Genomic DNA, 57,671 nt, shown 5'->3' on the forward strand with positions numbered 1-57,671 from the left:
TTTGGGGGGAGGGAAGCGCGAACCAACGGCGGCGAATCCGGTCTATTTACCGAATTCGCCGCCTCGCGCCCTGCCAATCGACTGTAGGCAGTGCAGCCAGGCGAGGTATAATAGAAGTGGTGCAGGGCGGGCGAGCATAACGTGGCTCGCGTAAAACGCCTGTTGTCACTTTTCCATATAGGAGCCCCGAACCAGTTGCCAACGGACATCGATCGCAAGCAGGGAGTCGACAGCGAAACCGCAGTCCTCGTGGGCGTCGAACTCCCCGGAACCTCTCGCTCTGAAGAACCTCTTGAAGAACTGTCGGGACTGGCCGAGACGGCCGGTGCCGAAGTGGTTGCTCGGCTGACGCAACGCCGCGATACGCCCGACAAGACCACGTACTTGGGTAAGGGTAAGCTCGATCAACTGACCCAGTTGGTCAAAGGCACCGAAGCCGACGTGGTGATCTTCGACAACGATTTGTCGCCCGCTCAGGTGCGAAATCTCGAGCAGTCGGTCGGGGTCAAGGTGCTTGATCGCACCGAGCTGATCCTCGACATCTTCAGCACCCGCGCCCAAACGCACGAAGCCCGCCTGGCGGTGGAGCTAGCACAGTTGGAGTACGCGCTGCCGCGGTTGAAACGCATGTGGACCCACCTGTCGCGTTTGAAGATGGGCGTCGGCATGCGTGGTCCAGGTGAAAAGCAACTCGAGACCGACCGCCGGTTGGTCGAAAAGCGAATTGTCGACTTGCGCCGCGACCTGGATAAAATCCACAAACGCCGTGAGCGCGAGGTCGAGGGTCGCCGCGATCACATGACCGTGTCGCTGGTTGGCTATACGAACGCCGGTAAGAGCACCCTGATGAATCGCATCACCGGTGCGGGGGTGCTGGCGCAGGACAAACTGTTCGCCACGCTCGACACCCGCACCCGCCGCTGGAGCCTGCCTGGCTGGGGGCCCGTGTTGCTTTCCGATACGGTCGGGTTCATTCGCGAATTGCCCCACCGCTTGATTGCCAGCTTCAAGGCGACCCTGGAAGAGGCGCATCAGGCGGACTTGTTGATGCACGTGGCCGATGCGAGTAACTCCGCGGTGCTCGACCAGATCTCGGCCGTGTACGGCGTGTTGGAGGAACTGGGCATCGAGCAGAAGGATACGCTGCTGGTGTTGAACAAGGTCGATCAGGTGGCCGGCGAGGCCGAACTCACCAAGCTGCTCGACCGATATCCAGCTGCCATACCGGTTAGCGCCGCGACCGGCGAAGGGCTCGATAAGTTGACCCGAGCGGTGAGCGATGCCCTGAGTATCAACTTCGTGGATGCCGATATCGACTTTGCCATCGAGAACGGCAGATTGGCGGCCTACATCGCCAAGCATGGCGAGATCCTTAGCCGCACGCACGATGGCAATCGGACGACGATCCATTGCCGCATGCCGCGCAAGTACCTGGGACGTATCAATCACCGCGAGGCCGAAATCCGGGAAAGATCGCCTTCGGTGGCCATGCCCGATGGCGACGCCGACCGCGACTCGCAACAGGTACGCACCACGGTCGACGAAGTCGCCTGATGGCACGGCGCGAACTGAAGGGATTGCGAGCTATTGTCACCGGCGCCTCGGCCGGCATTGGTCGTGCCATGGCCATCGAGATGGCTCGAGCGGGCGTGCGCTGCTTGTTGTTTGCCCGTCGCCAGGAACGGTTAGACGAGGTCCGCGAAGCGACGCGCCAAGCGGGCACCGAGGCCAGCGTCGTGGTGGGAGATGTCACCAACGCGGCAGATCGAGCTGCGTGCCTCGAGTTTGCTCAACGCGAGTTGGGTGGCCTGGATTTGCTAGTGAATAACGCCGGCATCAGTGCTGGCGGCGACTTTGCCGGCGAATCGCCCGACGTGTTGCGAAAGATCTTCGAAGTAAACTTCTTTGCCGCCACGGAGCTGACGCGCGAGGCCATCCCGCTGCTCCGCACAGGTCGCACGCCCATGGTAGTGAACGTGGGCTCGATTCTTGGCCACCGAGGTATCCCGTTCACGAGTGCCTACTGTGCCAGCAAGTTCGCCATTACCGGTTGGAGCCAATCGCTGCGGGCGGAGCTCTCGACGATGGGCATCGATGTACTACTGGTTTCGCCGGGCACCACCGAGTCCGAGTTGGCCGATCATCTGGTCGAGCAACGCGTCAAACTGCCTTGGGCCGGGATGAAGGGCGTTACGGCGGAGTACGTGGCGCGAGCTACCATCAAGGCCATCGCCCGCGGCAGCCACGAGATCGTGCCCAACTGGCGTGGCTGGTGGATGCTGGTGGCAAATCGCATGGCGCCGACGTTGCTCGACAAGGTCATGGCCAAGTTTGCTCGCAGGGCGGGTCGCTGAACGGGAGCAGCAAGGATGAACCAGCCTTTTACCGTTCTATACGACGATGGCCCCTGCCTGGTGGTCAACAAACCGGCCGGATTGCTAACGCAGGCGCCTCGCGGCATCGATAGCTTGGAGTTGGCGGTCAAGGACTTTTACCGCGAGCGAGAAGGCAAATCGCCCGGCGAAAACATCTACCTCGGCATCATCCATCGGCTTGATCGACCTGTCACCGGCGCGATCTCCTTCGCCAGGCATGTCCGCGCAGCGAAACGCATGGCCGACCAGTTTCAGAATCGCACGGTCAGCAAGACCTACTGGGCACTAGTCGAAGGTCTCGTCGAGCCGGACGAGGGCACTTGGGTCGACTACCTGCACAAGCGGCATGGCATGGCGCAGGCCATTGTGGTGCCGGAGGACGATCCGCGGGGTAAGAAAGCGATCCTGCACTACCGGGTGCGGGGCCATGTGCAGGGAGGTACTTGGCTCGAGATCGAACTTGAGACAGGGCGCACCCATCAAATTCGCGTGCAGAGTTCCTCGCGAGGGCATGCCGTGTTGGGCGATTCGCAGTATGGTTCCACGGCCAATTTCGGTCCCGTAGTGGAAGACCTCCGCGAGCAGGGCATCGCACTGCACGCGCGACTGCTTGGATTCCGCCACCCAATGCGAGACGAACAAGTCGTCGTCGAGGCTCCCTTGCCAGAGTACTGGCCGAAAATGGGCGAGTAAGCTCGAGCTATCGCTGGCCTTCCACAATCTTCTGGAAGCACTTCAGCGTTTCTTTGCTCACGTGGTGCTCGATTCCCTCGGCGTCGATACGGGCGGTTTCGTCGCTTACGCCGATGGTTTTCAGGAACTCGACCACTAGATCGTGCCGCCGCTGCGAATCGCGAGCCAGGCGACGACCGCGGGTGGTGAGCGTGATGGGGCCGTACGGACGGGTATCGACCAGGCCTTCGTCTTTAAGGCGCGCGATCGTCTTGGTGACGGTCACATGGCTCACGGCGAACAGGCGCGCCAGATCGGCGCCGCGGCACTCGCCGGCCTCATCCTCGATCTGGGCTACGGCCTCCACGTAGTCTTCGGCCGTCTCCGTGGCGTGATCGTGCCGGGTGCGGCGGAATTCGTTCGAAGCTCGTTTTTCCGATGGTGCCATAGTTGGCGAAGCATGCCTGGTGGTCACCCCCAAGGTGGGGTGTATCTGGAACGTTTTTCAGTTTATCTGCCGCGGCGCTGCTTGACCAGCAGTTTACCATTGGCTAAACTTTGGGCGAATTTAGCATAAGCTAAACCTCAGGCGAGCCCCAAGGAGATTGAATGGACCGGATACCTAACCGCGGCAGATTCGGCTTTACGCTCGTGGAACTCTTGGTGGTGATCGCCATCATGGGCATTCTGGTGGCATTGCTGCTGCCGGCGGTGCAGTCGGCTCGCGAGGCCGCGCGGCGTAACGCCTGCACGAATAACCTGAAGCAACTGGGACTGGCACTGCACAACTACGAGTCCGCCCAGCGCCGGTTGCCGCCCGGCTACAGTTCTGCATCGCTGACTACCCCTGCATCGCCGCTCCGCGACCCAGAAACCTGGGACGCCCCTCCCGGCTGGGGCTGGGCCGCTTATCTGCTCGACCACCTGGAGCAAAGTGGCATGGCCGAGTCGATTGACTTCGACGAGCCGATCTGGCATCCGCAACATGCGTCGATCATCCGCCAACAGCCCACGGTGCTGATTTGCCCTAGTTCCTCGGGCACTCGAGATCCGTTTTACGTAGCCGATGCTGCAGGCGAACCGCTCTCCATCGCGGGAACCGATGTCGAGCTTGGGCGCTCGCACTACGTGGCCAGCCATGGGCAGGAGTCGTGCTGGGGCGAGTGCGGGGCCAGCTCGTCCGGCACGGTATTCACCAACATCTATACCAGCGAGACCACCACCGTCGAAATCGATGGCGACGCCTCACGGGTGGCGGACGGACCTTTCTTCCGTAATTCGAAGACCGAGTTCCGGCACGTGACCGACGGTTTGTCTCATACCATCTTCCTGGGCGAGCACGGTTCGTCATTGAGCGACAAGACCTGGGTCGGTGTCGTCCCCGGTGCGTTGACGCATCCGCGATTTCAATCGCCCGAGAATGGTCCCGATGCAGCAGCTACCCTGGTGCTGGTACATGCGGGCCCCTCGGGAGGCGAACTCGATATCACGGGGTTCCCCATCATCCATCCAGTGAACTTCCCCACATATCACGTGGGCCAGATGTACGCCGAGCATCCCAGCGGGGGCAACGTCAGCTTGGGCGATGGCTCGGTGCGTTTTGTCGCCGAGGATGTCGACCTGATCCTGTGGGCCGAGTATTCGAGCATTGACGAAGGAGAGATCCCCCGGGGGCTATAATCATGATTCCTAGACGTTTGACTTCTTGTGGGTTGCCATTGCTCGTTATGCTGACGATCGTGCAGGGGTGTGGTTATGGCGAGGTCAGCCCTCAGGCCTATGAATATTCCAAGGCCCTGTATTCGATCACGAACCGCCAGGCGGAAGACAAGCTAGTCGAGGTGAAGCTGCAGATCGCCCAGGCCGTGGAGCGGGGCGAGATCACAGATGCCGAGGGCGACTTACTGCAAGCCATCGTCGATCAAGCCGCCGATGGGGACTGGAAAGCGGCCAATCGCGATGCCCGCGCGGTGATGGAAGCTCAGGTCGAAGGCAGGTAGCCGGCCCGGGGGGCTACTTCATTTTCACGGCCGCACGCCATCCAGTGGGCACCGGTAGCGGCGTCGGCAACAGCATGTTCGAGTCGCGGAGCGTATCGACCGCGTAGAACAGATGCGGGTCGACTCGCTGTGCCTCGGCTATCAGTGCCGCGGCTTTGCGCCGCTGAATGGGGACATACAGCAATCTAACGGACTGCCCGTTCCGAGAGCCATCGAATTCATAAACTCTCGTCACTTTGTCGCCCAGGGCGTCGGACAATTCGTCGCCCGCTCCTTCGGACATCAACCGCAGGATGACCATGCCCATGGCGAGCCATCGCTCGAGATAAATACCCGTGGCGTTACCCGCTGCGAAACCCGCTGCGTACGCTAGCAGCAGCCAGGCGTTGCTGCTGGCATGTTGGATAACGTTGGCCACGGTAGTAATCCATACCAGGACTTCCAGGAATCCGAGGCCTACGGACAGCCCAATCCGACCTTGTACGACGGCAATCGTCCGGCAGGTGCCGAGCGAGACATCGATGATCCGCAAACTGAAAATGAGGATCGCGACCAACCAAACTGGTAGCGAGAACATAGTTTCCATGCTGAGAGACGCCTGCCGAGTTCGACGCTAGAGCAAGCCAAAGTGTTCGAGGGCATTGTAGATCCAAGGTTGCTGCCAAGGATTCCAGGTGGGATAGCTTACCGAAACTAGCGACAAGCACAACAGGACCAAAGCCACTCCCCGTGCCCACAAGTTTCGGCTCATCCAGTCGACCGCCGGCAGCAATACCGCGAGCCAGAACGGGGCGATCCAGAACATCCAGCGGAAGCCGGACGTCATGCCTCCATAGTTGCGATCTTCCAGCGGGCGAAGTGCGATGAAGAACACAAAGCAGGTGAGCGTGAGGGCGAAAGCCATCAGCACGAGCTCCCGCTGCGTCCGCCCGCCGCGCACGGCCCAGATGCCCATGCCCACGAATGTCAGCAGCCAGACAGGTGTGAGCGAATAGACGCCGTGGTGACCCACCAATACGTGCAGGGCGTAGGTGAGCTTGCTCTCCTCCCCGCGATCGATGCCTTGCCGGTCGTGCCAGTAGCTTTCGATGGTGCGACCGTTTTTCTCGTAAGTGTAGAGGTACCAATTATCGCTCGCATCGGTCTCGCTGCGGTGCATGTAGGGGGGACGCAGGCTATCGTGGGCGATGTAGGTGGTGGTAAAGAAGGCAGCCGCCACGACCAGCACGCCGGGCACCCCCCACAGGAGCGTTCGTTTCCAATCATGAATCAACAGAATAAGGCCCAGCAGGGCGAGAAACGACAGGGCGGGCAGTTCGTTGGCAGCCGTGAACGCAGCCGCCAGGCCGCAGGCCAGGAAGTGCCACCCACGGGGCTTCTCGGAGCGGGCTATCTGCACAAAGAAGTAGATCGCCACGGCCGCGCTGGTTGCGCCCACAATGTGGTTGTTGAGCGTCGCGGCAAACGTGGTAAGCAGCGTGGCCAAGCACGCCGTAGCGACGACGAAGATGCGGCCCCAGTCGGTCGTGCCGAGTTGCTCTGCCAGGGCGGCGATAACCACAAACAACACAATCATGGCCGGCACATTGGTGAGCAGCAGCATCAGCCGGCCGACTTCGTAGGGATGGGTGCCAAGGTTCCAGCCCGTGAGTTTGGTGATCAGCCAGTACTTGGGTGCCAGCATCGTGGCCATTAGTGGTGGCTTACTGGAGTAGTAGTGCCGCTCGCCATCGCGCCCCAGATGGCTGACCATATCGATGGAGTCCCACCGCGGCTCGCGGAAGAAGTTGTCGACTTCGTAAGTGCCTTCTTCGACTAGCGAGCGAATGGTGAGCCAGCGACTGCGATCGTTGGCACTGAGGAACGGGCGCTCCAAGCCGAGTTTCTGCTGCAGCTCTTCTCGCTTCCGCTCGACGCGTTCTTCGATTGTTGCCTCATCAGCGCCAGCAGCTTCCTGCTCGGCGCGAAAATCGTCCAGCCGCTGGTTGATGCGCGATTGGCTGAGCCTGGCGTAGTTCTCAGAATTTACCGCCAGGATGCGGCCCGACATGTGCCCCACGGCAATGACGATGAGTATTGCGTAGATCGAGCGGCGTAGTCGAACGTTCGGATCGCCCGTTGTCACCTCGGGCTGTGTTTCAGTGGTCATGCGTTTCTTGCGCGGGGGGCACTGGCGGAGTTTGTGGGCCGCCGGTCCGGGGCACACGTTCCTCGGGCCCCGTGTAGGCGGAAACGGAGTACATATCCGCTTTGCGAATGAGGAAGGCGGTGATCATTTCGCCCAGCAGCCCAACTGAGAGGAACTGTCCACCAATCAAGAAGCTGGCCAGGGCATAATACAGGGCGGCCGTTTCGTGCAAATGCACGGGATCGATACTGGGCGAGATTCGCGATACGCACCACATCACGGCCAGGTAGCACAGTAGCACAAAGCCAAACAGGAACGCCACCAAGCCGGTGGCCCCCAGCAGGTGTTGTGGTCGCTGACCAAATCCCGTGATGAACTTGACCGTGAACAGGTCGAGCAGTCCTTTGACAATCCGCATCACCCCATACTTGGAGTGGCCGAACTCGCGCGGGCGGTGATTCACGGGCACTTCGCCCACCTTGAAACCGCGAGCCGCCGCCAGCACAGGAACAAAGCGATGCAGCTCGCCGTAAATGCGGACTTCGTCGAACACTTCGCGACGATATAGCTTGAATCCGCAGTTGTGATCGTGCAGCTTCACGCCGGTGAGCCAGCCGACAAGCTTATTGAATACCTTGGAGGGCAGCGTCTTGTGCCAGGGATCCTTGCGGTCGACTTTCCAGCCGCTGACCACGTCGTAGCCCTCGCTCAGCTTCTTCAGCAGCAGTGGCAACTCGGCGGGGTCGTCCTGCAGGTCGGCATCCATCGTGACGACGTAAGGGTCTTCGGCGACGTCGAACCCAGCAGTGAGGGCAGCGGCTTTGCCGAAGTTGCGGCGAAAGCGAATGCCGAGCACGTGGTCGTCTTCGGCCGCCAACTGCTCAACCACCTGCCAGGTGTTGTCTGTCGAACCATCGTCCACCACCACCATCCGCAAGCGGTAATCGTGGGCCGCTGCCACTTCGCGCAGTTGGCGGTGCAACTCGCTCAGGCTAGCTGCCTCGTCGAAAGCCGGGATAACAATGGTGATGGGAGTCATTCGAGACTGCTCTCGCTGCAATCCACGGATCGCGATCTCCGAGATCAAGGTGCGCCGCCTGAAGCACACACAACTAGCCAATCTTCGGATGTCGTTCTAGGTTGTATCGTCGGAGGTAGGCCGCTGGCGACGACACAGGCGGGAAGCTTCCAGTATACCACAAATGGCCCCTTCGGAGGAAACCGAAATCAGCCGCCAGAGGCCGGCGGCCAACAGGGCACTGGTTCCCTCCGGCAGTGCCGGTGCGAGCAACTCCACCTGCAGAAAGTCGCGAACGAACGCTCCACCCGGGATCAGCGACAGGAACCCCGCCACGACGGGCAAAGTAACGGCCTCGATCCATAATGCCAGTTGGGCGAACGGTCCGGCACCCGTCGTGCCCACCGACCGAACGGCCGCCCACAGGCTCAAGCCCAGCAGAGTCCAGGCGATCGTGCTGCAAGCCACTCCGGCGGCCGTCAAACGCCAGGTGATGCCAGCCAGCAACGAGGAAGTTGGTTGGTCACCTTCCGCCTGCTGTTTCGCGAGCACCCGGCCGGCTAGCTTGCGGGCAATGGGCGGAGTGATGGGCAGTCCCACCAGCAACGCCAACCCAGCAGAAAGCCACGCGTACTGTGCTGGAGCGTCGCCACTGGCCACCAGTAGTAGCGCGGCCAGCATGCCGCCGGTGGCCATGAACGAAAGGGTTTCGAGGAACACGCTGACCACAGTCGAACGAGGACGGCAACCCGATTGCACCAGTGCCCCGGTCCGCAGCACAGCCACCATGGCCTTGCCCGGCACGTACTTGCCCAAGTGGCCCAAGTAGTAGCCCCGCACCACGGCCAGCAGGGGGGGGCGCTCGCCCAAACTGCCGAGGGCGAGCCGCCAGTAAAAGGCCATCGGCGCCAGCCCCACGATGTACAGCCCAGCCGAAAGTGCCACCCAGGGCCAGGAAATGTCGATGTCGCTGGTTGATAGCTGCTGCCATCCCTGCCGCACCGTGCCACCGGCGAACCACAGCACCAAACCGACCACCAGTAAGGTAATGCACCAGCGAATCAGCCGGCGAATCGCTGGCGAACCGGTGAATCGATCGAAGGTACTTGGAGAACTCATCGCTCTATGCTAGCAGAACGCGAGCCATGACCAATGCCGAATTAAAGGTGACTTGTGGGCAGGGATTAGGAGTCCGTCGTTACGTTCCCCATTTACTGGTGTATTTCTCTAGGCCTACACCGCGGCATTCGCTAGAATCAGCGGTTGATAGCAAACGTTGCGTCGTCAGACTACGACCGATAGTGGTTGCTACAGGGAGTCTTGCTTGACGGAAGGATCCGGCGTGAGGCATGCCACCAGCGTGGTGCCTATTCTTCTTGGTGAGCGTTTCCTGGGGCGTGCGCGCGGGTTGTGGCACCGCTCGAATACCTGTTCCTCTTACCAGTTCCAATTCACAATGACTTCTCCTGCACTATTGCTGTTCGTTCCACTGCTGGGCGTGTCGTTCGGATACGAGCCCTCCAGCGACGCGGAAGTAGGCTACGACTACACCGTGCAGGTAGAGCCGGAGTTGCTGGAGCAAATGAAGGCAGGCGAAGCCGAAGCGATTGAGGCCAATATACCGCCTGAAGTCTCGCCGATACGAAGAATTCGCGTGGTGGTCGGCAACCAGCCCCTGGCCAAGAAGCTGCGCCCCGGCGCCGTCGCGCGTACCACCTACCGTCCTGAGGTGGGCGATGCGGCCTCGCCCAGCGTCGACCTCTTGGCTCAAACGGGACCGGCGGGCGGATTCGGTCGCAATGCCGACGGTTTCAATGGAGCCGCTACCAGGGCATCGTCGCAGCCGAATGCCACCCCGAACTCGATACCCAACACGGTGCCACCTGCTGGTACGCAGTACACGGGTGGCCAATATTCGGGCAGCCAGTACGCGGCACCGCCGACCAATCCCACCGCGGCGCGGACCACCAACCCTCCGACGGCAAACGGCTACGATACGCGGAACCAACTCGAAGCCGGTTTCGAGGCGGCCGAGAATGGTTTCAACAACACGCGAAACGCGGTGCGAAATTCATTCAGCGAGATGGGCGCGACCGGCGAGCGAGTCATTAACGACACTCGCCAGGCCGTAGGCGACTTGATTGCTCCGCCCGACACCCGTTCGGCTGCCTCTTCGAATAATACCGCGATGCCCAACCCCAACCTGTCGAATCCTGCGAACACGCCGCTGGCCCCGCTCTCCGGCGGCACGGGGCCCATGCCGGGCTTTGTTGCCCCCACGACAGCCGCCAGTAGCAATGGGCAGGGAATGGATCGTTACGGCAATCCCGTCGGCGGTGCGGGCGGCAATGTGAATTCGCAGCCCAGGGCTACAGTGCCTACGCCCGACTGGAACGCCGACAGTGGGTCGAATCCGCTACGTGTAAGCGAACGCTCGGTCTTGAGCAGTCACGGCAATTCCAATGCCACGGCCAACACGCCCATTGCCGAGACGCAAGAGCAATACTGGGCACGAGTCGAACGCGAACAGCGAGAACGTGAGTTGCAAACCCAGGCCGACCTGGCGGCCGTCCGCGGGCGGCAGCCGGCGCCTCCCGGCCAGGAGCAGTTCCCGGCGAAGGAAGTGGGGGGAGCGACGGCTCCACCATCACAAAACGGTACCCGCACGGGCGGGCCAAACATCGTGGCCCCCATGGTTTCGGACGGTGCGGGAATTGCCAATGCCCGCGGACCCGAATCGGCGGAAGGCCCTGCCATCACGGCTGCCAATAACCCGAACGGTCAATCTCCAGCAGCGGCAGGTGACAACAGCCAACTGCCCAGTCTGACGCCTACCTCGCAGACAGCGCAGCGGGCGAACTTTGACAGCGATTTTGGTGGAATTGCCGAGCGGGCCAGCTTTAGTGACACGGAGGACCGGGCAGAGGCTGACAACAACACGGGAGTGCCGCCAGCCATCTGGGCGTGGGGCGTTGCACTCGCGGCCGCACTGCTGAACGCCTGGCAATGGGTGAACATGGTTGACCTGCGAAATAAGTACCGCGTGGCCCTGCGTCGCAGCTCGCCGAACTTTGCTCGTTCGATGGCGGCTTGATCGTTCCTCAGGCTCTCGCCAGCGGCCATAGTGCGACGTCAATCGACTTGGCAAAGTGCAGCACCGGATCGACTTGCGGCACTCGCAGTCCGAGTGGCTCGAGCATCGAGTTCTCCTTGATGTCCGCCTCGGCTTCTTGCAGCGGCCACGGTTCATGGTGGATCTCGCCGCACCAGTAGTCGCCCGATTTGGATTGGGCGAACAGGCAATAACGCTCCGTGAGCCAGTGCTCCAGGCTACCATGCTGGGCGAGCGACACTGGCACCGAGGGACGATACTGAGCGGAAAACCTCGCCGGCCGCGGCCCTCGCCGGGCGCTCTGGTAGTGAATCGTGTCGCCGTCGGCTGCCACGCTCATGTCGGCGTGAAAGTAGGGCAGGTGAAAAAACTGCCGCGCTCCCCAGACGGCCAATCGGCTCGCCGCATCGAGGCTGAAGAACCACACGCCCGTCTTGTCGCCCAGTTTGACGTAGGTTCGTACGTTGAGTTCGGGAAAATAAGAAGCCGTAGGAATACCAGGCAGACCGCGGCGTTTGATCCGCATGGTAAACGGCACCACGCCAATCCACGCGGTACCCTGGTGGGTATCAACTTCCAGTTCTGCAGGAATCAGTCCTCGAAGCTCCGCGGCATCGATCGGCCAGTGAGCGAACAGCAGATCGTACCAGGCCTGCTGCCAGGTCCATGGCAGCTTGGGAACGGGCCAGGGGCGGTGCTCGACGGAAGTTAGGTCTGGTAGGTGCATAAAAATCGAAGCCGTACAGCAAGCTCCGCTGGACTTATGGGGTAGCCGGCTCTTTGTCGGCCAGTATCTTCTCCATCCACTTGGGGAACTGATCGGCGAAATCGGGCGGACGGTCGTGTTTCTCAACGCCGGGGTACAGCTTCAGCGTGCAGTCGGCTCCGAGCTTGCGCAGGTAGCCGTCATAGGCCTTGGTCAACTCCACAGTTCCTGGGTGTTCCATGGCGCCACAGCTGCTTACCACCACCAGTTTCTTGTGGTCGTCGCTTGGCTCGGCGGCGCCACGCGGTTCGCTGATGCAACCGGGCGAAAGTAGCAAAGCACCGCTGTATTGCTTGGGGAAAATGGTCACCAAGTCGCCGGCCACCACAGCGCCTTGCGAGAAGCCAAACAACGCTACGTTGTTCAAGTCGAGATCGTGCTGCTGGGCCAGGATTCGCAGTCGCCATTGGATATAGGCCTGATCGGCGATTGGCTCTTCAGACCACTGCTGGGTTCCATCTCCCAGATCGCATGTGCCGGGAAAGCCCACAATGGCTGCGCCAAGATCGTCGGCGTGCTTCTGGTAGACCTCCTTAGAGAGGTTCCGGGCGTAGCCATCGCTAGAATAGCCCCGATATCCATGCAGCCACACCGCCACGGGGAACGGACCCTCACCTCTGCTCGGCATAAACACAAAGGAGTCGGGCTTTTCGCCAAAGGCGGCCATTTGCCCGCCCAGCCAAACGGACAGAGCGACGGCTGCCAGGCACTGAACTCTGTGGCACAGCATTTCGCAGTTCCAATAGTTGTCGAGAGGATCGGGAGGTTTGGCTCCAGTCTAATGTTCCAAGTGCCCCACAGCTAGCATGCCAGGTGCGGCTGACCGCCGGCGCCGCTTTGCGTAGCGAGTGATGTTCTTTGCGTGCTCGCAAGCAGCTCCAAGCCAGCGAGCTGCCGCTCGAAAAAGCTAGCACCGCCGGCAATCTGAAGTTGGCCCCTTTCGCGAAACTGTGTAAGTTGTGACGAGTGGCAAGTGCCAAGTGGCGAGCGGACGGACGCTGGCGTCACTCGTTCACTTGCCACCCGCACCACCAACACTGACGCAGGGAGGCGTTATGCAGCGGCCTGAGATACGTCTCGTTCATTCAAGCGATTGGCATTTGGAAGCCCCCCTGGCCGGCCTGCCCACGCTATCGGACGATCTGCGCGAACTGGCTCGCGATGCGGCCTACATGGCGGCGCAACAAGTGGTCGAGACCACGCTAGTCGAAGGCGCCGACGCACTGCTTCTGTCGGGCGACATTGTGGACCTCTCTCGCAGCGGACCTCGCGCCATTGTGTTTCTGCAGGAGCAGTTCGAACGCCTTCACGCCCGCAACGTGGAAGTCTTCTGGGCCGGAGGTGTGGTCGATGGGCCGGACGAGTGGCCCGTTGTGGCGAAGCTGCCCGAAAACGTTCACCGCTTTGGTTGTGGTGAAGTAGAGAACATCGAACTGAAACGCGACGGCAAGACCATTGCCCGCATTCAAGGTGTCAGCGCCGAAGACGATGGTAGCGTCGAGGCGAGCGGATTTCATCGCGATGCCAACGGAGTGTTCACCGCTGGCGTGGCCTACAGCACCAACGATTCGCCAGGCCGTGAAGGCGACCGCGTCCACTACATGGCCCTGGGCGGCCGGCATCGTCGTGCCACGGTGGATACCGAACCTGGTATCGCCCACTACGCCGGCACGCCTCAAGGTCGATCGCCCGGCGAATCGGGGCCTTGTGGTTGCACGCTCGTGCATGTGGTCGATGGCAAGACGCAAACCAAGTTTGTCTCGACCGATATCATCCGCTGGGTCGACGAGTCGATCGAAGTGACGGCCAGCACCACGCTCGAGCAACTCGAAGACCGCATGGACGAGCGACTCGACAAGCTCCGTCAAAAGTCGCAAGGCACCGACCTGTTGGTCTCGTTCCACCTGCGTGGTACCGGGCCGCTGATTACGCAACTGCGCCCCGGTATGGAGGTCGACGCGTTGGTTGGCCGACTGCAGAAGCGAGCCGCGAAGCGTTCGCCGTTGTGCTGGACGGTCCGAGTCAACTGCCTGGCGCCTGCCACGGTGCCAGAAGAATGGTACGACCAGGAGACCATCCTTGGCGACTACCTGCGACAGCTGGCCGAATTTGAAGAGGACGGCCGCAAGTCGCTCGCGCTCGAAGAACTGTTGCCGGAGCCACTCGCCAGCGACTGGCTCAAATCGGCCGCCAAGTTCACGGATTCCGATCACCGTACCATGGTGCTGGAGAACGCCAAGAAGCTGGGCATCGATTTGCTCACGTCGCCCGAAGCCACCGGACAACTAGTCAATTCCGAATGAGGAAAGACCAACGAGCTTGAGAACTACATTCCGCGTGTGGTCATTCGAGCGTCACTAAAGTCGGCCGCCTCCCGATACCAGCGGCCTCGAACCTGCATCCTGCCACCGAACCTCGACCCCATCCCTCTCTCCCATGCGTATCACTGACATCTCCGTCGACGGCTTCGGCGTTTGGCACGACCTCGATTTGCGTCGATTGTCGCCCGAAGTCACCGTGTTTCACGGTTGGAACGAAGCGGGCAAGACCACGTTGATGCAGTTCTTGCGGAGCGTGCTATACGGCGTCTCCGACGATCGTCGGGCGGTGTACCTGCCGCCAGTCAGCGGAGGTCGTCCTGGCGGCTCGCTGGGCGTGGTGACCGACGATGGGCCGTTTCGCATCAACCGCTATGCCGACCGCAGCGACACCGACTGTGGACGCGTGACGATCGACATGCCCGAAGGCGAACAGCAGGGCGACCGCCTGTTGCGCGAGGCCATCGAGCACGTCGACGAAGCCACGTTCAATAACGTCTTCGCGCTGGGGCTCGATGAAATTCAGCATCTGGGCACGCTGGGAGGCAGCGCCGCGGCGCAGTGGATCTACCGCCTGACGTCCGGTCTCGATCGCATCATGCTGTACGACGTGATCGTCGGTCTGCGTTCGAGTCGCAAGAAGTTGCTGGACAATGCCGACAACAGTTCGAAGATCGCGACGCTATTGGCTGACAAGGAGCGTCTGGAGGCCGAGATCGCAGAGCTGGCGGGCCAGACCCGCACCTGGTGCCAGCGTGGTTTGGAAATCGACGAGATCGATCAGCAGGTGGCCACGCTGCGGGCCGAGGCTCGCGAGCGGGAACGCCGGGCCCGGCGGGTGGAAGTGGCGATGAACATCCGCCAGCAGTGGCTCAAGCGTTCAGAGACCGACACCCGCATCCAGTCGCTCGCCGGGCTGTACCCGTTGGAATCGACCGCTATTGCGGACCTGGACGAACTGAACGAACGCATCGAGGAACACCAGCGGCAGCGCGAGATTCACAAAGGCCAGCGGCACCAGCTTCGCCAGGAGGCCGAGGATCTGGGCATCAACGAAGTATTGGTGCGGAATTGTTGCCGAATCGAAGGCCTGGCCGAGCAGCAGGAGTGGCTCGAGTCGCTGGCTGCCCAGAGTGCAGAGTTCGAGGCCGAGGCCGACCAGCTGGCCGAGCGTTTCGAGAGCGAGACCAGCCGCCTGGCCCAGCAGTGGTTCGGCGACAGCGAGCGGCGTCTGGTGCTCACTAAGGAGCAGCTAGAGAAGCTCGCTCCGCAGCGGACCGCCATGGATGCCGCTGAGAAGCAATTGGAGATCGCGGAACAAGAGTACGAGGTCTATCGCAACGAGGAGGAGAAGGTCGCCGCGCAACTGGAGAGTGCTACTACCAGCAGCGAGCGACTCGGTCTGCCGACCAATCTGCAGGATGCCGGCGAGATGGTCGCCAAGCTGCGTCAGCGGCTCAATGTGGAACAGAAGATCGAACAGACTCGTCGTAGCGGTGTGGAACTCGAGCAGCAAGCTCGGGAATTGCTGGATGGACAGGTAATGCCCCTGCATCATTACGCGGCATGGGGTGCGTGCGTGTTCGGGGCGGTCGTACTGTTGTTCGCCTTTGCTTTTTCGCAGGGCCGCCCCGAACTCGGACAAGCTGGATTTCTGTTTCTGTTTGTCAGCGTCCTCGTACCTGTCTGGCGGTTCTTCAACAAAGAACGCATGGCCGAGGAACTCGATGGCGTTGAGCGGCAACTCGAAGACTTGAATCGGCAACTCGTGGCCGCCCGCACTGAGAAAGACGAGTTGGAAGAAGAGCTGCCCGTTGCGGATGGCTCAATTGTGCTTCGCCTGCAAACGGCCGAGAAGCACTTGGCCGAACTGGAAGACATGCTGCCGGTGGAGAGCGAACGTCGCCGCGCGACCGAAGCCAGCCGCAGTGCGAAGTCGGCCTACGATTCCGCCAAGGCGCGTGTCGAGACCACCCGCCGTGACTGGCGTGGCTCGCTCAAGGCCCTGGGACTGCCCGAGGCGCTCACGCCCAAGGAGCTCAACCTGCTGGCCGGCCAGTACGAGCAACTCGCCGCACTCGAACAGAAAGCGCTAAGCCGCGCCGACGACATGGCCCGTCGTCAGCGGGAGTTCGACCGCGTAGTGACTCGCATCGAGCGATTGGCCGAAGAGACTGGCCTGGTGATGGAGGATGCGGAGCCGCTGGATCAACTCGAGCACTTGTTGAGCGAAAGCCGCTTGCAGAAAGCCCATATCGAACATCGCGACAAGCTTCGCGAGCGGGCCAAAGAGCTAAAGGCCGAGGAGGCCCGTCATGCTCGCACCGCGATTGGCCTCACCCGTAAACGCGACGCCATGTTCCAGAAGGCGGGAGTCGAGCACGAAACCGCTTACCGGAAGCTGGCTGCCGACCTTGAGGAGCGGACTCGCTTGGAAGGGGAGCGGAAGTCGCTCACCCGCGAGATCGCTGCCGCGATTGGCAACTTGGGTAGTGAGGAAGAGTTCGCCGAGTTCTTCACACCCGAGGTGGTCGGCACGCTCGAGAAGCAATGGGAAGGTTTTACCAGCGCTCACGAGGCCACCGAGAAGGAGCTCGACACTCTGCTAAAAGAGCGAGCGCAATTGGCTGAGAAGCAGCGGACCCTGGCCGAAGATTCGACGTTGTCCGAGAAGCAGATCGAGCTGGGCATCGTCGAGGCGAATCTGCACCGCGCCATGGAAGCCTGGCGCGAGCGGGCCGTTGCGAGCCAGATGCTCGAACGCGTCCGGCACGAATACGAACTGCATCGCCAACCCGAAACTCTGCAGGAAGCCACAGGTTACTTCCGCGAGCTGACCGGCGGCTTGTACACGCGAGTGTGGACGCCGCTGGCGAACGACATCCTGTTCGTCGACCGCGAGGACGGCACATCGCTGGCGGTCGAGTCGCTGAGCCGCGGCACCCGCGAGCAGTTGTTCCTCAGCGTTCGGATGGCCTTGATCTCGATGTTTGCCCGCCGGGGGATCCAGCTGCCGATGATTCTGGACGACGTGCTCGTGAACTACGACGAACGCCGAGCCGCGGTGGCCGCCAAGGTGCTCACGGAGTTCGCCGCCGAGGGACATCAGCTGCTGGTGTTCACCTGCCACGAGCACATTCTGGCCATTTTCAAGAAACTGTCGGCCGACTGCCGCCGCCTGCCGAGTCGCTTTGGCGAGCACTTCCAAGAGGAAGTGGAAGAAGTGGTCGAGGAGGTCATAGAAGAGCCCGAGGTAGAAGAAGTCGCCGAGGAGGAAGTGGTTGAAGAGGAAGTGGTTGAAGAGGTGGCCGAGGAGCCGGAAGTCGAAGAGGTGGCCGAAGAGCCTGAACCGGAGCCCGACTATTACTACACAGCGACCATCGTCCCCCGTAAGAAGCTCAAGCCCGAACCGGCACCAGAACCACCGGTCGAGGTGGACTACGACTACGACATCGCTCCCCGCATCGAGCCGGTGGAGTACGACTGGGACCACGACAATCCCGATCACATCGAGCGGAGCGAAATCGACTCGCAGCCGATGGAAGAGCCGATGGTTTATACGCGGTGGGGATAGTTTGGTGAGCCGGGAGCGTCAGCGCCCGAAGAAGGTGAATCGCTCCAGAATCTTTCGCTACTCAGGCACTCCATAGGTTGAATTCAGTAACGCGGATTCAAGATTCGCTTTTATCTCGTCGGAAAGGTCCTCCGGGTAGATAGCCGTGAGTTGAGCACAGCCCTCGTCGGTTCCGTAGGCAACGATACAGAATTGTTGTGGAAAAGGAGCGTTGAGTCGGTTGCCTTTGACTAAGAGTGTCTCTCGACCATCCAGCTGCCGCACATCCTTCTCAACTAGTTCCATGTTCGCTGACAGCATTTGATCGGCGGAAAAGTCGTTGATCAAGAAATTGAGGGTCTGCTGTGGGGCATGAGCCATCAAGATGCTGGTGCGCAGCTGCTCGTTATGGAACAGCTTGTTCTGCTCATCCCATACGAAACCGTCTGGTGCAATGAAAGTGAATCGCGGCTCTTCGGAAGCTTCATCTATTCCAACTACTGTGTTCGACATCGCCTCTTCGGCTGAGTCATTCTTGCCACATCCGGCGCAAAGTGTCAAAGAGACAATCGCTACTAACAGTTTTATACGCATGGTGTTTCGCCTGATATTCAAACGTGAAAAATTCCACACCGAAGCTTCAGTGCTATGTGGCTGAGGCGAGATGCAAAGCATTAATTGCAGTCAACCACGAATTCGCGTGACGGACCTCACCCCTCGAGCGACTTGAGCGGCCCCACAGCTGCCGTGGCGTACTGCGAGAGCGGGTACTTGGCCAGCACCTGCATCACTTCGTCCAGCGTGACGCTACTCACCGCTTCCAGGTCGTCAGTCACGGCGCGGTACTCGCGACGTTGCAGCCAGTTGCCGCCGACGCTGAAAAGCCGGCTGCGGGGGCGTTCGTTGCCCAGCACCACGCGGGCCTTCACCTTGTTCTTGGCTTGTTCGAACTCTTCGGGCTTAAAGCCCGACTGCTCGGCTTCTTCAAAGAGCTTGTGCAGCCGCGCGAGGTTTGCGGCCGTGTCTTCCGGCTCGCACGCCACCCAAGTATAGAACATGCCCACGCCTTGGTACTCGTAGTGGCCCAGGCTGGCCGATTCCACCAGGCCGCTATCGACCAGGTCCCAGTACATGCGGCTGCCGGAGTCGTCGCCCATCATGGTGGTCAGCAGCTTCGCGGCGAACCGAGCATCATCGCCCGCTGCTGGTGCATCACGCAGCAGCAACACGTACTGCTGCGTGCAATTGGCGTTCGGTTTCACCTCGACTTGCGGCTGCATGGCGACCGGCGGCGTGGTCCGCTGGGGCTTGCTCGCTTCCCATGCGCCGCACAGTTCTTCGCACTGCTCGACCAGGGCGTCGAAGTCGACCTTGCCGGCCGCGGCGACGAACAGGTTATCGGACGAGTAACGATCGCGGTGGTATAGCAGCATCTGGTCGGGCGACAGCGCGGTGACGCTGGCCTCGCTGCCGATCACGCTGTTGGCGATCGGATGGTCGCCGAAGCAAATCTGCTTCAGCCGGTCGTCCATTCCGTAGGGCGGCTGGTCGAGGTACATCTGGATCTCCTCGACGATTACCTTCTTCTCCATCTCGAAGTCCGACTCGCGGAGACTGGGCCGCATGATGTCGGCCAGGATGTCGAGGGCCGCGCCCTGGTACTCGGGCAGCACCGAGGCGTAATACACGGTGCTCTCCTCGCTGGTAAAGGCGTTGTAGTGGGCGCCGATTTCGTCGAACTCGCGGTTCACGTCGTCCGCACTGCGGCGCGGCGTCCCCTTGAACACCATGTGCTCCAGGAAGTGACTGATGCCAGCCAGTTCGGGCGTTTCGTCCCGCGAACCGGTGCGGACAAAGAAGCCCAGGCCCATGGAGTGAGCTGCCGGATTGCACTCGGCCACGATCTCCAGGCCGTTGGCCAGGCGGTGCTTACGAAATTCCATTAGGAAGCTCCAATGGTTGCGGTCCGAGCGTCAAGCAGGTGAACGTCTCAGGTGGATTAGCTGCCAGATAGGCATTGATGCTCTCGGCCGTCAGGGCGTCGACCTTGGCGGCTACTTCTTCGATAGGTCGGATGCGCCCCAGATGGTACCAGTCGCGGGACAGCGAACCCGCGCGGGCCGAAGTCGACTCCTGTTGCATAATCAAGCTGCTCTTGATGCGGGCCTTAAGACGGGCGAGTTCCTCGGCCTGCACGCCCTCGCCCAACCGCACCAGTTCGCTGTGGGTCACGTCGAGTGTCTCCTGAGCTCGCTCGGCCGTGGTGCCGGCGTAGCAGAATACGGCCGCCCGTTCGCGCTGGGTATGAAGCGAGGCGTACACCGTGTAGCACAGGCCACGCTTCTCGCGGACCTCGCTGAACAGGCGGGAACTCATGCCGCCCGAAAGCACTCCGACCGCCGACCAGGCTTCGAAGTACTGCGGATGGCGATAGGGTATGGAGGGGAACGCCAAGCCGATATGCGACTGGTTCGAATCGTAGGTTAAATGGGTGTCCTTCGAGGGCGCCATCTCGGTGATGGGGCTGTAATCGGCCTGCACCTTCCAGTCTCCGAATAATTCGTCCGCAGCGTTGCAGACTTCCTGCCAGTCGAAGTTGCCGGCGATGCCCAGGATGGCGTCGCGTGGACCGTAGCGATTGGTGAAAAACTGTTGGACGTCTGCGGCGGTAAGCTTTGCCAGGTCATCTTGCTCGCCGTGGCTGGGGCGACCCCAGGGGTCGGGGTAGTGCCGACGGCGAAGTTCCATCATCAGCTTCTGACCGGGATCGTCTTCCACGCCGCGTAGCTCTTGAATGCATACGGCGCGGCCAGCTTCGAGTTGGTCTTCGGGCAGGTGGGGACGGCGGACGATATCGGCGTAGATCGAAAGGGCCGGAATCAAACTAGCGCTGATCGTGGCCCCGCTGAAGTTGGCCTGCGAGACGCCCACCGACTCGCTTCGCTCGACCCCCAGGTTCTCCAGGTCGCTAATGAGGTGTCGGCTATCGCGATCTCCGGCGCCGCGCAGCATCATCTCGCACGACAAGCTGGCCAGCCCCGCCTGTCCAGCCGGATCGTGGCGGCAGCCAGCGGAGATCAGCAACGAAAAAGCGGCGGACTGAAAAGCGTCGGACGGTTCGCCGAGTAATACCAGGCCGTTGTCGAGTTGGTGGACGTAGTCGGTAGGCACCGCGGATCTTGCTGGTTATGGGAAATCGAATGAGACCACAGGGGGAACCCGCTAATGTGGACCATTCCGCCCGCTCCGGCAAGTGCGGTCTGTTCCTGGGTTACAGGAATCTTTACGCTGGGCGGCCTCGCAGGAAACTGCGAATTTTGCAGGGACTCGGGCACCGTCAGCCGAAATTTTGAACTTGGCAAAACAATCGGGGCGTTTTTCGCCGAAGCCAGCTCGATTTGCGTTTCAACCACCGGTATGGGGCCGATCCACCACGCAAGACACGCGTGCCTCTATGCCCTAGCAGGGGTGCTCGCCCGGGGCGACTTTCTCCAGCAGTCGTAGGGCTGCCGCGAAGCCAACTTCGTAGCCCAGAGGCCCCGCCGACGCGACACCCAGCACGTCGAACACCCGCCGGCGACGTTGTTCGACTGTCCGCAGGCTGACCTGCTGCCGCGATGCAATCGACTTGTTTGGCTTGCCGGCGCACACGTCGTTCAGGACATCGCGTTGGGCGTCGCTCAAGCGAGAGACGGCTTTGGCGTACCTTGCCAGGTGCGTGCGGGCGAGTCGTTTGAGTCCATGAATCGCAATCGCGCTGTGGACCATGGTCAGCAACTCTGCCAAGTCGTTGGGGGGGCCGACTACTGCAATGGGGGCTTGGAGACCTTCGGGCAGGTTCAATGAGATCGTTTGGTGGTGCGTGCAAACGAATAGCGTGGCATCGCAATGGTCCATTAGCTCGAACAGACGCAACGCGCGGTTGACGAACTCGTCAGAACCTTCCATTAGAACGCAACCTGGTTGGTGCTCTGCGAGCGTCGCCGTGAATTGAGAGAGATCGGGGCAGGCAATCACCGGTTGCCGGCGCTCTTTCGCCAGAGTCGACAGCTCGTGGATGAAGCTGGTCGTCAGCGAACAAATCAGTAGGGGAGCATTCGGTGGGGCGAGGTGGGGCAGATCTGCCGCGTCGGGACCGTCAATCATCTTCGTATTGTCGTCCGTTGAGACTCGGGAGGCAGATAATTTGGTGGTTGGATAGAAGTACATACGATAGTTCTGGTCGAAAGGAAAGCTGAGTTATGGGCATTGAAAATCGGCGTTTCGGAATGCCGTATCGGTGTTCCGCATCCGATCTGCTGCCACTGCTGCGATCATTATCGGAGGTGGTGGTAAACACGGTCTATCGACTGCGGGTCGACAAATAAAAAAGGTTTCCGCAGATACGTCGACTATCACTCGACATGCACCGATCCCATGCTCGACAACGAAAACAGCATGTCGAAATCACCTCCGACGGCGTCACCACGGCTCATCAGAAATGGACGTCTACCAAACCTTGGTGTCGCTTCATTTCCGCGCAGAGAAGTGCCCTAAACGATGATGGCCAAGAGCGCCAATGTGGAAGGGAGCAGTGTGCAGAAGATAGGACCCACTGCCATGTCAGATTATCCAAACTGGTGGCGGCTCAAACGTGAGCCATCTCCACCGACTTGTAGATGGTCTTGGCGCGACGAAAGCCCAGGCGTTGGTAGAGTCGTACGGCGTTCTTGTTTTGCACCGTGACTTCCAGGCATGCGCGCGAAAGGCCCACCTGCTGGAACCCGAAGAGGGCGGCCGTGACCAAGGCCGATCCAAGCCCCTGACCGCGATGGTAAGGTACGACTCCCACGTTCTGTATCGACCCGAAGTGGTGGTCGAGATTCATGCCCTGAATTGTTGCGCAAGGTTCACTGCGACCTTGGGGATCGGTAAACTCGATCAGCCAGGTAGCCTCAGGTACGAATCCAGTGCCACTAGAGATGCCTTGCATGAGTCGTTGGCATCCATCGGGCGTGCCCAGGCTCGGAAAGATCTCGGCATCCAATTCACCGTGGAAGCTCAAATACTTCGTTTCGGCATGTATGTCGACGAGATCCTTAGACCACGCACGAAGCCGATACCCAGCGGGCAAACGTGGAGGCGCCACGGTCTGCCGGGTGAGGTCGACCTCCATGCGGTATCGTTTGATATAGGTAATGCTCATCGACGGATTCGTTTGCCGATCGCCAAAGACAAACGGCCAAAAACGGTAGCCTGAAGGAACGAACGAGGGGATCACGTGACATACTCCATTCTGGTGCTCTGCCAGGCAAACCTCTTGCGCTGGCATGGCAATCGTCCGCGGTCGCATCTGCAATGTACTGCCGGGGAAAATGGGCGTCAAACTTTCCGTTGGATGCTCGCGCAACGGAAATCGGCTTGCGGGTGGGGATGTAGCGATTGCGTTGGCGAACCGAATACCGGGCGGCTGCGATTCACCGCAAAAGCGGCCCACTCGCGGAATCCACTTGACCCAGCCGCTGCTGGACGACTAGATTTTGAGTATTCAAAACTTCCTGGTAGCCCGGGCGGGCGAAGGGTTTTCTCGTGAATTACACTCAGCAGCGGGCTTGGCAGAGGTGGGGCGTGACGGGCACGTTGCTCCTCTTGGCTTGCTGCGCCGGCTGCGACAAACCGGCAGGGCCTGGCGTGGACGACGCCACGGCGAGCGACTCCCACTCCCGCGAGTTCTCTGGTGAGCCCCCGCTATCGATTGTGTGCACCACTCAGCAAGTGGCCGACGCGGTACGAAACATTGTTGGGGAACATGCCGAGATTGAGTCGCTGATGGGACCCGGCGTCGATCCGCACATGTTTCGTACCAAGCCGTCTCACCTGCTGAAGCTGCAGCAGGCCGACATCGTGTTCTACAACGGCTTGCATCTCGAGGGACGCATTGCCGATTCGCTCGAGCAACTTGCCGATCGCAAGCCCGTGGTTCCCCTGACGGGCCGTTTGGTCGAGGAGCACGACAAACGTTTGATTTCGCCCGCCGGCTTTAGCGGAGTGCATGATCCTCACGTGTGGCATGACGTGTCGCTGTGGGCCGATTGCGTCGACTACGCCGCGGAGCGATTGTGTGAGTTCGACCCGGCGCGAGCCGACGACTACCGCGCCAATGCCGCGGCGTACCGAAAGCAACTCGACGAATTGAATGCGGAGGTGGGGGCCCAGCTTCGGTCGATTCCTGACGACCGACGACTACTGGTCACGGCGCATGATGCCTTCGGTTACTTTAGCGCCGCTTACGGATTGAAGACCATTGGACTGAAGGGAATCAGCACCGACGACGAGGCCGATTTTGCTCACCTGGATGCTGTGCGAAAGATTCTGGTCGAGAACCAGGTGCCAGCGGTATTTGTCGAATCTTCCACGTCGCCTCGGCTGGTCAATAAGCTGATCGAAGAGTGCCAGGCCGCGGGGCACCAGGTACGCGTCGGCAAAGAACTCTACTCCGATGCCATGGGCAGCGCCGGTTCCGGAGCCGAAACTTACGTCGGCATGATCAGGGCCAACGTGGCGGCCATCGTCAATGGTCTGGCAGGGGAGTAACCGCCATGCGTTCCCACCTTGCCGAAGCACAGCAGGCCGCTTCGACCGACCTGACCACCGCGCTCGAGGTCCACGACATGACCGTGGCCTACCGTCGCAAGCCAGTGCTGTGGGATATCGACCTCACGGTGCCCGAAGGGCAACTGGTGGGTATCGTTGGCCCCAATGGGGCTGGCAAATCGACCTTGATCAAAGCCATCCTGGGGCTGGTGCCACTGGCCAGTGGGAAGGTGGAAATCTATGGCAAGCCGTATCGCGCACAACGACGGATTGTTGGTTACGTGCCGCAGCGAGAAACGGTCGACTGGGACTTTCCCGTAACAGCGATTGATGTTGTGCAGATGGGAACTTACGGCCGGCTGGGGTGGTTTCGTCGTCCCGGTCATCGCGAGCGTGAGTTCGCCCGCCAGTGCCTGGACCAGGTCGAACTGGCCGACTTTGCCGACCGACAGATTCGCCAGCTCTCCGGCGGGCAGCAGCAGAGGGTTTTCCTGGCACGGGCGCTCGCTCAGGACGCCAAGGTGTATTTCATGGACGAACCGTTTGCCGGGGTCGATGCAGCGACGGAGGCCGCCATTTTGCGGATGCTGCAAAACCTGCGCTCCGCCGGCAAGACGGTATTCGTTGTGCATCATGACTTGCAGACCACCGAGGAATACTTCGACTGGGTGATCCTACTTAATATGCGACTGTTGGCGTGCGGGCCGATGGAATCGACTTTTACCACACAAAATCTGCAGAGGACCTACGGCGGCCGGCTCACGATTCTCGATCAAGCTGCAGAGGCCGTGCGGCGTCGATCACCGGAGTAGAGGCTGCTGGCGAGTAGCCCATTCAGCACTTCGCGAACGCCACTTTCCACCCGCTACCCTCGCTTATGCTTCCGAATTCCATCATCTGGAAAGTCATGCTCGGCGCGTCGCTGCTCGGCGCGGCAGCGGGCTTTGTGGGTACGTTCGCCGTACTCCGGCGGCGAGCATTGGTGGGCGACATGCTTTCTCACGCATCACTTCCGGGTATCGCCGCTGCCTACATGCTGTGGCAAACTCGCGACCTGCTCACGCTGTCCGTCGGTGCATTGGTGGCCGGGCTATTGGGCGTGGGCTGCGTCGCCATTATCGCGCGTTGGACCCGTACCAGCGAGGATGCAGCACTGGGCATTGTACTGAGCACCTTCTTTGGGCTTGGTGTGGTCTTACTCACGGTGTTGCAGGCCAATCCCGAGGGAGACAAGGCCGGGCTCGACTCGTTCCTGTTTGGCGAGATCGCCAGTTTGCGGTCCCGCGACCTGTGGGTGATCATCACCATGGCAGGCGGATTGTTGGTGTTTGTCCTGGCCATGTACAAGGAACTGCAGTTGCTGTCGTTCGACAGCGGATTCGCCGCCGCGCAGGGCTGGCCAACGTTTTGGCTCGACTTCATCGTGCTGGGTGCGGTGGCCGTGGTCACCGTGATTGGGCTGCCGATTTGCGGAGTGATTCTGATGGCGGCCATGCTCATCACGCCGGCGGCGGCTGCGAGATTCTGGACCAACCGCCTGGGGGCACTGCTGGCGATTTCGTCCGTTGTCGGAGCCCTGGCAGGCATCATCGGATGCTTGCTGGCGGCGCCGGGCGTGGTCGAACACATTGGCCTGGGAAAGACTGCGGCCGACACTCCTGTAGGACTGCCACCCGGACCATTGATCGTCCTGGCCGGCGGCGGGCTGCTCTTGTTGTCGATGCTTGTTGCCCCGCAGCGTGGGCTGGTCGCCCGAATTCTGAGCCATCGCAGACTACAACGCAAAGTGGCCCGAGATCACCTGTTGCGAGCGATCTATGAATTGAGTCCCGCGCCAGAGGCCGATCGACCGTGGATCGATTTCGAGCGTTTGGGAAGATACGGCGATTGGCAAGGAGCCACCCTGACCGCCCAGACCGCCAGAACACAACGAGAGGGGTTAATTGAACTTCGTGGTTCGCAACTGCGGTTTACGCCCAGGGGATTCGAACAGGCGTCGCATCTGGTGCGAGCTCACCGACTATGGGAAATGTACGTGGTCGAAGGGTGGGATCGATCTCCCGATGACGTGCACCACGACGCCGATGCCCTGGAGCACTTGCTGCCGCCCGAAGTGGTGCAGCACTTGGAGCAGGCCTTGCGTGCCGAAGGCCGGCTGCCAGCCGAGGCGGCGGGCGACGTGCCCCGTTCGCCGCACGTGATCGATCCGCAGCAAACCATCGAAGAAACGCCGGAGTAGTCGTTCAAACGAGATGATGATTCTTGCCGTCAACAACCTGCTGGATCCCGATACGCTGCCGATGGTGCTGCGCATCATGGTGATGGCGGTGTTGGTGAATCTTTCCTGCGCGCTAGTGGGTTCGTTCCTGGTGTTGCGACGAATGAGCCTGATGGGCGACGCCTTGTCGCACGCGGTGCTGCCAGGGCTGGTAGTGGCATTCTTGTTCTCCGGCAGTTTGAGCATCGTACCGATGTTCATTGGTGCCGTGCTGGCTGGTGTAGCGACCACTTTTCTGACGCAGACCTTGCACCACTATGGACGCTTGTCGACCGACGCGGCGATGGGCGTGGTGTTTACCTCGCTGTTCGCCTTAGGGGTCGTGCTCTTGAAGCTGTTTGGCTCGCGGGTGCATCTGGACGCAGCCTGCGTGTACGAAGGTTCCTTGATCATGGTCCTCGATACCATTCGAGTGGGCGGCCTGGAACTGCCTCGCCAGATATTGGTGGCGCTGCCGGTGCTGCTGGTCAATGTGCTGGTCGTCGCGGTGCTGTGGAAGGAACTGAAGATCACAACATTCGATTCCGCACTGGCCACGGCCATCGGCATCTCGGCGCCGGTCATGCACTACACCTTGATGACGTTGGTCGCGCTTACGGCCGTCGCTTCGTTTCAGGTGGTTGGGTCCATTCTGGTAGTTGCCATGCTGATCATTCCACCCGCCGCTGCGCAACTTTGTGTCGAGCGGTTAGGCCGCATGGTTTTGCTGTCATGTTTGATCGGGGCGTTGGTCGGAGTGCTTGGCACGCTGATCGCCGTGCGGTACGACCTTTCGCCGCCCGGGACGATGGCCGTGCTCGCGGGGAGCATCTACGCGTTAGCCGCCATTTTCTCGCCCACTGGTGGGTTGGCGGCTCGGGCTTGGTTTAACTATCAAACCTCCGCACGGATCGTGCGCGAAGACATCCTCGCCATGCTGTACCGAGTGGAAGAGTACGACCGCAGTCGCAAGATCGCCCGCGCCGACGCCATTGAAGCCGTAGGGGGAGGATTCACCGCCCGCCATGCGCTTCGTACCTTGGTCCGCCGGGGCGGTGTCACCAGGGACGAGGGTGGTCTGATGCTGACCGATTCGGGCCGAGCCCAAGCGGCACAGCTCGTTCGCACGCACCGATTGTGGGAGGCTTACCTGGTGGACGAACTCGGCTTGCCGGTCGACCACGTGCACGAGCCGGCCCATCGCGTCGAGCACTTTCTGGACGAAGAAATCCGCGAGCAACTGGCCGAACGCCTGCCCGAGGGGGCAGAAGACCCGCACGGGCGAGAGATTCCCGAATAGGGAAAGTAGTCGGAGGGTAGTTACGGGGTGCCTGGGGTCGAGCTCCGCGAGCCCCCAGCAGGGGAACGCTACCGATCCATTCCACCTACTCGGCCCAGATCGAGCCCGTCACGGCGTAGCCGACGAACACCAGATAGAGCGCAATCAGGAACAGTGCCTTGGCCCGCGTGAGTTGCCGCCTGTGCCACAATACGAGCAGCGTCACTGCGGTCAGCACCCACAGCAACAACCGTAGGCCCACGAGCCCTGGGATGGGTTTGCCGTCCTGTAGCATCGAGACCGGTTCCCAGCCTACCAGGTAGGAGTTCACCAGCAGGGGAATCGAAAGACAGACGCAGATATCGAAAATGTTCGAGCCGAAGGCATTGGAGATCGCGCCCGAGTCGTCTCCCCGCATGGCTGCCCCGATCGAGAGGAAGGTATCGGGAACGCTCGACACGGCGGCCGCCAGGATGACGGCCACAAAGAACGTGGGCACGCCCAGCAGTCCGGCCGTCTGGCGGGTCGTTTCTACGAGAAAGTAACATGCCCCGGCCGCCACCAGCGTGGTGACGATGATAATGGTCCAGGCGCTAACAGGACCTATTGGGACGTTGAACAACCCGAACAGACAGCTCGCCTCGGTGGGTAGCTCCTCTTCCTCCTCCTGATCCTCTCGGGCGAGTGCTTCGGCATCGAGTCGTTTGCGGTGAAGGTAGGTGCCTCGCACCAGCATCAGCAGGTACACGCCGTACATGCCGAGGAACACCAGGGCGTGCCACCACTGCATTTGCTCTTCGTAAAGAAAGACGATCAGCAGCATCTCGCACACGAGAAACCACACGCCGTCGCGCGCCAGCACAACGTTCTCGACTTCGACGTGCCGCTGCGTATGCCGGCGATAGGACACCACCAGGGCGACGGCGGCCGGAATCAAGATCATGTTGTACACGGCACTGCCAGCGCAGGTGGCGATCGTGGCGCCGTAGCCCTCGGCTCCGGCTTCGGATAAAGCGGAAGGATCGGCCGCCGAGACGGCCAGCACCACGAAGAAGATTCCGCTGAATAGCTCCGGCATGCTGCTGGCCACTGCGTCGAGCGTAGCGCCACGAACGGAGCCGGGGATGCGAAGCCGTCCGCCGATCCACTGGGCCGTTTCGGCAAACGGGTCACAAGCTTGCCAGATGACGATGGCAATCAGGGCGCCACCGCTCATCAACCATCCCAGCGTCCAGCCAGCAAACCAACAAACGCCCATGGCCACCAGCACCAACGCGGTGACCCATAGCCCCGTGCGATCGATCGTGCTCTCGTCGAATTCAGCTTCGGGAGCAGGACTGACGGAATCGGTCATGGAGATCCAACACTTGGAAACTACGAACTTCGACTAACGTCGATGAGGCGACAATACTCGCCAGAAACGAGCGCGTCAGGTCTCATCTTCCGCCACTACAATTAGACAATCGTTGGGTTCCAGGCGATAGCGGGTGTTCTTTTCCGGTATTAGCTTGACACCGAAATTCTCGTCCATGTGCGTCTCCTTGGCGGTAATCTTTACCCCAATGCACACCTCTTCTCGTTTCTGCGCGATGCCCATCATGTCCGCAAAGCTCACCTCGGCAGGAAATTCCGTAAAGTAGAGCGATGCGGGTTTGAGGTAGATTTCCGAGCCGTCTTCGGAAAAGAGGTCGTCGTACACACGTTTGATGTCCTGCTCCTCGCTCACCTGGGCCAGCATCATACTCACAAAGCGATTGGAGATAATGAAGTCGTTCACACCGGCGCGGGCGATGAGCTCCTGGTTGTTCGAGTCCATCACTTCGGTAATCAGCTTGGTGCGTATCGTTTCATTGCCGTTGCGGGTGAGTTCGGCGTCGAAAAGTTGCCGCAGCAATAGCAGCACCACGATGGTCTCCGAATCGGTGGTCTCGGGATCGGGATTGTCGATGCCACGGCTGAGAATGAGGATGTTGTCGTAGGTCCAGGGTTCCACCGACGTTAGCGACTCGGAACTGAGCGGGCTGGCGTCGACCAGACGAATCTCGATCTTGTCAAGTTCCGCATCCAGCCGTTCGAGCGTGGAGCGAATGTCATCTGGCGGCGAATCGATCATCACGTCGAACGTCGAACCTTCCAGCACGTAGTCGGCATACTCGCGCAGAATCGTTGGCAATTTCGGATTCCAGCCGATCAGAAGTTCCCTTTCGATCCGCATTTCGACCCGGCCACCAGCAAGCTCGATGTCTCTGGGCCGCGCCACCGGCTCTGCCTGGAACTCGATGGTCGAATCGTCCTCGGCCAGGATCAGAATGTCGTCTGACGAGGCCATGATGCGATCGGGGGGTGGGTTGATCAGCAAATCGCCTTTCTTAGTCCGCAGTCCGAGCGGCACGCCATCGGGGAAATGGAACTGCAATTCGCCGAAAACCAGTCCGCCCCAATCGTCGTTGTGAAAGTACATTTCGCAGCCATCGAACGACAATGCTTCGCCATAGACGACGCTCAGGCCAACCGAACGCGACGTTTGCACCAGGATCTTGGCCAATATTTCCTGGGCGTCCACCGTGGTGACGTCGCTGCTGATGTCTTCGGCGATTGTCCGCGAGCGCTCGGTGAACAGTTCGGCCACGATGTTCAGTTCAGCCCCTTCTTCTTTGCCAGCTCCCACCGCCAGGATGGTCTTGATCACGCGGATGTCGCTGGCCACCTTCACGGCTTCGCTGGCCGCGTCATCGCAATACGCCAGCACAACGACGCTCTTGCAGGTCGACAGCGAAGCGATGTCCAGGTTCACCACCGACGACACGGCGCCCGAACGCGTTACCACGCGGGTGTTCTGAGTATCGGGCATCAGCAAGCTTAGCTGATCGTCCATGTACTCTTTTTCTCTTTCCGACAGGATCACCACGCACGGGTTATCCTCACTCTCGTTGGCGATCACCAACTCGCGCAGAATTTCGGTGACGCGGCCGTTCCAGCCGAGGATAAGCGTATGGTCGGACTCGATGACTTTCGAGTGGCCTTTGCGCAGCTGCGTGAGCTTCTGGTCCAGGGCGGTGGTGATAAACGCGATGAGCATCGAAAGGATCACCACACCCGACATGCCTGCCAACATGGCCGGCACCTTGAACCAACTATGCGACAGCAGGTCGTGGTTCATGTTGCCCGGGTCGGTCATTCCGAGCCACACAATGTACATCTGCTCGCCCATCGTGTCGGCATCGGTGTACTGATTCTGTCCCGCACCCATGAAGAAGTAGATGGCGAGCCTGATCAGCGAGATCGAGACAAACAACACCAGAAAAAACAGCATCAAGCTGATGAAGATGCTGCTGCCACCACGGGCCATAAACGAATCGAACCGGTAGCGCAGACGCTGCCCCAGCGATGGCGAACTCATGCAATGATCCCCCGCGAGCAATCAGTAACAAACTACCGTCCTTGGCCACGAAGCATCAACGAGCCTCGACGCAGCCGATGTGATTCCTGTAGGAAACTGCCGCGGATGCTTGTGGAAGTCTAGCTTACTTTGAAACCAGGGAGCGTAAAATCCTTAGATTCACCACATCCAGATCTTCTCCCGAATCGCTCTCGCCTTTAGGGGTTTCCATGTACATCGGGACTTTGCGGAAGCGTCGATCATTCAAGAGGTGGCGGAAAGGCTCCAGGCCCATCTCGCCCTCGCCAATCGCAGCGTGGCGGTCGACTCGCGAGCCGAACGGCTTCAGGCTGTCGTTCAGATGAAAGGCCTTCACCAATTTGTAGCCGACCGTTTTGTCCAGTTCACGAATCGTGGCCAGGTACTCCTTCTTGGTTTCCATTGCGTAGCCGGCGGCGAAGGCATGGCACGTATCGATGCACACGCCCAGGCGATCGGGGTTGCGCGTTTTCTCAATGATTTCGGCCAGGTGTTCGAACTTCCAGCCGAGGTTCGAGCCTTGACCGGCCGTGTTCTCCAGCAGCACTTGCGACTCGATGCCCCCCGTCTGCTTGTGCACCTCGTTCAGCCCCTTGGCGATCCGCCGGATTCCAACCTTTTCGCTGGTGGTGGTGTACGCGCCCGGGTGGGCCACCACGTAGGGGATGCCCAGCTTGGCCGCCCGCTGGAGCTCGATCACCAGGGCGTCGACCGATTTTTTCCACAACTCGTCATCCGGGCTGCCGAGGTTGATCAGGTACGAATCGTGCGCAATCGGGTGCTTGATGCCGAGTTCTTTGAGCGACGCCTTAAACCGCTCGGCATCCTCGTCCGTAAGTTCCTTGGCCCGCCACTGGTTGTTATTCTTGGTAAACAGCTGGACGCAGTCGCATCCAGCTTTGCTGGCGGCTTCGACGGATTTGTAATATCCGCCGGCGATCGACATGTGGGCACCGAGTATTGGCATGGGGGCTCGTTAAGTGTTGATGAATTGGGGTGAGCCAAGGTGGGCCCAATGACCAATGACGAAGTACCCAATGACCAGTTTCTGCGGACATCCCGCCAGGATTGGTCATTGCAGCTTGATCATTCGTCATTCCCCTCCGGGGGCTGTTGAACGGATAATCTTCGCGGCGTAAAATCGCGGGTTTCCCACCCTACACCATTCCTATCCGAACGAGAACATCCCGCCATGGAGCGCACACTCATCCTTTTGAAGCCCGACTGTGTTCAACGCCGCCTGATGGGCCGCATCATTTCGCGGTTCGAGGATAAGGGACTCTCGTTTGTCGGTATGAAGCTGATGCAGGTCACGCCCGAGCTGGCCAAGCAGCACTACGCCGAGCACGTAGAGAAGGCCTGGTATCCGACGCTAGAGTCGTTCATCACCGGTGGCCCGATCATGGCGGCGGTGCTCGAGGGCCTCGAAGCGATCACCGTAGTCCGCGAGATGCTCGGCGCCACCAGCGGCCTCAAAGCTGCTCCCGGAACCATCCGCGGCGACTTCAGCAGCAGCCGGCAGATGAACCTGGTGCACGGCTCCGACGGCCCCGAAGCAGCCGAGCGCGAGATCGCCCTGTACTTCAAGCCCGAAGAACTGGTCGATCATTCGCCGACCATCGCCCCCTGGCTGCGTGCCGCGGATGAATAGGCCATGAACCCGTTCCATCTGGCAATGCCGGTCTCCGATCTGGTGGCGGCTCGGAAGTTCTACGGCGAACTGCTGGGCTGCGCGGAGGGGCGGAGCGCCGACACTTGGGTCGACTTCAATCTGTACGGCCACCAGTTTGTGGTGCATCAAGTGCCCGGCTACCAAGCCGCGCGGCACTACAACCCCGTGGATGGCGATCAGGTGCCGATTCCGCACTTTGGTGTGGTGCTTTCGCCGGACGAGTGGCGGACGTTGGCCGATCGCCTCGCGGCTGCGGGGGTGGAGTTTGTCATCGAGCCGCATACCCGCTTTGCCGGCGAGCCGGGCGAACAGTCGACCATGTTCTTCTATGATCCCAGCGGCAACGCCTTGGAGTTCAAAGCGTTTGCCGACATCGAGCGGCAGCTGTTCGCGAAGTAAACTCCAGGCATGGGGACCAATAACGGCTTTTTCGTGGCGAAGTAGACAGTAACGTCCTCGAAGCGAAGGAGTGGAACATGAGTTTTGTGTTTGCTGCCCGGTGGCCGGCCCTCCTACTGCTAGTTTTCCTTACTAGCGCCCCAACGCTTGCTGCCGACGAAATGGCAGCGCGTGTCCAACAACTCGCAAAGCCCTATATCGAGGGCGGTGGCCTGGTTGGCATGACGGTGGGTGTCGTCCACGACGATGAAACGCTGATTCTGGGCCTTGGCCGCGTGGCTCGCGATGTCGAGCAAACGCCCGATGGGAATACGATGTACGAGATCGGTTCGGTGTCGAAGGTCTTCACGGGGATCCTGTTGGCCGATGCTGTCCAGCAGGGCAGGGCGGCGCTCGACCAACCGGCGGGCGAGTTGCTGCCCGCAGGCGTGAAGATGCCCGCTCGTGGCGAGCATCCGATCCTGCTGTGTCATCTGGCGACTCACAGTTCGGGCTTACCGCGACTGCCGAGCAATCTCGCCCCCAAAGATGCCACTAATCCCTACGCCGACTATACCGTCGACAATCTATACGATTTCCTGGATGGTCACCGGCTGCGTCGCGAGCCGGGAGAGAAGGTGGAGTACTCGAACCTTGGTGTAGGGCTACTAGGGCACTTGCTGGCACTGGATGCCGAACAGTCGTACGAAGAGCTCATGCAAGAGCGAATTGCCGAGCCTCTGGGAATGACCGATACCTGCATTGCGTTGAGCGACGAGCAGCGTGCGAGGCTTGCCAAGCCGTACAACGTGGATGGCGATGCGGAGGCCAACTGGGACCTCCCCACCCTGGCCGGGGCGGGGGCACTGCGAAGTTCTATGAGCGACATGCTGAAGTTCGCCTCGGCCGCATTGTCGCCGCCACCCGGCGAGCTTGGCAAGGCCATCGAACTGTCGTGGCAGCAGCATCAGGATCCTCTGGCCGAGGGCGATTTCGCCATGGGGCTCGCTTGGCACATCGCTCGCGACGGCACCACACGCTGGCACAGTGGACAAACCGGTGGTTACCACAGCGTGATCTACGTCAATCGCCAAATAAATGCCGCGGTAGTCATTCTATCGAATACTGCTACCGGGGAGATCGACGTGCTGGGCGAGCAGATCGTCCGCATGCTTGCCGGTGCCGAAGTCGAGCCTCGAAATTTTGACGAGCCTCTAAAGGTCGATCAGGCGATGCTCGATCGGTATGTTGGCAAGTACCAGTTGGTGCCGGGTTTCGTGCTGGAAGTCACCACCACCGACGGCAAGCTGTACGTGCAAGCCACTGGCCAAGGGAAAGCTCGCGTGCACCCACGAAGTGATACCGAGTGGTTCTACAAGATCGTAGATGCCAAGCTGGTGTTTGAAGTGGACGACCAGGGGAAATGCACGTCGCTCACATTGCATCAAAACGGCATGAAATTGCCGGCCAAACGCCTCGACGAGTGAGAGGGCGAGCTATTTGGCCGTTTGCCGCCGATCCAACAGCTCGTACCGCTGAATCTTGCGGTCGAGCGTCGAACGCTCGATGCCCAGGATCGAGGCCGCCTTGCTCTTGTTCCAGCCTGTCGATTCGAGCGTCAGCAGGATGTGCTGCTGTTCCATCTCGGCCAGCGAGCAGGGGGTAAAATCCTCGCCCGAGTGGCTGGAAGACGTACCACCGGTTTCGGTATCGCCGGCGGTCTTCAGCGTGGATAGAATAAGGTCGTCGTGGTCGATAAACTCGCCACGCGCTAGCACGACGGCCCGCTCGATCACGTTCTTCATCTCGCGGACGTTACCGGGCCATCGGTATTGCTGCAGTTCTTCCAACGCACGTGGGGTGAAGTCGCGAATCTTGCGGCCGGTCTCCGCGTTGTAGCGGTGCAGGAAGTACTTGGCGAGCTCGGGAATGTCCTCGGGCCGTTTGCGGAGTGCCGGGACGATGATTTCCAGCACGTGCAACCGGAAATAAAGGTCGCGGCGGAACCGCCCCTCGGAAACTTCTTTTTCCAGATCGCGGTTCGTGGCGGCGATCACGCGGACGTCCGCCTTGATGGCCTCAGCGCCACCTACCCGCTCGAAGGGATGCCCTTCGAGCACTCGCAGGAACTTGGCCTGAATCGTGGGACTCATTTCGCCGATCTCGTCGAGCATCAGCGTCCCTTTGTTTGCCTGCTCGAACTTGCCGACCTTGCGATGCGTGGCACCGGTGAACGCCCCTTTTTCGTGACCGAACAGTTCGCTTTCCAGCAGCGTTTCGGATAGCGCCGCGCAGTTCAGGCAGACAAAGGGGCCTTTCTTGCGAGGGCTGGAGAAGTGCACGGCCCGGGCCACCAGCTCCTTGCCCACACCGCTTTCGCCACGGATCAGCACCGTTGCTCGGCTGGGGGCAGCACGGGCGATTTGCTGGGCCACGCGGTGCATCGCTTCGCTGCCGCCAACGATTTCGCTCTGCACGCCAAGCTGCTCGCGGAGCTGGACGTTCTCGTCCCGCATCAAGTTCAGGTTCTCGGCCAACTCCTGCCGGCGGTCGAGATTCTGGAGCGTCATCGACACCGTATCGGCCACGGCCAGCGAGAACTCGAGGTCGTCGGGATCGAGCGGTCGCGCCGCATCGGTGGAGTACAGATGCAGGATGCCGAGCACTTTGCCATCTTGGCGAATGGGAGCGCAGATCACGCTGGTGGCCAGGATGTCGCCGCTTGAGTCGCGTGCGCCCAGTTGGCTGTCGTCCATCACGTTGCGAGCCAGCACACCCTGGCCGTCGCGCATCACGGTCGAGGCCAGGAACTGGCTCACCCGGTGGTACTTGTGAGCCGACTCGCTCCGCGAGGCGATTACCTCCAGGGTCTCGAGCGTTCGCCCGCCCTGCGCGTCGCGGCCGCGCAGCAGCAGTCCGCCCGCGTCGATTTGGGTACTCTCGAACAGTGCTCCCAGCGCCGTGTTCGCCAATGATACGACGTCGGTGGTCTTGGCCAGTTCAAAAGCCAGGCGGCACAGTTTTGCCGCCGCGCGACCCACCTTGGGCGTGGCGACCTCTTCGCCTTCGCCGGGGGCTGGAGCCTCCAGGAACCGGCTTTGTCCGCGGCGGTGCGTGATTTGCGTGGGCTCGACCGGTTCGAACACGCTTTCGTCGTCGTCGGGGTCCAGCACGTCCTGGTCGGTATCCACGGGACGGGACGTTCGTAGCACACTGGTTGGATCGGGGAATGCGTGCGACAAGTTGTCCACGAACGCCAAATGCGAATTGCCGATGCGGATGATGTCGCCTGGCTCGAGATGGTAGTCGACCTTGATGGCCGATCCGTCCACCTGGGTACCGTTGCGACTATCCAGATCGCGAAGCGTCCACTGATGCTGGACCTGGAAAATCTCGGCGTGATTTCGGCTGCACCGCTCGTCTTTCACGACGATGGCATTGGTGGGAGCGCGCCCGATGGTGACCGACTCGCCTTCGACCAGACGAAAAACGTCGGTCCATTTGGAGCCTTCGCGAATAACCAAATAGGCGGTCATCGAATAATTGGGGTCCTGCAATACCTTACGATCGGGGGAAACGGGCTCGGGCCACCGCGCCACCCGGTCTGCTGCCCATACCCTCAGCCTATTCTTATCATACCCAGGTGAGCAAGCCTGAGGATGCGGAAATGGGCTGATAGTCAGAACTTACGAAGAATTGATGTTGCCCGCTTTGAGCATATAAGGGGACAATCGGCCGAGAAGCTGCAGAACTTGCCCCTCTGGGGCCGAAAGGAGCCGAGTGTCCACTTGGCGGTGAACGAAACTTATTGCGAGCTACCAACTTAGCAGTTATTGTAGATTGGCTGACGCGGCGGCGTACGACCAGTGTTTGCAGAGCACTGTCTACCGTGCCTGTTGCAGCGCCCTACATTGTACCCAAACCGGACTGCCGTACCCGCGGCCGCCTGTGAGAACCCGGGAGAGAACGAGATGCGATTCATGCCCCGTTTAAGCCTTTTGGCCTTAGCCATTGCCGCTGTGCTGGTGGCTCAGATCCAGCCCACTTATGCGGGTGGTTTTATCCGCAGTAACGCCGTGGGCGGCGTGAGCATCGATCCCGAAGGTGTGGTGTCCAATCCCGAAGTGGGCGATCCCGAACAGCTAGCCGCCGCCTGGAAGAGCGGGTTGGATGAAGTGCCAGGCGATATCGCCAAGAAAAGCAACTTGCGCTTTGTCTCATTGCGTGAGATGGAAGCCATCGTCGCCGAAAAACGCGAGGCTGGCCTGCCTGTGCCTGATGAGGTGATGCTGATGGCTGGCCTGCAGCGGGTGCAGTACGTGCTGGTCTATCCTGAGACTGGCGATATCGTGCTGGCCGGTCCTGCCGAGGGATGGCGAGTCGACAACCTGGGCAACGTGGTTGGTCAAACCACGGGTCGGCCCGTGGTGGCCCTGGACGACTTTATGGTGGCTCTGCGAGCTGCTATGGCCCAACCAGGGGCCGGCATGAGCTGCTCGATCGATCCCACGCCCGAGGGCCTGGCTAACGTGCAGAAGGTGTCGAAGCGATTCACGCCCAACACCGGTCCCGAGCGGGCTTCGAAGGCCATTGCCGACGCCATGGGCTATCAAACGATTTCCGTTACCGGCATCCCCGCCACTTCGCATTTCGCCCGCACCCTGGTGGCGGCCGACTTCCGCATGAAGCGGCTGGCCATGGGCTTCGAACCCTCGCCCGTCGAAGGCATGCCCAGCTACTTGGAGCTGTTGGGCAAGAAGCGCGGTCGCATCTCGCAGAATATGCTGCCCCGCTGGTGGCTGGCCGCCGACTATCAGCCCATGCTTCGCGACGAATCGGGGCTGGCCTGGGAGCTTCGCGGTCAGGGCGTCAAGTGCATGACCGAAGAGGATTACGTCAATTCGCAGGGCGAGAAGACTGGTTCGGGTAAGGCTAACGGCCCTGCTCAGCAGTGGGCCGACACATTCACCGACAAGTTCGAAGAGTTGGAAGCCCACGATTCGGCCTTCGGCCAACTTCGCAACGTGATGGACCTGGCCGTGGTCACCACATTGATCGTGCATGAAGGAATGGCCGAGCAAGTGGGGCTGCAGATGCCCTGGCTCGCCGGCAAGTTCGAAGTCGATCAGTTTTCGGCTCCCAAGCAGGTGGCTACCCAAACCACCTTTATCCGAGCCAGCGGCCGCTGGCTGATCAGTGCCTCGGGTGGTGTGCAAATCTTGCCTGGTGAGATTCTCTCGGCGAGTGAAAAAACCGAGAAGATCGCCGCCGCTTCCCAAGGAACCCGCGTCGCCAGCGAAAAGAGCTGGTGGTGGGACGCCAAGTAGGCCGCCAAGCTGTGGCGCGTGCGGAGGACGCATCGCCCTGCAAGTTGACCGCGTCCCAGCAGTCCCATTGCCGGATTTCGTTTGGGAGCACAACGCATGCACGCTGCCTCACAAGCTGTCGGCGGCAATCTGCTGAATCAGCCCGTCGAGTACACGTGGGACAAGCAGTCGCACGGCACTTGGCGGCGGTACATGTACACCGACGGCTCGATGTTTGCCGAGTACACCTCCGCCACGCAACTCGGCAGGCTGCCGCTGGTGCACATCACGTGGGGAAAGTGCCCTGAAACAGGCCGCCGCATTCACGCCGTGGGCGTCGTGGCGATTGGTCGTCGGGCAACCGGTGCGATTGCCATCGGGCAAATGGCGGTCGGGCTGATCGCGATCGGGCAACTCGCGCTTGGCGTTGGTTTGGGGTTGGGACAAGCATCCACCGGCCTGCTGGCCGTGGGCCAGGCTGTGATGGCGGGCATGTTTGGTTTGGGGCAGTTCGTCTACGGCGGTTACGCTGCCATCGCCCAGTTCGGCATGGCTCCGTACGTGCTCGCCCAATTCGGACTCGGTCAGCATGTGATGGACATGCGGGCCGTCGATCCAGTGGCCAGGGAGTTCTTTCTCAGTTGGATCGGTCAATAGCCCAACAGTTACGACTTGCTGTCGAGCAGATCATTCGACCGCGCTGGGTTTCCTTTAAAGCACGCACCACACTCGAAGCAGTCCGACTCCAAACGAGTTGTGTGCAGGGATTTGATGCTCAAAAGCCGTAACCCCGGCAAGATGATCTCAGCCAATTGGCCCGGCCGCATCTCGACGGGCGAAAAGAAGCCAACGCCTGTCCGCGAAATGTCTCGCGTGACAATGCCGTACAGGGTTTCTTCGTGCAGCAGGATGCAGCGAGTTTGCCAATCATAGCGGTCGAAGGTCCGCAGGGGGGCATGCACGTTCGAAAGCAGTTCTTGGTGGGCCTCGTGCAGGTCAAGCGATCTCGGCAGGCGAACGGTCGACTGCGCCTGCTTCCACAGGGCGTCGACAATGATCTTGGACGAAGGTTGCGCGCTCGACATCTGGCGTTCCAATGGCCAATGACTACAAAACCTCTGCCCGCTTCACGAACTCCTGAAGGGTTCACGTCAGTTGTTCTGCAATCAATTCGTCCATCTTGCGGTAAACTCTGTACTCATTCTGCCACTGAAGTTCTGGCTACTGGTTCGGGATGCACGGGTTGGTGGCAGCCTATCGACTAAGCGGGCCCGGGCCGTCGGCGAACCAAGCAGGTAGTGGTGTAAAAGGACCAATTTCAGAGTTCCCGGCCACCAACTGGATAGGCGGCCTTGGCTGGCAGCCACCTGGCCCGCGCCTGTCGCGGCGATTCTCTAGCCTCCCTCGCTTTGTGAACATCTGTGCGCTGAAAAATTCCGTTGCCACGCGGCTCCGCCAGGCGCTCAGGTTTTCGGCTGCCATGCTCCCTGGGGTACGCGAAACCGCAACGGTTTTCCACAGGACGTTTTTAGTGTAAAACTGCCAACTATGATCGAAGAACTCACAAATCGCGAACGGGAAGTTGTCCGGCTCATCAGCCTGGGCTGCAGTAATAAAGAAATCGCCCGCATCTTGGGCCTGGCGGTGTCGACCGTCGACACGCACCGCACGAACGCCATGAATAAAATGGGCGTTCGCAAGGTGGCGTTGCTGACGCGGGTGGCGATCAAGCATCGAATTACCAAGGCGACGGATACCCTCACACTGTCCGAAAAACGGAAGGCCCGCCGAAAAAAGGATGGGTGGAGTTAATCCGCTCGCCCGGATCTCCTGGTTGTACGGCTTCTTAACCAGCCGATTGCGGTGCTGCTTGGTTGTGAACACCGGCAAACGCCCTATACTTTTTGGGGGATTTGCAGGCGCGTTTTGCTGCCGTGACTTCTGTTTATCGTCAGCACATCTCTTGTCCCTCGGCCTGTCAGTTTCAGCCTACTATGAGGAGGTATCTTATGATTCGATTTCGTTTGTTGTGTGCGCTAGCTGCCAGCGTGATGGTGGCCAGTCTTGCCTCGGCTCAGGATAAACCCAACATCCTTGTCATCTTTGGCGACGACATCGGGCAGACCAATGTTTCGGCTTATACCATGGGCCTGGTTGGTTATCGCACGCCCAACATCGACCGCGTTGCCAAAGAGGGCATGATCTTCACCGACTATTACGCCGAGCAAAGCTGCACGGCCGGTCGGTCGACCTTTATCACCGGCCAGTGCACCTACCGTACCGGTCTGGCGAAGGTCGGTCTGCCAGGCGCCGATCTCGGCCTGCAGTCCGAGGATCCCACCATTGCCGAGTTGCTCAAGCCGCACGGCTACGCTACCGGCCAGTTTGGTAAGAATCACCTGGGCGACAAGGACGAGTTCCTGCCCACCGCGCATGGCTTCGACGAATTCTTTGGTAACCTCTACCACCTGAATGCTGAAGAAGAGCCCGAGAACCGCAACTATCCCACCGACCCCGAGTTCCGTAAGAAGTTCGGCCCGCGCGGTGTGATTCACAGCTACGCCGACGGCCGCATCGAAGACACCGGCCCGCTCACCAAGAAGCGTATGGAAACCGTCGACGACGAAACCTCCGACGCCGCGGTCGACTTCATCGAGCGCCAAGTGAAGGCCGAAAAGCCGTTCTTCTGCTGGATGAACACCACACGCATGCACTTTCGCACGCACGTTCGTAAAGAAAACCGCGACGAGCCCGGCCTCACGGCCCGTACAGAATACGCCGATGGCATGATCGAGCACGACAAGGTTGTTGGCAAACTGCTCGACAAACTCGACGAGTTGGGCATCGCCGAAAACACCATCGTGCTGTACTCCACCGACAATGGTCCCCACAAGAACACCTGGCCCGATGCCGGTTTGAGTCCCTTCCGCAACGAGAAGAACTCCAACTGGGAAGGGGCGTTCCGCGTGCCTTGCGCTATTCGCTGGCCCGGAAAGATTAAGGAGGGCAGCGTCTCCAACGGCATTGTCAGCGGTCTCGATTGGCTGCCGACCATCATGGCCGCTGTCGGCGAACCGGACATCAAGGAGAAACTCCTCGAGGGCCACGAGGCCGCCGGCAAGACCTTCAAGGTGCACCTCGACGGTTACAACCTGCTGCCCTACCTGACCGGCGATGCCGACGAGTCGCCACGTAAGGAATTTTTCTACTTCAACGATGATGGTCAGATCGTCGGCTTGCGGTTTGAAAACTGGAAGCTCGTCTTCCTCGAACAACGTGCTCGTGGCACGCTCAAAGTGTGGGCCGAGCCATTTACGCCGCTCCGTCTGCCGAAAATGTTCGACCTGCGGGCCGACCCCTACGAGCAAGCGGATATTACGTCCAACACGTACTACGACTGGCTGTTGGACCATGCCTTCCTGCTGGTTCCTGCCCAGCAGTACGTAGGCAATTTCCTCGAAACGTTCAAGGAATATCCGCCTCGTCAGAAGCCGGCAAGCTTCAACCTGGACGAAGTAATGAAGAATCTTCAGGAAGCACCGAACCACTAATTCGGCAGTTTCCTTCGGCGGCATCCATCGTTCTGACGCCGCTGATGCTGACAACCCCACTACACGTCGACCGTGTCCGGCTCTATGCTCGTCATAGTAGTGCCGGGCACGGTCGTTTGCAATTTGTGTTGAGGGAGTCGCATGCATATTTCCATCGATCTCGATGATTTTCGCGTCACGGGGGAGCAGAAGTTCAAGCTCGCGAAGCACGACACCAAGATCAAAGACATCTACAAAGACAAGGGCGACTACAAGGATCTGCTCGAGGAGTTCGCGGAAGAAATCAACGAACTGCAGCGGATGATGTACGCCCACGACCGGTACAGCATGCTGCTGGTGTTCCAGGCGATGGACGCCGCTGGCAAAGATGGCACCATTCGACACATCATGTCGGGCGTCAACGTGCATGGTGTTTCGGTGTTTGCGTTCAAACAACCCAGCCCCGAGGAACTCGACCACGACTTCCTCTGGCGGACCAACCTGCGCTTGCCTCAGCGCGGGCGCATCGGCATTTTCAATCGCTCCTACTACGAGGAAGTTCTGGTGGTGAAGGTCCACCCCGAGATCCTCCAAAATGCGCAGAAATTGCCGGCCGAATTCACCCAGGATATGGACAAGTTCTGGAAGCACCGATACGAGTCGATTCGCGACATGGAGAAGCATCTCGCACACTCGGGCACCAAGGTGCTCAAGTTCTTCCTGCATCTCTCTCGCGACGAACAACGCGACCGCTTCATTGCTCGCATCGACGAGCCGGAAAAGAACTGGAAGTTCAGCGAGGGCGACGTTGCCGAACGCAAGTATTGGGACGAGTACCAACAGGCCTACGAAGAAGCCATCAACGCCACGGCCACCAAGCATGCCCCCTGGTACGTCATTCCGGCCGACGACAAGAAAAACATGCGTTTGATCGTCTCCCAGATCGTGCTCGAAGAACTCCAGTCGCTCGACATGCACTACCCTCAGGTTTCCGACGCCCGCCGCGCGGAACTCGAGAAGTACCGCGAGATGCTGGAGAAAGATTGAGCGTGGCGGCCCTCGCCGCCGCTATCAGGTGTGCTACCCGAGCCTCCCACGCACGCGGTAGGAGTCTTGGGAGATTGTTATCCCGAATCACGTCCGTGGCCGCGATGCTCTCTGGTTCGGGCAATCTAAGCTGCTCACCGCACCCGCGCGGCGGAGCCAGAATGGTGGCAAGCAGGAGAGTCCGTGCCAACCGGCTGTCTTCATGTGGCGGTTTCGCATGAAGGACCGCCAGTCGCACATGCTACCGGATGAGCAGTAGTTGTGTCATAATGTCCGAGTCGCCGGGCGACTTCTGCTTGGCGTGGTTCGAAGGTGCTGAGATTTGTGGGTGCGCTAATGATTGACCACTGTAGAGTTGCTGTCTTGTTGTTGTCGCTGTTGGTAGGTGTGGTGCTGATGTCGCGTGCCGACTCGTCTCCTATCGACACTACCAGCGTTGGGTACACGTTTTCAGGCAGGCTGGGGCAAATTCCTCCGAGCCTCCAAGGCACGTTGCACCGAAATGAAACCATTGAGGGGATGGTCGTACTGGAAGACACTCCCTTTCAGGTGGCGAGTGGATTCGCGCGGTATCAGGTTTTAGAACTGGAGTTTCATGTCCGCGACGCTCTGCAATTCCATGTGCTGTCCGAGTACTCTGATATTTCCATCATCGACGACGCCATCGTCGATGTCGTCCAACTGCATGTCGAAGTCGACGGCGCAGGGAACACCGTGCTCGTGAATGGCCCACCGGCGGTGGATGACTTTCTGATTCGCCTGCTCTACCTTACCGAACCCTTGAACAGTACGGATCTGCAACAGGAGTTTGTCCGCCCCGCGGGGATTTTTGAGGGAATCTTGTCCTTCGAAGGCGAAAGCCAAAGCTTGCACTTCGAAGTGGATCAGTTTACGCAAGTGCCGGAACCAGGTGCCGCGTGGTTAGCTGGGGTGGGGCTGGCGCTAGTAGGCATGCGGCGACTGAGGGAGCGGGGGAAGTCTTCTTGAATCGTCCAATGGTGGGTGGCTACACCTGCCGCAGCGGTCCGTAAGGCACGAGATATCTCATCGGCTCCAGGATTGAGTTCTGATCGGCGGTCCGCCGGTGCGGGCGCGATGCTGTCGGTAAGTTTCGCCACGCCTTGCGGCTTGTAGTACAATGGACGACTTGTGGAACCCGCGTGAATCTTCACTGTCGCACCAAACGAGTCTGCCATGAGTCGATTTGCCCCTATCGCTCTTCTTTTCTGGTTGTTGACCGCCAACCTGTCGGCCCAGACGCCTGGAATCGAGGACGCCAAGGAGAAAGACGCGCCCGACAGCGGTGCCTCAGCCGGTTTCGGTTCCTTCGATTTGTTCGGCGGCAGCAACCTGACGGAGACCTCGGAGAACCTGGTTGAGGCTTCCGCATCAATGGAGCGGTTTGGAGATTCCCTCGAAGCGGTTTCGGCGACGCTGATCGATGGGCTGGCGCGAATGAGCAGCGGGTTCGATCCACTGGGGTATCAAGGTGCGTTTCGTACGATCGCTGAGCAGACGGAAGTGATCAAAGATCAGCAAGTTCTGATCTATGAGTTGCAGCAGCGCGAAATCGACCGGCTAAAGCAGGAGAACGAGCAGCTCCGCCGACGCTTGGCGAGGCACCGCCAGCAGAAGAGGGCAGAAAGTCGCAAGACTCCGCGGCGAGGGCGGGGCCGCTAGAGCGTTTTCCGACTTGCCTGCTGCGTATTTGCTTGTGTCCTCCTGCGGGAAGGTCTATACTGCCTCGCGCAGTCGCTGCTTATCTGCTCTCTTTTCTCTCGCTTCGGAGTTGTCCCGGCAGTCCATCTCCCCGCAGGAGTCGACTCATGTGCACCTGGCGATCTCGAGTTCCAGCTACGGCCCTGACGATTCTCCTTGTTACCGCGTCGAACTCGCACGCGGACACCATTTCCGATGGCGAGTTCTTCGACTCCGATTGGACGGTGGGCGGCTACACCACCGGCGTGGGCGCCGCTGCCGGCACGTTCTTCGGTGGCAATCGCAGCGCCGGTCCGGGCGACGACGGGGGAGAGATCACCGGCAACCCGGGGGCTTATCGCCACTTTGGCCAAGTTCACGGCGGTCGCCAGAATGGCACGATGACCATCCGCACGATGCACATCTACGAGCCCCACAGCTACGACCCCTCCCCGGGGCCCCTCGCCGACTTCGACATCGCGTTCGACGCCCTGGCGTTCAGTGTGAATGCCGATGGCGGCCAGAGCCATTCGCTGAATGTGGGGCCAGCCCTGCGACAGGAGAACAACTACTTTGTCTCTCTCTCGGGCGCCGCCGGCAACTTTACGGCCTTTGACCAGTGGGAGTCGTTCGAGTTCAACAATCTGGCCGCGGGCGTCTTCGCGTACATCGGTGGCGTGAACCCGGCCCCGCAACTCGATTTCTCGTCCACCGCCGAGCCGATTCACTTCGGCTACTATGCCTACAACGAGGGCAACTTCACGACCTACGGTCGCGGCGGCGTCGACAACTGGCAGCTTTCGATCTTGCGCGTGCCGGAGCCCAGTGCGTTGCTGTTAATGCTGGTGGGTGTGGGCCTGACGGCAGTCGTCTGGGGGAAGCGGCCCGGCTACTGCGACTAGTCCTCTTCCGTACGGTAGTGCGGCTTGGGGTCCTCCGGTTGCTGTGAGACCTCGACCAATAGCTGCGTAACCGCTTCGGTCAGCTGGCGGTCGACGCCGGTGGGTAGTTCGCCTGGCTGGGGCCACAGGATCGTCCGCGGTACGGCGCCGTTCAGCTCCATGTCCTCGCCGGTGCCGACGACGAACCAGCCGCGGAACGGCATTCGCATGCGGCCGACATCCGTCACGCCAACGCTCCCCGTCGAGATCACGCCACCCGCCGTGGGTACGCCGACCAGTTTGCCGCGATCGAGCGACTTGATGGCGTGGCTGAAGATCTCGGCGTTCGAGAAACTGTTCTGGTTACACAGCACGATAATCGGCTTATGCCACGAGGCGAACACCTGCCGGTCGTGCGGGTAACCTGCCTGGCCACCGCGCGGCACCGTGATGGCGTGGCGTGGCTGCGTGAGCGACGTCAACAGCAAGTCGGTGGTCCAACCGCCGCCGTTGTCGCGGACGTCGATCACCAAACCCTCCTTGCCATGCCCGGCCGCGTAGAGCTGCCGTTCAAACTCGTTGAAGCTGGGCATGTCCATGCTGCGTATGTGCAGGTAGCCCAAGGTGTTGCCGCTCAGGTGGTCGACGCGGTCGCGACTGTCTTCCAGCCACTTGCGATACAGCAGCGATCGAGCTCGTGAGTAGCTGGTGGGGCGCACCGTGGCGGTGAGCGTTTCGTCCGCGTCGGGCTTTTTGAATTTGAGCTCCACATCGCGATCGGGCCGGCCGTTCAGGGCTTTGGTCAGGTCCATCGCCGGATCGACGGCGACACCATCGATCTCGAGCACCGTATCGCCCGCGGCAATATCCACATCCTCGCGGTCGGCAGGTCCATCGGGCAGCACGTCGCGAACCACCAGGCCTGGGCCCTTGGAATCGGCTTCGAAACGCAGACCCAAGTGGGCGGTGCGGTCGGGGAAGTCCGGCGCGTCGTAGCGATCGGACTCGCTGGGGTAGAAGCCAAGGTGCGAGCCGTTCAACTCGCCCAGCATCAGTTGAATCACGGTACCGAACGTCTGCGCGTCCGTCGCACTGGTGGCCGCCTCGCGGTAGCGGCGGCGGATCTGGTCCCAGTTCTTACCGCCCGTGCGGGGATCGTACCAGCGGTCGCGCATGATACGCCACGCGGTGTCGAAACCGTTGGCGAAGCGGGCCGAACGGGAGTACTGCTGCACCGCCGAGAACGAATAGCGAGTGGCCTTGCCGCTGCCGTCGATCTTGGTGGGCGCGCCGCCCGAGTTCAGGAAGATGGCCTTCGCGCCCGGCGACCACACCGCCGCGCCGCCCGTTGTATCGCTGAAGAATTTTGGCGAAAGCTTCTCCGGCAGCTCAATGGTGTAGTAGCCGCGGCGGCCATCGATCTCCGCGGTGAACGCCAGTCGCTGCTTGTCGCCCCCCAGCCAAACCAACCCGTGCTCGTCCACACCCGGCAGACTCACGCGATGCAAGCGATCTTCGATGCCCTCGAGGTCGACCACAATCGGTTCGATCTCTTCGTCGTCCTTTTTCTTGTCGTCCTCGTCTTCTTTGTCTTTCTCATCCTCCTTGTTCTCTTCGTCCTTCTCGTCCTCTTTCCCGTCGTCCGCCTCTTTCTTCTCGTCGTCTGTCTTCTTCTCCTCGGGCTTATCTTTTTTGGCCTCCTTCTTGCGCTCCTTTTCCATTTTCTTCAGCGCTTCTTCGAGCTTTCGTTCGCGGGCGGTTTGCTCGTCGAGGCGGTTTTCGAGATAGACGTAGTAGATGTCCGACTCTTCCCCCAGTCGCAGGCCGGTGAACGCCAGCACCTTACCATCGGGCGAGAACCGGGGGTGCGTGTCGTTATCGGGGTGCCGCGAGATGTTGTACGGCGGCTCGGAGCCATCGATAGGCAGCAGATAGACCTCGCTGTTGAAGTCGCTGTCCTGCTGCGAATAGGCCAACCAGCGACCATCGGGCGAGATGTCGAAATCGGGCGAGTCGAAACCTTCGATCAACCGCCGCGCGTCGCCCGACTCCAACTCGCGAATCCACAGGTCGCCCAGGCCGCGGCAGTACAGCAGGTTTTTGCCGGTAGGATCCAGCCGCAAGTGGCTTTCCACTTCGTCGTCGTCGGTCACTTGCTTGGTGGTAAACTCGGTGTTCCGCCACCAGTACTTCTCTTCGTCGTCGCGGGTGGCGGTGTAGATGTCGACTCGCGGGCCGTCGGTCGACGTGAACCACAGCGATTTGCCATCCGGGCCCCAGACGACGTCCGACTCGAAGCCGGGCGTCTCGGTCACCTGCACCGGCTCGCGGAACTCGGTGTCCATCACCCACACATCGCCGCCGGCGACGAAGGCGATCTCCAGTCCATCGTCGCTGAAGGCGATGTCCGACGCCCGATCGAGACGACGCCGCACCAGGTCGTCGGGGATGGTCAGGTCGTCGCGGGTTTCGAGCTTGATCTGCTCGGCCGCGCCCGCCTCTTCGGCGTTCCATTGGTAGAGGTCGAACCCATGGCGGTACACCACCAGCGGCGCGTTGCGGGCCACGGTTGGCAATACGACCGAGTGCGTATCGACGTCCAGCACCTGATGCTTGGTAACCGGCTGGTCGGCTTCGCCCCCTTCGAGGACAGCCGGGGAGATTTCGGCCCGCCACAGGTCGAACCCTTCGCTGGGACCGGCCGCGTAGTAGAACGACTTGCCATCGGGCGCCCAGGTGGGCCAGTACGATTCGATGTCGTCGTGCAGCAGCTCGACCACTTTGTTCGATTCGAGATCGAGCATCCAGACCTGCGCGGACCGGGTGCCACGATATCCCTTCCGCCACCACCGCATGCCCTCGCGGTTGAACAAAATGCGCCGGCCATCGGGCGACAGCGAGGGTTCGTCAGCCGCCATGTCGGCCAGCACTTCGTCGCCGCGGCTGCCATCGATCCACACGCGGATCAGCCGCGTCTGGTCGCGCCAATGATGATCGCGACTGCCGGTGCACAGCAGCGACTTGCCATCGGGAAACCAGTCGTGCACCGCGTACCCTTCGGTGTGATGCGTCACCTGTTTGGGCTCACCCCCACCGGCCGGCATCACGTACACCTGGTCGGAGCCGGTGCGATTGCTGGTGAACGCCAGCCGCTTGCCATCGGGCGAGTAGACGGGATAACTCTCGCGGGCGTCGTGCGAGGTGAGCCGCCGCGGGAACCGCTGGCCGAGTCGCAACTGCCACAAATCACCATTCCAGGCAAACGCCATCCGCTCGCCATCGGGCGACAGGGCAGGGCGGCCGGGGAGTTGCATCGTGTGGTTGGCCCACGATTCAGTGGCCAACAGCAGAAGAACGAGCGCAGCAAGGTACCTGTGGAACATGGTTTCGAGCGATGCTAATCAAGGTGGGATGGTTGGAGGGAGGTGAGTACCGCAGTATAACAGCCGCCGCAATGGGTGGCCACATTTGCCATGGGGACGACTTATTTCACCCTCCCGCTTGCGGGAGGGTCGCGGTCTCAGCCGCGGGGAGGGCTGCGGCCAGAACGGCCGACGCCCGGCATGGAGCCCAATCTGGATAACCTTAGTGAAAACCACTGAGCTGCGTTGGCCGAGAAAGCCTGCGATCATGGTTGGCCATGGCAATCGCGGCGTGGTATCTTGCGGACGCAGCAGACGGAATTCGATTTTCCAAGCAGCGGACAGCATGGCTGGGGTCGAGTTCCGCGAGCCCCCAGCAACGCGGTTCGGTACTCTTCATCTGGTAGTCACACCGCCTAACGGTGAGCGACCTACGCCATACATCCCCCAGCCGGCGAGCCCAACCAATGTCCGATCCGCTGTCCTACGAAGTCGAAGACTGGCAGATCGTCTCCCTGGTGCCGGGCCTCCGCGTGGTGACCTTCACGCTGAGTGAGGGCCAGTGCGTACCGTGGCACATTCACACGGAGATCACCGACAAGTTCTTCTGCCTCGAAGGAACGCTGGAGGTCGAACACCCCAAGGGCATGCCCTCGGCCGAGCTAACCGTGGGCCAAACCTACGAAGTGCTTGCCGGCGTGCCCCACCGCGCGAAGGGCAAAGACGGCGGCCGCGTGCGGTTTCTAATCGTGCAGGGCGTGGGAACGTATAACTTTGTGCCGGTGGATGTTTGAGTTGGAACCAATGGCATCGGCACCAAACCAGGGATGACGGTTGTGACCTAGCCCTTTTAAGTGAGTCCACGCCCTGCCGGTAGGTCCGCCCCCAATTCAATAGCGGGCCATAGGCACTACCGGCTTGTTGAGGGAGGATTCACTGGAATTAGCCTGCAATCAAGAAGCTTTTGCTCACCATCCATTTCAACCTCGTAACACGGATGGTCGCCGTCCCAGAACACCAAGGTGCTAGCGCCTTCTAGTAAAACAGCTCCGCCACGATCAATCACGTCCAAATCCCATTCGAGCTCGTCTCGATTGACAATGGCATGCCCCAGGTGATCGAAAGGGCCGAGCTGTTCGTAGTGGAGTTCAAGAACCAGTTCGCCATTAGTATCAAGGTACCCGGATTTATCGGCTAAGTAGACTCCAGCCAGATCGTTCGAGAAACGTTCAACCCCATCAAATTGCAAGGGGAAAGCCTTGTCAATTAGGCTATCCACGAAGTACCAATCAGAGTTGGCTGTTTCCTGAACTGCGCCGTAGCCACAATGATGAGGTATCGCGGAATAGTACCAATCAGAGACGAAGCATTCATTTTCAATATCGTAGTACGAGTTAGATGCCGAATCGCTGTTGGTTGCATCACGATTGATTACGTACAAACCATCTGGAGATGGGTATATCCAATTGTAGTCTAAGTCAAGCAGCAGTTTATCTTCCCGGATGCTGTAAATACCACAACGGTGGCTAAGATGACCTATCGTTCTCTTTGCAATAATCCAATCGCCAACTAAGTCTACCCCGTCGATGTTGGCAAAAACAGAATCGGGCAACTTGCGATACCTTAGATCTGTTCCCAGCACAAACCATTCGATCTTTTGGTGAGCGTGCGTCTTTACAGTGGCATGTGGCATCGGTGAGCCGTTATTGTCCGTGAAGCCGATGAAACTTTCTTCGAATATGGACTTGTCATTGATGGTGAGGATATCTGCAAGGCTCGTGACATTGCCATTTGCATCGACCAAAGCGCTTTCGCCGGTTGCCATCGTGACGGCTGCGAATCCACAAGCGAAATAGTTCGCGTAAGAGAATTGCGGTTCTATGACCCAATCGCTGTCCCTGACGAATCCGTACCGTCCAGTTCTCTGATCACTTAGCGGATACATGCTTGTCTGATTCTGCAACTGATTAAGTGTTACCGAAGCTTTCAGTGCTCTTGTGCGATAGCCCGACGATTTTGGGCCGTTCATTGCTGCTTGATCCCGATTGGAGCGTGATTCTTTGGATACTCACCAAAACAGCGATAGTAAAGATCGGGATGTCCTGCCAAGGTACCTATCATATACTGCCGTTTTCAACGTCCGAGAATGCTGCATGCCTTTTCTCCGCCGCACCAATCTGTCGGCTCTTCAACTCTCCACCAATAATGCGCCCGAGTTCTTCGACCACGTGGCACTGTCATCGTGTATACCACTGATTTCGTAAGTGCGGGACAATGGGTGTGCGGATTGCACTTCATGATAGTGATGCCAGTATGTCGTCAGTATACACGAGTCTGTCAATCTCTCCCTTGTTTTCGAAGTGGCACCAGTGGCATTGCGGCGTTGCATGTCCAAACACGGGCCAAGCCCGTGGCACACGGATAAGAGGAGGCCAGGCAGTCGCGCCCGGCGCTTTGGCTATCGTATTTCGCTCCTGCGGAGCTGTACTTGTTTCACGCTGTGCTGTCCGGGGATCCGTGGCAATCCGTGGCTGAATACGATTGCCGTGCTTGTAGCCTATTGGCCCCGGGAGATCCTTCAGTCGCTTAGGCTCCTTCAGGATGACATGCAGGTGGGAGCTTCTGTGGCCCGCGTCGTCTGGTAGTGCTTCCCCTCCCCGGGCCTTAGAGCCCGACCCTCCCAAGGGAGGGTGAAGATCGTTCGGTTTGGCGTATCGCCTATAGCCTATAGCCAAAAGCCCACGCCCCACTTTTCGGTCGTTTTCTTACACGAACTGTGATAGAACAAAATCGGCGAATACTGTACGCGTGAATACGTTCTGTCAACCTGGTTTTTGGGAGGTGTGCGATGGCTCGGCCCTGTGTGTTGGACGAGGTTAAACAGCGGGAGATTTGTGTTTTGGTGACCGCGGGGATGAGCCTCACCAAGATTGCCGATTACGTGGGGTGCGATCGGCGGACCATCCAGCGGCTGCGGAAAACGGATGAGGATTTCGACCTGCGGATGCGGCGGGCGGCCATGGCTGAGGAACTCGCTCCCATCCAGACGCTGCGAAACGCGTCGAAGACGCACTGGAGGGCCGCGGCCTACATGCTGGAGCGGAAGGAACGCCGCGAAGCGGAGCAGCGGGCCGCCCGGGAGCGGGGCCGGATTGCGCCCAACCTCGAGCACTTGGCCCGCGCCGTGAAGCAGGCGATCGCCGAAAAGGTGAGCGATCCCGTGTCGGAGCTGATGCTGCAGCAGAAAATCGACGAGATCTTTTGCAATCCCGATGCGGCGACCAAGCCCTTGAAACGCGGCACCCGGCGGCAGCGGGGGCCAAGCTGTGCTGCGTCGCCACCATGGGAGGATGCTCGCCAGCAATCGGAGTCCGCCGTTTCGGAGAATGATATCGATGACGACTTGCTGGATGACGTCGATGATGAGATGAACGATGACCAGAGCGACGACAAAAGCTGCTACAACGTCAGCCCGGAGCGACTTGCCCAGATGGTCGCCGAGATTCGCGAGCAGGAGAAGGACTGGGCCAATGTGGGTTATGTCGCAGCTGCGGAGGCCCGCGCGCAACAACCACCCGACTGGCCCGTGGGCGATGCTGCGACGACCCCGACAAAAGCAGGCTCCAACGAGCGGCGGGGGGCAAAGTGAGCGCTGCGTTTTGTCGCAGTGAATCGTGTTGGCGTGATACTGCGACTTTACCAGGTGCGACAATACTGGCCGCGACGTTGCTGTTCGTGTGACTAGACCGCTGGTTCGATCTTATCAATCCGCCGCTGGTGCCGGCCGCCTTCAAAGGTGGCGCCCAGCCAGGCGTCGACGATCTGCGCGCCGAGCTCGAGCGTGACCATCCGCTCGCCGATGGCGATGCAGTTGGCGTTGTTGTGCTGTTTGGCCAGACGGCCCGATTCTTCATTCCAGCACACAGCACAACGAATGCCGTGGACCTTGTTGGCGACAATCGCTTCGCCGTTGCCGGAACCGCCGAGCACGATGGCCACGTCGGCCTGGCCGGCGGGCACCATCTCGGCCGTGGGGCGAATGAAGTCGGGATAGTCGCACGAAGCATCGCTATCGGTACCGCAGTCGATCACCTCGTAGCCGGCCGCGGTGAGGTGAGCGATCAGGTGCTGCTTCAGGTGAAATCCAGCATGGTCGGAGCCAATCGCAATACGCATACTTCGGAAGGCCTTGTTTTCGGACAAGAGGGGCAGGATAGCGACAATCAGCAGATGGTACCCCAAGCAGCCGCGGCTGCGAATCCCGCCCTCGCCAACTCCTACGGCAGCGGCATGTTCGGCGGCACCGCATCGGCCGGGCGGGGGTGCTCGGCATTGAACACCAGGAGCGCTTCGTACGGCTGAACGGCGACGAACGATTCGTCGACCGTGCCGTCGGCGAGCTGGAGCGGCTTGATGTCGAGTGAGAGGTGCTGGGCCAGGAACGGATAAGCGGCCTGCCGCTTGGAGTAGCCGTAGTCGTGCCCCTCGTCGGCGAAGTGGGCGTTCTCGACGAGGTCCGGCTTGCCGTAGAGTTCGTAGATGTATTTGACGTGCGGGTACTCGACCTCGGGCGTGTTGAGAGTCCAGTCGCCACCGTCGGAGACCATCAGTTGCGGCCGAGGTGCCGCCAGGGCGGCGATCTCTACGTTGTTGGTCTTGTGGGTATCGCTCCAGTGAATGGGCATACCGCTTTCGCAAACGCAGCCGCCGAAGAAGTGAGCCGATACCTGACAAACCGGCACGGAGACTTTCACCCGCGGATCGATGGCCGTGAGGACGAACGTTTGTGTACCACCACCGGAGCAGCCGGTCATGCCGATGCGCTCGGGGTCGACTCCGTCGAACGACAGCAAGTAGTCGAGCGCGCGGATGCTGTTCCAGGTTTGCAGCCGCAGCACTTCAGGAGTTGCCCGATGGTCCCAGCCGGCTTCCTGCCAGTCGCCGTAACCAACCATGTCGTACTGAAACACGATGGCGCCCATCCGCGCCAGCACGGCGCAGCGAATCTGGCGGTTGTCGCCAAACCGACCGCCATGCCCATGCGGGCTGAGGATGCCGGCGTAGGAGTCGTACTGCTTGGTGGGACGATAGAGTGTGCCAGTGACGTAGAAGCCGGGCGAGCTTTGAATAGCAACGTTCTCGATGGAGTAGCCATCGAACACCTCCTTGTGAGTAACGATGGGCTCGAGTGGTGTCTTCTCGGGCAAGGTTTCGAGCTTCGCACCGCGCTTGATTCCCGCGATGAGTTGCTCGCGCCGCTTCTGCCAGGCAGCGAGATCGGGCAACGCGTCGCGCAGCGCGGCGAGCTCGGCCGCTGCCTCGGGTTGAGTGTGCGCATGCCCCACTCGCAAGCGTGGCTCTTCCTCGCCGTGAGCCGTGACGGCGATCAGCAAACTGGCAACAACGTAGAACTTCACGGTGCTGGAGGAACGCATGAGAGTTCGCCTTTCAGAAACCGGGACGCGAATCAAAAGAGACGGATGGCTACAAAGATATCAGAAACCGTTGCGCCGGGCACCAGTTTTTGGTGCCACCCTCGGCAGGAGTCGTCGAGAAATGGGAAAAGATGTAGTATGCTGAGGGCCTACTATTCTACCGCTCACCTAACTACGAGGCTTTCATGGAGCCGCGCGAGGCGATACTAAAGATTTCCGATGCCATGAACGCTGCTGTTGTTGGGCAGCAGGACGTGGTAGAGCGCATGCTCGTGGCCCTGTTGGCCAACGGGCATGTGTTGATGGAGGGGCTACCCGGCACGGCGAAAACCCGCAGCGTGAAGACGCTGTCCCATCTGGTCGACAGCCAGTTCGGCCGGATCCAGTTCACGCCCGACCTGCTGCCATCGGATGTGACCGGCTCGGAGATTTACCGCGAGCAGACCGCCACGTTCGAGTTCCAACCGGGGCCGATCTTTGGCAACTTGATCCTGGCAGATGAGATCAATCGCGCGCCGGCCAAGGTGCAGTCTGCCCTGCTCGAAGCCATGGAAGAGCGGCAGGTAACAGTCGCTGGCGAGACGCACAAACTGCCCGAGTTGTTTCTGGTGCTGGCAACACAGAATCCAATTGAGCAGGAAGGCACCTATCCGCTGCCCGAAGCCCAGATGGACCGCTTCCTGTTATATGTCCGCGTCGACTATCCGGCCGGAGAGAACGAGGCCACGATTTTGCGTTTGGTGCGAGGTGAAAAGTCGGGGCACGCGGCCGACCCACTACCGAAGATCGAGCAGCAGGTGGTGTTCGATGCGCGGCGGGCCGTCAATGCCATTCATGTCGCCGAGGCCGCTGAACAATACATCGTCGACCTGGTACTCGGCACCCGAGAACCACAAAAGTACGAAGGCAACCTGCCGAAGTGGATTCGCCTGGGAGCCAGTCCTCGGGGTACCATCGCCCTGGACGCTGCGGCCCGGGCGCACGCCTGGTTGGCGGGACAGGATTTTGTGTCGCCCGACAACATCAGGGCCGTCGCTCCCGCTTGCCTGGCCCACCGGGTCCATCTGACCTACGAAGCCGAGGCCGCCGGCGTCACCCGCACGCAGGTGATTGAAGAATTGCTGAAGTGCGTGGTCCCCGTGTAGAGGTATTCAGATGGATGGACGCGTAACCACGACGCTCGAAGAGCTCATCCTGCTGAAAGCGGACGCCCGCGGCTTCTCGTTTTCGCCACGTCAACCCGTTGGCTCGCTGCTGTCGGGACGGCACGCCTCCCGGTTGCGGGGAAGGGGGTTGTCGTTTGAAGAGCTACGCCAGTATCGCGAGGGCGACGACATTCGCACGATGGATTGGAAAGCGACCGCCCGACTTCGATCGCCGCAGGTCCGCGTCTATACCGAGGAACGCGAACGACCGGTGCTGCTGGTGGTCGATCAGCGCCAGACCATGTTCTTTGGCAGTCAGCGGGCGATGAAATCGGTCGCCGCGGCGGAACTGGCCGCCTTGGGCGCCTGGCGAGCCTTGGACGCTGGCGATCGGGTAGGGGGACTCGTGCTCGGCGACAACGAAATCGTCGAAATCCGACCGCACCGAAGTCAGACCCGCGTGCTGCAACTATTGCACGAGGTGGTTCGCCTGAACGAACAGTTAGTCACGGCCCACTCGCACGACAACAGCGCGACGCTCAATCAAGCACTCACGCAAGCGTTTCAGGTCGCCAAGCACGACCACCTGGTCGTGCTCGTAAGCGACTTGGACGGGGCGGACGAAGAGACATCGCGACTCGCAGCGCGAATAGCGGCTCACAACGACATGCTGGTGGCCGCCGTCTATGACCCATTGGGGGCCTCGCTGGTTGGTTCGCCCGGCATGCTGGCGAGCGATCGCGGTCGGACGTGGGAAGTCGCCGGTGGCGGGAACTTCACGCAGGACTTCCGCAGTGCGTTCCAGCAACGATTGGACGAGTGGCGAGAGATCTTCCGCGCGCTGCGCGTGCCCGTGCTGCCGATCTCGGCGGCCCGCGCGGTACCCGAACAAATTCGCGCCCTGTTTGGCAATCGACCCCAAAAAGCATGAGTAGCGACCCTGCGAGCCTTGATCGCCTGCACGACGTCGTGGAGCCAGCCCCGGTTCCCTGGTGGCCGCCCGCGCCAGGTTGGTACGTGGTGATGGCCATCGCCGCGGTAGTGCTCGCTTGGCTGGGAGTGCGTCGCTGGCAACATTGGCGGGCCAACGCGTACCGCCGCGCTGCCCTCCGCGAATTGAACGACGCCACGACGCCGACCGACATTTCCGCCGTGCTGCGTCGGACGGCCCTGGTTGCCGCCCCGCGATCTACCGTCGCTTCACTCACCGGGGATCGCTGGGCGAGTTGGCTGGCGGAGAGCACGTCCGCGAATATGCCACCGCAGGTTCGAGAGTTGTTGGCGGCGGGCGTCTATCAACAGTCGGCCGGTAGCGGTAATGTCTCGCTGCTGAAAGAGTACGCCCAGAAGTGGATCGAACAGCACCCATCGAACGATAGAGTACCCCGTTAGCCTTCGCGATGCTTACCTTCAGCTATCCATGGTTGTTTCTGCTGTTGCCCCTACCGTGGGTGCTGCGCGCGATGTTGCCGGCGGCCGAGTCGCGGCAAGCTGCCGTGCGAGTTCCGTTCGGCGAGCGATTGGCTTCCGCGCTGGGGTCGGCGGGCGGTTCCCCGGCTGCCACTACCGAAGCACGACGACTGTTCCTACCGGTGCTGCTGTGGCTGCTGGTGCTGGTGGCCATGGCACGCCCGCAATGGATAGAACCGCCGATTACCAAGGAACTGCCGACGCGCGACCTGCTGCTGTTGGTCGACCTGTCGAGTTCGATGTTGCAGGAGGACTTCGAGAACCAACAGGGGAAGAAA

The 57,671-nt window shown here is 60.4% G+C and carries 50 protein-coding genes and 1 pseudogene (1 of these 51 only partly in view); 29 read left to right on the forward strand and 22 right to left on the reverse strand.

Going from position 1 to position 57,671, the window contains the following annotated elements; genetic code table 11:
* The first annotated feature begins 195 nt into the window (after positions 1-195).
* The 3 genes from hflX to NG895_RS21895 are packed head-to-tail and all read left to right on the forward strand — an operon-like array spanning position 196 to position 3,068.
* A complete protein-coding gene (gene hflX, locus NG895_RS21885; protein WP_252854671.1) occupies positions 196-1,554 on the forward strand; it encodes a GTPase HflX in 1,359 nt (452 codons plus the stop codon).
* On the forward strand, positions 1,554-2,354 hold the full coding sequence (locus tag NG895_RS21890) for an SDR family NAD(P)-dependent oxidoreductase (protein WP_252854672.1): 801 nt from the start codon (positions 1,554-1,556) through the stop codon (positions 2,352-2,354). The genes hflX and NG895_RS21890 overlap by 1 nt, the downstream gene beginning before the upstream one ends.
* Positions 2,355-2,369: 15 nt before the next feature.
* On the forward strand, positions 2,370-3,068 hold the full coding sequence (locus tag NG895_RS21895) for an RluA family pseudouridine synthase (RefSeq protein WP_252854673.1): 699 nt from the start codon (positions 2,370-2,372) through the stop codon (positions 3,066-3,068).
* A gap of 7 nt (positions 3,069-3,075) precedes the next feature.
* Here the strand turns inward: NG895_RS21895 and mntR are convergent, their stop codons facing one another.
* Entirely contained in the window at positions 3,076-3,522 is a 447-nt protein-coding gene (gene mntR, locus NG895_RS21900; RefSeq protein WP_341871475.1) for a manganese-binding transcriptional regulator MntR, read from the reverse strand.
* A 134-nt stretch (positions 3,523-3,656) separates the two neighbouring features.
* Here mntR and NG895_RS21905 point away from each other — a divergent pair, with 134 nt between their 5' ends.
* Positions 3,657-4,727 carry a DUF1559 domain-containing protein gene (locus tag NG895_RS21905; protein WP_252854675.1) on the forward strand — a complete coding sequence of 357 codons (1,071 nt, stop codon included), beginning with the start codon at positions 3,657-3,659 and terminating at the stop codon, positions 4,725-4,727.
* 2 nt (positions 4,728-4,729) lie between these two features.
* Complete coding sequence (locus NG895_RS21910; protein ID WP_252854676.1) at positions 4,730-5,047, forward strand: hypothetical protein; 318 nt, start codon at positions 4,730-4,732, stop codon at positions 5,045-5,047.
* A 13-nt stretch (positions 5,048-5,060) separates the two neighbouring features.
* On the opposite strand, the gene NG895_RS21915 is transcribed toward NG895_RS21910, so the two are convergent.
* From NG895_RS21915 to NG895_RS21930, 4 genes are all read right to left on the reverse strand, one after another.
* Positions 5,061-5,633, reverse strand: a complete 573-nt coding sequence (locus tag NG895_RS21915) for a DUF5698 domain-containing protein (protein ID WP_252854677.1) — start codon at positions 5,631-5,633, stop codon at positions 5,061-5,063.
* A gap of 27 nt (positions 5,634-5,660) precedes the next feature.
* Positions 5,661-7,196 carry a hypothetical protein gene (locus NG895_RS21920; RefSeq protein ID WP_252854678.1) on the reverse strand — a complete coding sequence of 512 codons (1,536 nt, stop codon included), beginning with the start codon at positions 7,194-7,196 and terminating at the stop codon, positions 5,661-5,663.
* A complete protein-coding gene (locus NG895_RS21925) occupies positions 7,186-8,214 on the reverse strand; it encodes a glycosyltransferase family 2 protein (RefSeq protein WP_252854679.1) in 1,029 nt (342 codons plus the stop codon). Before NG895_RS21925 ends, NG895_RS21920 begins: the two co-directional genes overlap by 11 nt.
* A gap of 96 nt (positions 8,215-8,310) precedes the next feature.
* The gene (locus NG895_RS21930; RefSeq protein WP_252854680.1) at positions 8,311-9,312 is read right to left on the reverse strand and encodes a lysylphosphatidylglycerol synthase transmembrane domain-containing protein; all 1,002 of its coding nucleotides are present in this window, start codon (positions 9,310-9,312) and stop codon (positions 8,311-8,313) included.
* 337 nt (positions 9,313-9,649) lie between these two features.
* Between NG895_RS21930 and NG895_RS21935 the strand changes: the two genes are divergently transcribed.
* Complete coding sequence (locus tag NG895_RS21935) at positions 9,650-11,287, forward strand: hypothetical protein (RefSeq protein WP_252854681.1); 1,638 nt, start codon at positions 9,650-9,652, stop codon at positions 11,285-11,287.
* A gap of 7 nt (positions 11,288-11,294) precedes the next feature.
* On the opposite strand, the gene NG895_RS21940 is transcribed toward NG895_RS21935, so the two are convergent.
* Both NG895_RS21940 and NG895_RS21945 read right to left on the reverse strand, forming a co-directional pair.
* Positions 11,295-12,032 carry a YqjF family protein gene (locus tag NG895_RS21940; protein ID WP_252854682.1) on the reverse strand — a complete coding sequence of 246 codons (738 nt, stop codon included), beginning with the start codon at positions 12,030-12,032 and terminating at the stop codon, positions 11,295-11,297.
* A gap of 34 nt (positions 12,033-12,066) precedes the next feature.
* Positions 12,067-12,801, reverse strand: a complete 735-nt coding sequence (locus NG895_RS21945; protein ID WP_252854683.1) for an alpha/beta hydrolase — start codon at positions 12,799-12,801, stop codon at positions 12,067-12,069.
* Between the two features lie 370 nt (positions 12,802-13,171).
* Here NG895_RS21945 and NG895_RS21950 point away from each other — a divergent pair, with 370 nt between their 5' ends.
* Together NG895_RS21950 and NG895_RS21955 are read left to right on the forward strand one after the other, a co-directional pair.
* Positions 13,172-14,374 carry a metallophosphoesterase family protein gene (locus NG895_RS21950; protein ID WP_252854684.1) on the forward strand — a complete coding sequence of 401 codons (1,203 nt, stop codon included), beginning with the start codon at positions 13,172-13,174 and terminating at the stop codon, positions 14,372-14,374.
* A gap of 133 nt (positions 14,375-14,507) precedes the next feature.
* Positions 14,508-17,963 (forward strand): AAA family ATPase, encoded by a 3,456-nt coding sequence (locus tag NG895_RS21955; RefSeq protein ID WP_252854685.1) that lies wholly within the window; start codon positions 14,508-14,510, stop codon positions 17,961-17,963.
* A 57-nt stretch (positions 17,964-18,020) separates the two neighbouring features.
* Here NG895_RS21955 and NG895_RS21960 read toward each other — a convergent pair whose 3' ends face one another.
* From NG895_RS21960 to NG895_RS21980, 5 genes are all read right to left on the reverse strand, one after another.
* A complete protein-coding gene (locus NG895_RS21960) occupies positions 18,021-18,536 on the reverse strand; it encodes a hypothetical protein (protein WP_252854686.1) in 516 nt (171 codons plus the stop codon).
* Between the two features lie 116 nt (positions 18,537-18,652).
* Positions 18,653-19,885 (reverse strand): M16 family metallopeptidase, encoded by a 1,233-nt coding sequence (locus NG895_RS21965; protein ID WP_252854687.1) that lies wholly within the window; start codon positions 19,883-19,885, stop codon positions 18,653-18,655.
* On the reverse strand, positions 19,872-21,113 hold the full coding sequence (locus NG895_RS21970) for a M16 family metallopeptidase (RefSeq protein WP_252854688.1): 1,242 nt from the start codon (positions 21,111-21,113) through the stop codon (positions 19,872-19,874). Before NG895_RS21970 ends, NG895_RS21965 begins: the two co-directional genes overlap by 14 nt.
* Positions 21,114-21,401: 288 nt before the next feature.
* Complete coding sequence (locus NG895_RS21975; RefSeq protein ID WP_252854689.1) at positions 21,402-22,088, reverse strand: LuxR C-terminal-related transcriptional regulator; 687 nt, start codon at positions 22,086-22,088, stop codon at positions 21,402-21,404.
* 481 nt (positions 22,089-22,569) lie between these two features.
* On the reverse strand, positions 22,570-23,253 hold the full coding sequence (locus NG895_RS21980) for a GNAT family N-acetyltransferase (RefSeq protein ID WP_252854690.1): 684 nt from the start codon (positions 23,251-23,253) through the stop codon (positions 22,570-22,572).
* Positions 23,254-23,510: 257 nt separating this feature from the next.
* On the opposite strand from NG895_RS21980, the gene NG895_RS21985 reads away from it, so the two are divergent.
* The 4 genes from NG895_RS21985 (at position 23,511) to NG895_RS22000 (ending at position 28,072) form a co-directional block, all read left to right on the forward strand.
* Entirely contained in the window at positions 23,511-24,515 is a 1,005-nt protein-coding gene (locus NG895_RS21985; protein ID WP_252854691.1) for a metal ABC transporter solute-binding protein, Zn/Mn family, read from the forward strand.
* Between the two features lie 5 nt (positions 24,516-24,520).
* The gene (locus NG895_RS21990; RefSeq protein ID WP_252854692.1) at positions 24,521-25,327 is read left to right on the forward strand and encodes a metal ABC transporter ATP-binding protein; all 807 of its coding nucleotides are present in this window, start codon (positions 24,521-24,523) and stop codon (positions 25,325-25,327) included.
* A gap of 65 nt (positions 25,328-25,392) precedes the next feature.
* Positions 25,393-26,754: a metal ABC transporter permease gene (locus tag NG895_RS21995; RefSeq protein ID WP_252854693.1), complete on the forward strand. Its 1,362-nt coding sequence runs from the start codon at positions 25,393-25,395 to the stop codon at positions 26,752-26,754.
* A gap of 13 nt (positions 26,755-26,767) precedes the next feature.
* Positions 26,768-28,072, forward strand: a complete 1,305-nt coding sequence (locus NG895_RS22000) for a metal ABC transporter permease (RefSeq protein WP_252854694.1) — start codon at positions 26,768-26,770, stop codon at positions 28,070-28,072.
* Between the two features lie 85 nt (positions 28,073-28,157).
* Here the strand turns inward: NG895_RS22000 and NG895_RS22005 are convergent, their stop codons facing one another.
* The 3 genes from NG895_RS22005 to NG895_RS22015 all read right to left on the reverse strand — a co-directional run bounded on the left by NG895_RS22005 (position 28,158) and on the right by NG895_RS22015 (position 32,436).
* Entirely contained in the window at positions 28,158-29,405 is a 1,248-nt protein-coding gene (locus NG895_RS22005) for a sodium:calcium antiporter (RefSeq protein ID WP_252854695.1), read from the reverse strand.
* 75 nt (positions 29,406-29,480) lie between these two features.
* Complete coding sequence (locus NG895_RS22010) at positions 29,481-31,451, reverse strand: CASTOR/POLLUX-related putative ion channel (protein ID WP_252854696.1); 1,971 nt, start codon at positions 31,449-31,451, stop codon at positions 29,481-29,483.
* Positions 31,452-31,575: 124 nt separating this feature from the next.
* Entirely contained in the window at positions 31,576-32,436 is an 861-nt protein-coding gene (locus NG895_RS22015) for a deoxyribonuclease IV (RefSeq protein WP_252854697.1), read from the reverse strand.
* A 225-nt stretch (positions 32,437-32,661) separates the two neighbouring features.
* Here NG895_RS22015 and ndk point away from each other — a divergent pair, with 225 nt between their 5' ends.
* From ndk to NG895_RS22030, 3 genes are all read left to right on the forward strand, one after another.
* A complete protein-coding gene (gene ndk, locus NG895_RS22020; RefSeq protein ID WP_252854698.1) occupies positions 32,662-33,120 on the forward strand; it encodes a nucleoside-diphosphate kinase in 459 nt (152 codons plus the stop codon).
* 3 nt (positions 33,121-33,123) lie between these two features.
* Entirely contained in the window at positions 33,124-33,540 is a 417-nt protein-coding gene (locus tag NG895_RS22025) for a VOC family protein (protein WP_252854699.1), read from the forward strand.
* Between the two features lie 77 nt (positions 33,541-33,617).
* Positions 33,618-35,006, forward strand: coding sequence for a serine hydrolase (locus NG895_RS22030; RefSeq protein WP_252854700.1), 1,389 nt, complete (start codon positions 33,618-33,620; stop codon positions 35,004-35,006).
* A gap of 9 nt (positions 35,007-35,015) precedes the next feature.
* On the opposite strand, the gene NG895_RS22035 is transcribed toward NG895_RS22030, so the two are convergent.
* On the reverse strand, positions 35,016-37,055 hold the full coding sequence (locus NG895_RS22035; RefSeq protein ID WP_252854701.1) for a sigma 54-interacting transcriptional regulator: 2,040 nt from the start codon (positions 37,053-37,055) through the stop codon (positions 35,016-35,018).
* Between the two features lie 435 nt (positions 37,056-37,490).
* Here NG895_RS22035 and NG895_RS22040 point away from each other — a divergent pair, with 435 nt between their 5' ends.
* Positions 37,491-38,846 carry a DUF1598 domain-containing protein gene (locus NG895_RS22040; RefSeq protein ID WP_252854702.1) on the forward strand — a complete coding sequence of 452 codons (1,356 nt, stop codon included), beginning with the start codon at positions 37,491-37,493 and terminating at the stop codon, positions 38,844-38,846.
* A 96-nt stretch (positions 38,847-38,942) separates the two neighbouring features.
* Positions 38,943-39,482, forward strand: coding sequence for a hypothetical protein (locus NG895_RS22045; RefSeq protein ID WP_252854703.1), 540 nt, complete (start codon positions 38,943-38,945; stop codon positions 39,480-39,482).
* Positions 39,483-39,490: 8 nt separating this feature from the next.
* Here NG895_RS22045 and NG895_RS22050 read toward each other — a convergent pair whose 3' ends face one another.
* A complete protein-coding gene (locus tag NG895_RS22050) occupies positions 39,491-39,910 on the reverse strand; it encodes a PilZ domain-containing protein (RefSeq protein WP_252854704.1) in 420 nt (139 codons plus the stop codon).
* Positions 39,911-40,373: 463 nt separating this feature from the next.
* Here NG895_RS22050 and NG895_RS22055 point away from each other — a divergent pair, with 463 nt between their 5' ends.
* The 6 genes from NG895_RS22055 (at position 40,374) to NG895_RS22080 (ending at position 46,002) form a co-directional block, all read left to right on the forward strand.
* Positions 40,374-40,637, forward strand: a complete 264-nt coding sequence (locus tag NG895_RS22055) for a LuxR C-terminal-related transcriptional regulator (protein WP_252854705.1) — start codon at positions 40,374-40,376, stop codon at positions 40,635-40,637.
* Positions 40,638-40,834: 197 nt separating this feature from the next.
* Complete coding sequence (locus NG895_RS22060; protein ID WP_252854706.1) at positions 40,835-42,376, forward strand: arylsulfatase; 1,542 nt, start codon at positions 40,835-40,837, stop codon at positions 42,374-42,376.
* Positions 42,377-42,517: 141 nt separating this feature from the next.
* Positions 42,518-43,402: an ADP-polyphosphate phosphotransferase gene (locus tag NG895_RS22065; protein ID WP_252854707.1), complete on the forward strand. Its 885-nt coding sequence runs from the start codon at positions 42,518-42,520 to the stop codon at positions 43,400-43,402.
* A 336-nt stretch (positions 43,403-43,738) separates the two neighbouring features.
* Complete coding sequence (locus NG895_RS22070) at positions 43,739-44,389, forward strand: hypothetical protein (protein WP_252854708.1); 651 nt, start codon at positions 43,739-43,741, stop codon at positions 44,387-44,389.
* 207 nt (positions 44,390-44,596) lie between these two features.
* Positions 44,597-45,082: a hypothetical protein gene (locus NG895_RS22075; RefSeq protein WP_252854709.1), complete on the forward strand. Its 486-nt coding sequence runs from the start codon at positions 44,597-44,599 to the stop codon at positions 45,080-45,082.
* Between the two features lie 146 nt (positions 45,083-45,228).
* On the forward strand, positions 45,229-46,002 hold the full coding sequence (locus tag NG895_RS22080; protein ID WP_252854710.1) for a PEP-CTERM sorting domain-containing protein: 774 nt from the start codon (positions 45,229-45,231) through the stop codon (positions 46,000-46,002).
* On the opposite strand, the gene NG895_RS22085 is transcribed toward NG895_RS22080, so the two are convergent.
* Entirely contained in the window at positions 45,999-49,364 is a 3,366-nt protein-coding gene (locus NG895_RS22085) for a S41 family peptidase (RefSeq protein WP_252854711.1), read from the reverse strand. The genes NG895_RS22080 and NG895_RS22085 overlap by 4 nt on opposite strands.
* A 446-nt stretch (positions 49,365-49,810) precedes the next feature.
* On the opposite strand from NG895_RS22085, the gene NG895_RS22090 reads away from it, so the two are divergent.
* Positions 49,811-50,137, forward strand: coding sequence for a cupin domain-containing protein (locus NG895_RS22090; protein ID WP_252854712.1), 327 nt, complete (start codon positions 49,811-49,813; stop codon positions 50,135-50,137).
* Between the two features lie 116 nt (positions 50,138-50,253).
* Here the strand turns inward: NG895_RS22090 and NG895_RS22095 are convergent, their stop codons facing one another.
* Both NG895_RS22095 and NG895_RS30955 read right to left on the reverse strand, forming a co-directional pair.
* Entirely contained in the window at positions 50,254-51,168 is a 915-nt protein-coding gene (locus NG895_RS22095) for a WG repeat-containing protein (protein WP_252854713.1), read from the reverse strand.
* Between the two features lie 6 nt (positions 51,169-51,174).
* Positions 51,175-51,372 (reverse strand): annotated as a pseudogene (locus tag NG895_RS30955) (WG repeat-containing protein); the annotation flags it as partial.
* A gap of 819 nt (positions 51,373-52,191) precedes the next feature.
* Between NG895_RS30955 and NG895_RS22100 the strand changes: the two are divergent.
* Positions 52,192-52,992, forward strand: a complete 801-nt coding sequence (locus tag NG895_RS22100; RefSeq protein ID WP_252854714.1) for a hypothetical protein — start codon at positions 52,192-52,194, stop codon at positions 52,990-52,992.
* Between the two features lie 92 nt (positions 52,993-53,084).
* Here NG895_RS22100 and NG895_RS22105 read toward each other — a convergent pair whose 3' ends face one another.
* Positions 53,085-53,519, reverse strand: a complete 435-nt coding sequence (locus tag NG895_RS22105) for a ribose-5-phosphate isomerase (protein WP_252854715.1) — start codon at positions 53,517-53,519, stop codon at positions 53,085-53,087.
* Between the two features lie 101 nt (positions 53,520-53,620).
* The gene (locus tag NG895_RS22110; protein WP_252854716.1) at positions 53,621-54,778 is read right to left on the reverse strand and encodes an alpha/beta hydrolase family protein; all 1,158 of its coding nucleotides are present in this window, start codon (positions 54,776-54,778) and stop codon (positions 53,621-53,623) included.
* Between the two features lie 185 nt (positions 54,779-54,963).
* Here NG895_RS22110 and NG895_RS22115 point away from each other — a divergent pair, with 185 nt between their 5' ends.
* The 4 genes in view from NG895_RS22115 to NG895_RS22130 are tightly spaced (at most 10 nt apart) and all read left to right on the forward strand, a layout consistent with a single transcriptional unit that may run on beyond the window.
* Positions 54,964-55,923: an AAA family ATPase gene (locus NG895_RS22115; RefSeq protein ID WP_252854717.1), complete on the forward strand. Its 960-nt coding sequence runs from the start codon at positions 54,964-54,966 to the stop codon at positions 55,921-55,923.
* A gap of 10 nt (positions 55,924-55,933) precedes the next feature.
* Positions 55,934-56,854, forward strand: a complete 921-nt coding sequence (locus NG895_RS22120; RefSeq protein ID WP_252854718.1) for a DUF58 domain-containing protein — start codon at positions 55,934-55,936, stop codon at positions 56,852-56,854.
* Entirely contained in the window at positions 56,851-57,315 is a 465-nt protein-coding gene (locus tag NG895_RS22125) for a DUF4381 domain-containing protein (protein WP_252854719.1), read from the forward strand. The genes NG895_RS22120 and NG895_RS22125 overlap by 4 nt, the downstream gene beginning before the upstream one ends.
* 8 nt (positions 57,316-57,323) lie before the next feature.
* On the forward strand, positions 57,324-57,671 hold the start of the coding sequence (locus NG895_RS22130) for a VWA domain-containing protein (RefSeq protein ID WP_252854720.1). The gene runs 690 nt beyond the window's last position; the window shows 348 of its 1,038 coding nt (coding positions 1-348); the start codon lies at positions 57,324-57,326; the stop codon falls past the right edge of the window.

The sequence above is a fragment of the Aeoliella straminimaris genome (assembly GCF_024054565.1).
Taxonomy (GTDB): Bacteria; Planctomycetota; Planctomycetia; order Pirellulales; family Lacipirellulaceae; genus Aeoliella; species Aeoliella straminimaris.

Bases quoted from the DNA above. Each gene is read 5' to 3' on its own strand.
- NG895_RS21890 (WP_252854672.1), top strand. From the start codon at position 1,554: ATGGCACGGCGCGAACTGAAGGGATTGCGAGCTATTGTCACCGGCGCC.
- NG895_RS21895 (WP_252854673.1), top strand. From the start codon at position 2,370: ATGAACCAGCCTTTTACCGTTCTATACGACGATGGCCCCTGCCTGGTG.
- NG895_RS21905 (WP_252854675.1), top strand. From the start codon at position 3,657: ATGGACCGGATACCTAACCGCGGCAGATTCGGCTTTACGCTCGTGGAA.
- NG895_RS21910 (WP_252854676.1), top strand. From the start codon at position 4,730: ATGATTCCTAGACGTTTGACTTCTTGTGGGTTGCCATTGCTCGTTATG.
- NG895_RS21915 (WP_252854677.1), bottom strand. From the start codon at position 5,633: ATGGAAACTATGTTCTCGCTACCAGTTTGGTTGGTCGCGATCCTCATT.
- NG895_RS21920 (WP_252854678.1), bottom strand. From the start codon at position 7,196: ATGACCACTGAAACACAGCCCGAGGTGACAACGGGCGATCCGAACGTT.
- NG895_RS21925 (WP_252854679.1), bottom strand. From the start codon at position 8,214: ATGACTCCCATCACCATTGTTATCCCGGCTTTCGACGAGGCAGCTAGC.
- NG895_RS21930 (WP_252854680.1), bottom strand. From the start codon at position 9,312: ATGAGTTCTCCAAGTACCTTCGATCGATTCACCGGTTCGCCAGCGATT.
- NG895_RS21935 (WP_252854681.1), top strand. From the start codon at position 9,650: ATGACTTCTCCTGCACTATTGCTGTTCGTTCCACTGCTGGGCGTGTCG.
- NG895_RS21940 (WP_252854682.1), bottom strand. From the start codon at position 12,032: ATGCACCTACCAGACCTAACTTCCGTCGAGCACCGCCCCTGGCCCGTT.
- NG895_RS21945 (WP_252854683.1), bottom strand. From the start codon at position 12,801: ATGCTGTGCCACAGAGTTCAGTGCCTGGCAGCCGTCGCTCTGTCCGTT.
- NG895_RS21955 (WP_252854685.1), top strand. From the start codon at position 14,508: ATGCGTATCACTGACATCTCCGTCGACGGCTTCGGCGTTTGGCACGAC.
- NG895_RS21960 (WP_252854686.1), bottom strand. From the start codon at position 18,536: ATGCGTATAAAACTGTTAGTAGCGATTGTCTCTTTGACACTTTGCGCC.
- NG895_RS21965 (WP_252854687.1), bottom strand. From the start codon at position 19,885: ATGGAATTTCGTAAGCACCGCCTGGCCAACGGCCTGGAGATCGTGGCC.
- NG895_RS21975 (WP_252854689.1), bottom strand. From the start codon at position 22,088: ATGATTGACGGTCCCGACGCGGCAGATCTGCCCCACCTCGCCCCACCG.
- NG895_RS21980 (WP_252854690.1), bottom strand. From the start codon at position 23,253: ATGCCAGCGCAAGAGGTTTGCCTGGCAGAGCACCAGAATGGAGTATGT.
- NG895_RS21990 (WP_252854692.1), top strand. From the start codon at position 24,521: ATGCGTTCCCACCTTGCCGAAGCACAGCAGGCCGCTTCGACCGACCTG.
- NG895_RS21995 (WP_252854693.1), top strand. From the start codon at position 25,393: ATGCTTCCGAATTCCATCATCTGGAAAGTCATGCTCGGCGCGTCGCTG.
- NG895_RS22000 (WP_252854694.1), top strand. From the start codon at position 26,768: ATGATGATTCTTGCCGTCAACAACCTGCTGGATCCCGATACGCTGCCG.
- NG895_RS22005 (WP_252854695.1), bottom strand. From the start codon at position 29,405: ATGACCGATTCCGTCAGTCCTGCTCCCGAAGCTGAATTCGACGAGAGC.
- NG895_RS22010 (WP_252854696.1), bottom strand. From the start codon at position 31,451: ATGAGTTCGCCATCGCTGGGGCAGCGTCTGCGCTACCGGTTCGATTCG.
- NG895_RS22015 (WP_252854697.1), bottom strand. From the start codon at position 32,436: ATGCCAATACTCGGTGCCCACATGTCGATCGCCGGCGGATATTACAAA.
- ndk (WP_252854698.1), top strand. From the start codon at position 32,662: ATGGAGCGCACACTCATCCTTTTGAAGCCCGACTGTGTTCAACGCCGC.
- NG895_RS22025 (WP_252854699.1), top strand. From the start codon at position 33,124: ATGAACCCGTTCCATCTGGCAATGCCGGTCTCCGATCTGGTGGCGGCT.
- NG895_RS22030 (WP_252854700.1), top strand. From the start codon at position 33,618: ATGAGTTTTGTGTTTGCTGCCCGGTGGCCGGCCCTCCTACTGCTAGTT.
- NG895_RS22035 (WP_252854701.1), bottom strand. From the start codon at position 37,055: ATGACCGCCTATTTGGTTATTCGCGAAGGCTCCAAATGGACCGACGTT.
- NG895_RS22040 (WP_252854702.1), top strand. From the start codon at position 37,491: ATGCGATTCATGCCCCGTTTAAGCCTTTTGGCCTTAGCCATTGCCGCT.
- NG895_RS22045 (WP_252854703.1), top strand. From the start codon at position 38,943: ATGCACGCTGCCTCACAAGCTGTCGGCGGCAATCTGCTGAATCAGCCC.
- NG895_RS22050 (WP_252854704.1), bottom strand. From the start codon at position 39,910: ATGTCGAGCGCGCAACCTTCGTCCAAGATCATTGTCGACGCCCTGTGG.
- NG895_RS22055 (WP_252854705.1), top strand. From the start codon at position 40,374: ATGATCGAAGAACTCACAAATCGCGAACGGGAAGTTGTCCGGCTCATC.
- NG895_RS22060 (WP_252854706.1), top strand. From the start codon at position 40,835: ATGATTCGATTTCGTTTGTTGTGTGCGCTAGCTGCCAGCGTGATGGTG.
- NG895_RS22065 (WP_252854707.1), top strand. From the start codon at position 42,518: ATGCATATTTCCATCGATCTCGATGATTTTCGCGTCACGGGGGAGCAG.
- NG895_RS22070 (WP_252854708.1), top strand. From the start codon at position 43,739: ATGATTGACCACTGTAGAGTTGCTGTCTTGTTGTTGTCGCTGTTGGTA.
- NG895_RS22075 (WP_252854709.1), top strand. From the start codon at position 44,597: ATGAGTCGATTTGCCCCTATCGCTCTTCTTTTCTGGTTGTTGACCGCC.
- NG895_RS22080 (WP_252854710.1), top strand. From the start codon at position 45,229: ATGTGCACCTGGCGATCTCGAGTTCCAGCTACGGCCCTGACGATTCTC.
- NG895_RS22085 (WP_252854711.1), bottom strand. From the start codon at position 49,364: ATGTTCCACAGGTACCTTGCTGCGCTCGTTCTTCTGCTGTTGGCCACT.
- NG895_RS22090 (WP_252854712.1), top strand. From the start codon at position 49,811: ATGTCCGATCCGCTGTCCTACGAAGTCGAAGACTGGCAGATCGTCTCC.
- NG895_RS22095 (WP_252854713.1), bottom strand. From the start codon at position 51,168: ATGGCAACCGGCGAAAGCGCTTTGGTCGATGCAAATGGCAATGTCACG.
- NG895_RS22100 (WP_252854714.1), top strand. From the start codon at position 52,192: ATGGCTCGGCCCTGTGTGTTGGACGAGGTTAAACAGCGGGAGATTTGT.
- NG895_RS22105 (WP_252854715.1), bottom strand. From the start codon at position 53,519: ATGCGTATTGCGATTGGCTCCGACCATGCTGGATTTCACCTGAAGCAG.
- NG895_RS22110 (WP_252854716.1), bottom strand. From the start codon at position 54,778: ATGCGTTCCTCCAGCACCGTGAAGTTCTACGTTGTTGCCAGTTTGCTG.
- NG895_RS22115 (WP_252854717.1), top strand. From the start codon at position 54,964: ATGGAGCCGCGCGAGGCGATACTAAAGATTTCCGATGCCATGAACGCT.
- NG895_RS22120 (WP_252854718.1), top strand. From the start codon at position 55,934: ATGGATGGACGCGTAACCACGACGCTCGAAGAGCTCATCCTGCTGAAA.
- NG895_RS22125 (WP_252854719.1), top strand. From the start codon at position 56,851: ATGAGTAGCGACCCTGCGAGCCTTGATCGCCTGCACGACGTCGTGGAG.